55 protein-coding genes and 1 tRNA gene (2 of these 56 only partly in view) are annotated in these 56408 nt (G+C 74.5%); 29 read left to right on the forward strand and 27 right to left on the reverse strand.

The window, feature by feature from the left end; all coding sequences use genetic code 11:
- Both DCS98_RS02265 and DCS98_RS02270 read left to right on the forward strand, forming a co-directional pair.
- Positions 1-1074, forward strand: partial view of a helix-turn-helix transcriptional regulator gene (locus DCS98_RS02265; protein ID WP_206340058.1) — the final stretch only. The gene continues 1926 nt to the left of window position 1, outside the view; 1074 of the gene's 3000 nt are visible here — the last part of the coding sequence; the start codon falls outside the window, past its left edge; it ends in the stop codon at positions 1072-1074.
- A gap of 242 nt (positions 1075-1316) precedes the next feature.
- Positions 1317-1808, forward strand: coding sequence for a hypothetical protein (locus DCS98_RS02270; protein ID WP_116449694.1), 492 nt, complete (start codon positions 1317-1319; stop codon positions 1806-1808).
- A 198-nt stretch (positions 1809-2006) separates the two neighbouring features.
- On the opposite strand, the gene DCS98_RS02275 is transcribed toward DCS98_RS02270, so the two are convergent.
- The 5 genes from DCS98_RS02275 to DCS98_RS02295 form a co-directional block, all read right to left on the reverse strand.
- Positions 2007-3794, reverse strand: coding sequence for a DEAD/DEAH box helicase (locus DCS98_RS02275; RefSeq protein WP_116449695.1), 1788 nt, complete (start codon positions 3792-3794; stop codon positions 2007-2009).
- A 232-nt stretch (positions 3795-4026) separates the two neighbouring features.
- Positions 4027-5190, reverse strand: coding sequence for a DUF3592 domain-containing protein (locus tag DCS98_RS02280; RefSeq protein WP_164704336.1), 1164 nt, complete (start codon positions 5188-5190; stop codon positions 4027-4029).
- Positions 5191-5305: 115 nt separating this feature from the next.
- Positions 5306-6991, reverse strand: a complete 1686-nt coding sequence (locus DCS98_RS02285; protein ID WP_116449697.1) for a DNA repair helicase XPB — start codon at positions 6989-6991, stop codon at positions 5306-5308.
- A gap of 94 nt (positions 6992-7085) precedes the next feature.
- Positions 7086-8375: a class I SAM-dependent methyltransferase gene (locus DCS98_RS02290; RefSeq protein ID WP_116449698.1), complete on the reverse strand. Its 1290-nt coding sequence runs from the start codon at positions 8373-8375 to the stop codon at positions 7086-7088.
- An 80-nt stretch (positions 8376-8455) separates the two neighbouring features.
- A complete protein-coding gene (locus tag DCS98_RS02295; RefSeq protein WP_116450131.1) occupies positions 8456-10705 on the reverse strand; it encodes a helicase C-terminal domain-containing protein in 2250 nt (749 codons plus the stop codon).
- A gap of 47 nt (positions 10706-10752) precedes the next feature.
- On the opposite strand from DCS98_RS02295, the gene DCS98_RS02300 reads away from it, so the two are divergent.
- From DCS98_RS02300 to DCS98_RS02310, 3 genes are all read left to right on the forward strand, one after another.
- A complete protein-coding gene (locus DCS98_RS02300; protein ID WP_116449699.1) occupies positions 10753-11274 on the forward strand; it encodes a hypothetical protein in 522 nt (173 codons plus the stop codon).
- Positions 11275-11375: 101 nt separating this feature from the next.
- Entirely contained in the window at positions 11376-11603 is a 228-nt protein-coding gene (locus tag DCS98_RS02305; RefSeq protein ID WP_116449700.1) for a hypothetical protein, read from the forward strand.
- Entirely contained in the window at positions 11600-13255 is a 1656-nt protein-coding gene (locus DCS98_RS02310) for an AMP-binding protein (protein WP_116449701.1), read from the forward strand. Before DCS98_RS02305 ends, DCS98_RS02310 begins: the two co-directional genes overlap by 4 nt.
- A gap of 22 nt (positions 13256-13277) precedes the next feature.
- On the opposite strand, the gene DCS98_RS02315 is transcribed toward DCS98_RS02310, so the two are convergent.
- Both DCS98_RS02315 and DCS98_RS02320 read right to left on the reverse strand, forming a co-directional pair.
- Entirely contained in the window at positions 13278-13598 is a 321-nt protein-coding gene (locus DCS98_RS02315) for a hypothetical protein (RefSeq protein WP_116449702.1), read from the reverse strand.
- A gap of 51 nt (positions 13599-13649) precedes the next feature.
- Complete coding sequence (locus DCS98_RS02320; RefSeq protein WP_116449703.1) at positions 13650-14417, reverse strand: endonuclease/exonuclease/phosphatase family protein; 768 nt, start codon at positions 14415-14417, stop codon at positions 13650-13652.
- A 76-nt stretch (positions 14418-14493) separates the two neighbouring features.
- Here DCS98_RS02320 and DCS98_RS02325 point away from each other — a divergent pair, with 76 nt between their 5' ends.
- Complete coding sequence (locus DCS98_RS02325; protein ID WP_116449704.1) at positions 14494-15060, forward strand: nucleotidyltransferase family protein; 567 nt, start codon at positions 14494-14496, stop codon at positions 15058-15060.
- Positions 15061-15072: 12 nt separating this feature from the next.
- On the opposite strand, the gene DCS98_RS02330 is transcribed toward DCS98_RS02325, so the two are convergent.
- Both DCS98_RS02330 and DCS98_RS02335 read right to left on the reverse strand, forming a co-directional pair.
- Positions 15073-15393 carry a DUF202 domain-containing protein gene (locus DCS98_RS02330; protein ID WP_116449705.1) on the reverse strand — a complete coding sequence of 107 codons (321 nt, stop codon included), beginning with the start codon at positions 15391-15393 and terminating at the stop codon, positions 15073-15075.
- Positions 15390-15749 (reverse strand): YidH family protein, encoded by a 360-nt coding sequence (locus DCS98_RS02335; RefSeq protein WP_116449706.1) that lies wholly within the window; start codon positions 15747-15749, stop codon positions 15390-15392. The genes DCS98_RS02330 and DCS98_RS02335 overlap by 4 nt, the downstream gene beginning before the upstream one ends.
- 154 nt (positions 15750-15903) lie before the next feature.
- Here DCS98_RS02335 and DCS98_RS24150 point away from each other — a divergent pair, with 154 nt between their 5' ends.
- Positions 15904-16299, forward strand: coding sequence for a cold-shock protein (locus DCS98_RS24150; protein WP_116449707.1), 396 nt, complete (start codon positions 15904-15906; stop codon positions 16297-16299).
- On the opposite strand, the gene DCS98_RS02345 is transcribed toward DCS98_RS24150, so the two are convergent.
- Positions 16296-16790 (reverse strand): DUF2771 domain-containing protein, encoded by a 495-nt coding sequence (locus DCS98_RS02345; protein ID WP_241037052.1) that lies wholly within the window; start codon positions 16788-16790, stop codon positions 16296-16298. The genes DCS98_RS24150 and DCS98_RS02345 overlap by 4 nt on opposite strands.
- Positions 16787-18313: an MFS transporter gene (locus DCS98_RS02350; RefSeq protein WP_116449709.1), complete on the reverse strand. Its 1527-nt coding sequence runs from the start codon at positions 18311-18313 to the stop codon at positions 16787-16789. Before DCS98_RS02350 ends, DCS98_RS02345 begins: the two co-directional genes overlap by 4 nt.
- Before the next feature lie 72 nt (positions 18314-18385).
- Here DCS98_RS02350 and DCS98_RS02355 point away from each other — a divergent pair, with 72 nt between their 5' ends.
- Positions 18386-19180, forward strand: coding sequence for a DUF3027 domain-containing protein (locus tag DCS98_RS02355; RefSeq protein WP_116449710.1), 795 nt, complete (start codon positions 18386-18388; stop codon positions 19178-19180).
- On the opposite strand, the gene DCS98_RS02360 is transcribed toward DCS98_RS02355, so the two are convergent.
- Entirely contained in the window at positions 19177-19389 is a 213-nt protein-coding gene (locus DCS98_RS02360) for a DUF2530 domain-containing protein (protein ID WP_116449711.1), read from the reverse strand. The two genes, DCS98_RS02355 and DCS98_RS02360, sit on opposite strands and share 4 nt — an antisense overlap.
- Positions 19390-19529: 140 nt before the next feature.
- On the opposite strand from DCS98_RS02360, the gene DCS98_RS02365 reads away from it, so the two are divergent.
- Genes DCS98_RS02365 through thpR form a run of 5 tightly spaced genes read left to right on the forward strand, consistent with a single transcriptional unit; the run spans position 19530 to position 23926 of the window.
- Positions 19530-21065: an NCS2 family permease gene (locus DCS98_RS02365; RefSeq protein ID WP_116449712.1), complete on the forward strand. Its 1536-nt coding sequence runs from the start codon at positions 19530-19532 to the stop codon at positions 21063-21065.
- Between the two features lie 44 nt (positions 21066-21109).
- A complete protein-coding gene (locus DCS98_RS02370) occupies positions 21110-21544 on the forward strand; it encodes a MarR family winged helix-turn-helix transcriptional regulator (protein ID WP_116450132.1) in 435 nt (144 codons plus the stop codon).
- Complete coding sequence (locus DCS98_RS02375; RefSeq protein WP_116449713.1) at positions 21541-22932, forward strand: MFS transporter; 1392 nt, start codon at positions 21541-21543, stop codon at positions 22930-22932. Before DCS98_RS02370 ends, DCS98_RS02375 begins: the two co-directional genes overlap by 4 nt.
- A 41-nt stretch (positions 22933-22973) precedes the next feature.
- Complete coding sequence (locus DCS98_RS02380; RefSeq protein ID WP_116449714.1) at positions 22974-23360, forward strand: hypothetical protein; 387 nt, start codon at positions 22974-22976, stop codon at positions 23358-23360.
- A gap of 11 nt (positions 23361-23371) precedes the next feature.
- The gene (thpR, locus tag DCS98_RS02385) at positions 23372-23926 is read left to right on the forward strand and encodes an RNA 2',3'-cyclic phosphodiesterase (protein WP_277394599.1); all 555 of its coding nucleotides are present in this window, start codon (positions 23372-23374) and stop codon (positions 23924-23926) included.
- Here thpR and DCS98_RS02390 read toward each other — a convergent pair.
- Positions 23907-24875 carry an aldo/keto reductase gene (locus DCS98_RS02390; protein WP_116450133.1) on the reverse strand — a complete coding sequence of 323 codons (969 nt, stop codon included), beginning with the start codon at positions 24873-24875 and terminating at the stop codon, positions 23907-23909. The two genes, thpR and DCS98_RS02390, sit on opposite strands and share 20 nt — an antisense overlap.
- 27 nt (positions 24876-24902) lie before the next feature.
- Here DCS98_RS02390 and DCS98_RS02395 point away from each other — a divergent pair, with 27 nt between their 5' ends.
- Positions 24903-25724, forward strand: coding sequence for a thioesterase family protein (locus tag DCS98_RS02395; RefSeq protein ID WP_116449716.1), 822 nt, complete (start codon positions 24903-24905; stop codon positions 25722-25724).
- A 55-nt stretch (positions 25725-25779) separates the two neighbouring features.
- On the opposite strand, the gene DCS98_RS02400 is transcribed toward DCS98_RS02395, so the two are convergent.
- The 3 genes from DCS98_RS02400 to DCS98_RS02410 are packed head-to-tail and all read right to left on the reverse strand — an operon-like array spanning position 25780 to position 27913.
- Entirely contained in the window at positions 25780-26481 is a 702-nt protein-coding gene (locus tag DCS98_RS02400; RefSeq protein ID WP_206340059.1) for a TetR/AcrR family transcriptional regulator, read from the reverse strand.
- Positions 26397-27197, reverse strand: a complete 801-nt coding sequence (locus tag DCS98_RS02405; protein WP_206340060.1) for an ABC transporter permease — start codon at positions 27195-27197, stop codon at positions 26397-26399. The genes DCS98_RS02400 and DCS98_RS02405 overlap by 85 nt, the downstream gene beginning before the upstream one ends.
- Complete coding sequence (locus DCS98_RS02410) at positions 27194-27913, reverse strand: ABC transporter ATP-binding protein (RefSeq protein WP_116449717.1); 720 nt, start codon at positions 27911-27913, stop codon at positions 27194-27196. Before DCS98_RS02410 ends, DCS98_RS02405 begins: the two co-directional genes overlap by 4 nt.
- 148 nt (positions 27914-28061) lie before the next feature.
- Between DCS98_RS02410 and DCS98_RS02415 the strand changes: the two genes are divergently transcribed.
- The gene (locus DCS98_RS02415) at positions 28062-28868 is read left to right on the forward strand and encodes a TrmH family RNA methyltransferase (RefSeq protein WP_116449718.1); all 807 of its coding nucleotides are present in this window, start codon (positions 28062-28064) and stop codon (positions 28866-28868) included.
- Here DCS98_RS02415 and DCS98_RS02420 read toward each other — a convergent pair.
- Both DCS98_RS02420 and sepH read right to left on the reverse strand, forming a co-directional pair.
- Positions 28865-29338 carry a YflT domain-containing protein gene (locus DCS98_RS02420; protein WP_116449719.1) on the reverse strand — a complete coding sequence of 158 codons (474 nt, stop codon included), beginning with the start codon at positions 29336-29338 and terminating at the stop codon, positions 28865-28867. The genes DCS98_RS02415 and DCS98_RS02420 overlap by 4 nt on opposite strands.
- A 97-nt stretch (positions 29339-29435) precedes the next feature.
- Positions 29436-30371, reverse strand: a complete 936-nt coding sequence (gene sepH / locus DCS98_RS02425) for a septation protein SepH (RefSeq protein ID WP_116449720.1) — start codon at positions 30369-30371, stop codon at positions 29436-29438.
- A gap of 238 nt (positions 30372-30609) precedes the next feature.
- Between sepH and DCS98_RS02430 the strand changes: the two genes are divergently transcribed.
- Both DCS98_RS02430 and DCS98_RS02435 read left to right on the forward strand, forming a co-directional pair.
- The gene (locus DCS98_RS02430; RefSeq protein ID WP_116449721.1) at positions 30610-32508 is read left to right on the forward strand and encodes a S9 family peptidase; all 1899 of its coding nucleotides are present in this window, start codon (positions 30610-30612) and stop codon (positions 32506-32508) included.
- Positions 32505-33980, forward strand: a complete 1476-nt coding sequence (locus tag DCS98_RS02435) for a circularly permuted type 2 ATP-grasp protein (protein ID WP_241037054.1) — start codon at positions 32505-32507, stop codon at positions 33978-33980. The genes DCS98_RS02430 and DCS98_RS02435 overlap by 4 nt, the downstream gene beginning before the upstream one ends.
- A gap of 4 nt (positions 33981-33984) precedes the next feature.
- Here the strand turns inward: DCS98_RS02435 and DCS98_RS02440 are convergent, their stop codons facing one another.
- The 3 genes from DCS98_RS02440 to DCS98_RS02450 all read right to left on the reverse strand — a co-directional run bounded on the left by DCS98_RS02440 (position 33985) and on the right by DCS98_RS02450 (position 39118).
- On the reverse strand, positions 33985-36672 hold the full coding sequence (locus tag DCS98_RS02440; RefSeq protein ID WP_241037056.1) for an ATP-binding protein: 2688 nt from the start codon (positions 36670-36672) through the stop codon (positions 33985-33987).
- Positions 36673-36775: 103 nt separating this feature from the next.
- Positions 36776-37891 carry a phosphoserine transaminase gene (gene serC / locus DCS98_RS02445; RefSeq protein WP_116449722.1) on the reverse strand — a complete coding sequence of 372 codons (1116 nt, stop codon included), beginning with the start codon at positions 37889-37891 and terminating at the stop codon, positions 36776-36778.
- Positions 37892-37987: 96 nt separating this feature from the next.
- Positions 37988-39118, reverse strand: a complete 1131-nt coding sequence (locus DCS98_RS02450) for a citrate synthase 2 (protein WP_116449723.1) — start codon at positions 39116-39118, stop codon at positions 37988-37990.
- 190 nt (positions 39119-39308) lie between these two features.
- Between DCS98_RS02450 and pdxH the strand changes: the two genes are divergently transcribed.
- Both pdxH and DCS98_RS02460 read left to right on the forward strand, forming a co-directional pair.
- Positions 39309-39956: a pyridoxamine 5'-phosphate oxidase gene (gene pdxH / locus DCS98_RS02455; protein WP_241037059.1), complete on the forward strand. Its 648-nt coding sequence runs from the start codon at positions 39309-39311 to the stop codon at positions 39954-39956.
- 82 nt (positions 39957-40038) lie between these two features.
- The gene (locus tag DCS98_RS02460; protein ID WP_116449724.1) at positions 40039-41406 is read left to right on the forward strand and encodes an MFS transporter; all 1368 of its coding nucleotides are present in this window, start codon (positions 40039-40041) and stop codon (positions 41404-41406) included.
- A gap of 31 nt (positions 41407-41437) precedes the next feature.
- On the opposite strand, the gene DCS98_RS02465 is transcribed toward DCS98_RS02460, so the two are convergent.
- Positions 41438-42133, reverse strand: a complete 696-nt coding sequence (locus tag DCS98_RS02465) for a UdgX family uracil-DNA binding protein (protein ID WP_116449725.1) — start codon at positions 42131-42133, stop codon at positions 41438-41440.
- Between the two features lie 92 nt (positions 42134-42225).
- On the opposite strand from DCS98_RS02465, the gene DCS98_RS02470 reads away from it, so the two are divergent.
- The 6 genes from DCS98_RS02470 (at position 42226) to DCS98_RS02495 (ending at position 50231) form a co-directional block, all read left to right on the forward strand.
- Positions 42226-43140 (forward strand): ABC transporter ATP-binding protein, encoded by a 915-nt coding sequence (locus tag DCS98_RS02470; RefSeq protein WP_116449726.1) that lies wholly within the window; start codon positions 42226-42228, stop codon positions 43138-43140.
- Positions 43137-44321 (forward strand): ABC transporter permease, encoded by a 1185-nt coding sequence (locus DCS98_RS02475; RefSeq protein WP_116449727.1) that lies wholly within the window; start codon positions 43137-43139, stop codon positions 44319-44321. Before DCS98_RS02470 ends, DCS98_RS02475 begins: the two co-directional genes overlap by 4 nt.
- Before the next feature lie 38 nt (positions 44322-44359).
- Positions 44360-45340: a TIGR03557 family F420-dependent LLM class oxidoreductase gene (locus DCS98_RS02480; protein WP_116449728.1), complete on the forward strand. Its 981-nt coding sequence runs from the start codon at positions 44360-44362 to the stop codon at positions 45338-45340.
- A gap of 77 nt (positions 45341-45417) precedes the next feature.
- Positions 45418-46278, forward strand: a complete 861-nt coding sequence (locus DCS98_RS02485) for a tetratricopeptide repeat protein (protein WP_116449729.1) — start codon at positions 45418-45420, stop codon at positions 46276-46278.
- Positions 46279-46351: 73 nt separating this feature from the next.
- On the forward strand, positions 46352-49156 hold the full coding sequence (gene ppc / locus DCS98_RS02490; RefSeq protein WP_116449730.1) for a phosphoenolpyruvate carboxylase: 2805 nt from the start codon (positions 46352-46354) through the stop codon (positions 49154-49156).
- Positions 49149-50231 (forward strand): inositol monophosphatase family protein, encoded by a 1083-nt coding sequence (locus DCS98_RS02495; protein WP_116449731.1) that lies wholly within the window; start codon positions 49149-49151, stop codon positions 50229-50231. Before ppc ends, DCS98_RS02495 begins: the two co-directional genes overlap by 8 nt.
- On the opposite strand, the gene DCS98_RS02500 is transcribed toward DCS98_RS02495, so the two are convergent.
- The gene (locus DCS98_RS02500; RefSeq protein ID WP_116449732.1) at positions 50228-51634 is read right to left on the reverse strand and encodes a ferredoxin--NADP reductase domain-containing protein; all 1407 of its coding nucleotides are present in this window, start codon (positions 51632-51634) and stop codon (positions 50228-50230) included. The genes DCS98_RS02495 and DCS98_RS02500 overlap by 4 nt on opposite strands.
- A 62-nt stretch (positions 51635-51696) precedes the next feature.
- On the opposite strand from DCS98_RS02500, the gene DCS98_RS02505 reads away from it, so the two are divergent.
- Positions 51697-52005 carry a putative quinol monooxygenase gene (locus DCS98_RS02505; RefSeq protein ID WP_116449733.1) on the forward strand — a complete coding sequence of 103 codons (309 nt, stop codon included), beginning with the start codon at positions 51697-51699 and terminating at the stop codon, positions 52003-52005.
- A gap of 3 nt (positions 52006-52008) precedes the next feature.
- On the opposite strand, the gene DCS98_RS02510 is transcribed toward DCS98_RS02505, so the two are convergent.
- From DCS98_RS02510 to DCS98_RS22805, 4 genes are all read right to left on the reverse strand, one after another.
- Positions 52009-52815, reverse strand: a complete 807-nt coding sequence (locus DCS98_RS02510) for a glycoside hydrolase family 25 domain-containing protein (protein ID WP_116449734.1) — start codon at positions 52813-52815, stop codon at positions 52009-52011.
- A gap of 73 nt (positions 52816-52888) precedes the next feature.
- Entirely contained in the window at positions 52889-53698 is an 810-nt protein-coding gene (locus DCS98_RS02515; protein WP_116449735.1) for an Fpg/Nei family DNA glycosylase, read from the reverse strand.
- A 27-nt stretch (positions 53699-53725) separates the two neighbouring features.
- Positions 53726-55096 carry a cryptochrome/photolyase family protein gene (locus DCS98_RS02520; protein WP_116449736.1) on the reverse strand — a complete coding sequence of 457 codons (1371 nt, stop codon included), beginning with the start codon at positions 55094-55096 and terminating at the stop codon, positions 53726-53728.
- Between the two features lie 36 nt (positions 55097-55132).
- On the reverse strand, positions 55133-55453 hold the full coding sequence (locus DCS98_RS22805; protein WP_164704337.1) for a GNAT family N-acetyltransferase: 321 nt from the start codon (positions 55451-55453) through the stop codon (positions 55133-55135).
- Between the two features lie 180 nt (positions 55454-55633).
- On the opposite strand from DCS98_RS22805, the gene DCS98_RS02530 reads away from it, so the two are divergent.
- The 3 genes from DCS98_RS02530 to DCS98_RS02540 form a co-directional block, all read left to right on the forward strand.
- A tRNA-Arg gene (locus DCS98_RS02530) sits at positions 55634-55706 on the forward strand.
- A 76-nt stretch (positions 55707-55782) separates the two neighbouring features.
- Positions 55783-56136 carry a glyoxalase superfamily protein gene (locus tag DCS98_RS02535; protein ID WP_116449738.1) on the forward strand — a complete coding sequence of 118 codons (354 nt, stop codon included), beginning with the start codon at positions 55783-55785 and terminating at the stop codon, positions 56134-56136.
- Between the two features lie 37 nt (positions 56137-56173).
- Positions 56174-56408: the 5' portion of a hypothetical protein gene (locus DCS98_RS02540; RefSeq protein ID WP_116449739.1), read on the forward strand. The gene runs 182 nt beyond the window's last position; only the first 235 of its 417 coding nucleotides appear in the window; its start codon is at positions 56174-56176; its stop codon lies off the right edge, out of view.

The raw sequence follows: 56408 nt of genomic DNA on the forward strand, positions 1-56408 counted from the left end.
CGGCGGGCGAGCGACCTGGGCGCCGAGTGGTCGTACTACCCGGCGGAGCTGCGGCACCTGCAGGTGACCGCGCTGTACATGACCGGCGACTGGGACGAGAGCCTGGCCGAGGCCGACGTGCTGGCTCGCGTGCCCGAGATGTCGGCGCACGTGCGCGCCGACGGGCTGCTGGTGCTGGTCGGCCGGGGCGACCCGTCGGCGCACGAGCGGATCGACTGGGCGCGCTCGCTGATCCCGCGGCTGAACGCGCACATCCTGCTCGACCTGGTCACCGCCGCGTCGGAGATCGACCTGGCGGCCTGCGAGGGCGACGCGCAGAAGGCGGTCGACGTCGCGCTCGCCACGAACGACCGGCTGCGGCAGGAATGGGACGACGACCACCTCGGCGTGCTCCGCCTGGCCGGCACGGCGCTGGCGGCCGTGGGCGACGCCGCGGCGGCCGCGCGCAGGGACGGCGACGAGGCAACCGTCGACCGCTGGGTGCGGGCGGGGCAGCAGCTGCTGGAGGTCGCGCTCTCGGCGATCGAGGTCTACGAGCGCAACTACGGCGCGACGATGGGCGTCGAGGCGCTCGCGTGGCAGGCACGGGTGGTGGCCGAGGCGTCGCGGGTGCGCGGCGAGGCTGCGGTGGAGCTGTGGCGCGAGGCGGTCGAGGCGTTCGGCTTCGGGCACGTCTACGAGCAGGCGAGGTCGCGCTGGCGGCTGGCCGAGGCGCTGTTGGCGTCAGGTGACCGCGCGGCCGCCGCTAGGGAGGCGGAGCTCGCGCACGAGGTGGCCGTTCGCCTCGGGGCGGCGCCGCTGCGGACGGCGGTCGAGGCGCTGGCGCGGCGCGGGCGGCTCGACGTCGCCGGAGTGCGGACCGTCGAGGTCTCCGCCGTCATGACGCCCCGCGAGGCCGAGGTGCTGCGGCTGCTCGCCGCCGGCCGGACGAACCGGCAGATCGGCGCGGAGCTGTACATCAGTGAGAAGACCGCGAGCGTGCACGTCAGCAACATCCTGGCCAAGCTCGGCGCGAACGGCCGCACCGAAGCGGTCGCCATCGCCGCCCAGCGCGGCCTGCTCCCGACCGGCTGAGGACCTCCGGCCGGAGGGGGGCGACCCTCCGGCGGCGAGCGTTCGGGGCGCCGGCCACGCAACGCGCCGCCCCTTCTCGGAACAGGCGTCGATGCGGGTCAGAGGCGTCCGGGTCAGGGGCGGACCGGGGGTGATCCCTGATGACGCGGCGTCGCCTGCGCGGCCATCCTGCCGGTATGACTTCCCTCGCTCCGGCAGCCCACGGCCTCGTGGGTCCTTCGCGACCGCGCCGTTGGCCCGCTGTGGCGGCGGCCGCGTGGGTGGGCGTCTTCTGCGCGATCACGGGCGTTGCCGTGCTCTGGGCGATCGTCCGGGGCGGCTCGATGAGCGAGAACGGGGTCGTCCTGCTCGCCATCGGCCTCCGGGTTGCCACCGTGGTCATGGCCCTGGCGGCCGTGCAGGCGTGGGGACGGCTGATCCCTGCCTGGCTGCTGCTGGCCGGGCTATGGGGCGCCGCGGCCACGCAGCTCGCCTACCCCGTGGCCGAGACGGTGGTGAAGGGGCTCATCCTCGGCGGTCTCATGGATCCGATCGACAAGGGAATCAGCAACATGAGCGCCGAGGGGTGGTTCAACTTCGGCGGCACGTGGTTGATCTGGGGCGTACCGGGCGTGTTGTTCACCCTGGCGGCGCTCGACCACGGGCGGAAGGTGAGCACGCGAGGCCGGTCGGTGGCGTTGGGGATCGGCGGCGGGATCGTCCTGCTCGTCGGCCTCGGGATGGTCATCGGCTGACGTCGTCCCGGTGGCGGAGGTTCGCGAGCGCTGCGGGTGTTCCGCCCTCGGTGAATGCAGAGCTGACCTGGTTCCGCAGGAACACCACGTTCGCGAGGTCGGGGCGCGTCGAGGGGTGCAGCAGTCGCGGGTCGGAGACATCGGGCGGAACGGGCACAGGCGTCTCCGTGGGCGCCGCGCTTCGGATCCGGCGGTCGGTCAGAGCATGGTGCGGAGGCGTTCCCGGCGGGCGCGGAGGACGTCCACCGAGGCCGACGCCGACGGCGGGCCGGGCACCGACGCCCGCAGCTGCGTGTGCACCACCGCGTGCGGCTGCGACGTCCGCGCCGCGACCCGGCTGACGAGGCTGTTGATCTCCCGCCGCAGCTCGGCGGCGTCGCGCCACGAGCGGCCCGTGTCGTCCTCGTCCGGGTGGTCCTCGACGATCATGAAGTCGCCGGCGTCGGCCCGGTGGCTGGCCGCGATCCGCTGCCGCAGCTCGTCGTCCCGCTTGGCCAGCAGCTCCGCCGTCTGAGCCGGCGTGAGCAGCCCCGGGATGCCGAGGAACTCCTCGTCCTCCTCGCCGACCGCCACGGCCGGGCCGGAGCCCTCACCGGTGTGCGCCGTCCCGCTGTGCAGGACGTGGGCGAAGCGGGCGTCGGCCTCCAGCGCCTCCCACTGCTTCATCTCGCCCTCGCGCGGCTCCCGGGGCGGCAGGTCCAGCGCCTCCAGCTCCTCGTCGGGCTGGCTCCGCGGCGGGGGCATGACGTGGTTGCGCTGCTCCTCCATCGACGCGGCCAGCGACAGCAGCGGCCGCACGGCGGGGAGGAAGACGGTCGCGGACTCGTGCGGCGCCCGCGAGCGGACCACGCGGCCGACGGCCTGGGCGAAGAACAGCGGCGTCCGGTAGGAGGTCATCCACGCCAGGACGGCGGCCCTCGGCACGTCCACGCCCTCGGAGATCATCCGCACGCAGACGGCGATCCGCGCCGACCCGGTGGCGAAGCGCTCGATCTTCTTCGACGCCTTCGGGTCGTCGGACAGAATCAGCTCGGCCGCCTTGCCGGTCACCCGGCGCACGATCTTGGCGTAGGCGCGGGCGTCGTCCTGGTCGCTGGCCAGGATCAGCCCGGCGGCGTCGGGCATGCCGCTCTCGCGCAGGTGCGTGATCCGGTCGTCCATGGCGGCGATGACGTGCGGCACCCACTGGCCCTTGGGGTCCAGCGCGGTGCGCCAGGCCTGCATCTCGACCGACCGGGTCCCGGCCTCCGACAGCGAGGCGGCGACGACCTCGCCGGCGGAGTTCCGCCAGCGCGACGTCCCGGTGTAGGCGGCGAACACGACGGGCCGGACGACGTTGTCGGCCAGCGCCTCCTTGTAGCCGTACGTGTAGTCGGCGCGGCTGACCAGCCCGACGCCGCCCTCGCCGTCGTCGCCCTCGAACGTGTCCTCCTCGTAGCGGACGAAGGGGATGCGCTCGTCGGGCTTGGTGCGGAAGGGCGTCCCGGTCAGGCAGAGCCGGCGCGCGGCGAAGCCGTAGGCCTCCTCGACCGCCTCGCCCCACGAGAGGCCATCGCCGGCGTGGTGCACCTCGTCGAGGATGACCAGCGTCTTGACGGCGGTGGCGCGGGCGGCGTGCAGCATCGGCTTGCCGGCGACCTGCGCGTACGTGGTCACGTAGCCCTGGGTGCCGGCGCGCACCGGTCCGACCGCGTTCGTGAGGTTCGGGTCCAGGACGATGCCCATGGCGTCGGCGGCCTCGGCCCACTGCAGGCGCAGGTGGTCTGTCGGGGCGACGACGATGACGCGGGCGACCTCGCGGCGCGAGAGCAGCCGGGCGGCCAGCGTCAGGGCGAAGGTGGTCTTGCCCGCACCGGGCGTAGCGGTGACCAGGAAGTCCTTGGGGGACTGCTCCTCGTACTGCGCGAGAGCGGCCTGCTGCCACGCTCGGAGCGGTCGGCTGTTCGTCTGCGGGCTCGAGGCCTCCGCTCGCAATGCACTCCCCATGACTGGTCCATCTTCACTGCCGACGGCCCAACACGCCCAACCGGTCACCTGCCGCGTGCCACGGTGCACACGACGTATAGGGGCGCTACGCGAGCGTCTGACCTGCGGAAATGCGACGTCAAGAGCTGGGCGCTGTGGGGATCCTCATGCGTGAGGGACCGGAACGTCACGCACCGGCGGTCACGGCTCTCCCAGCAGCCCCGGATGGTCGCGACGGCCGGTGACGGAGGGGTCAGCTCCGCGGCCGGTGAGCGCGCCCGGCGCGTCCTCGGCGGCGGCGCGTGAGGACGAGTCGGCCCCCCGGGTGCGCGGCGAATAGGGCGGTGGCGCCGTCGGACACCCACCACGCGGGCCCGTTCTCCCCCTGCCAGGTGTCCTCAGGTGACGCCCAGTCCGGGACCCAGAGGAGGTACCGGCCCGACCGCCAGACAGCGCCGTCGACGGTGACGACCTCCCAGCAGTTCTCCAGGTTCAACGCGCGTGCCTGGACCCGCGCCCACGAGCGGTGGGCGAGCAGGCGTCGCATCTCCCTGACGCGGACCGCTCGTGCGATCCCGAACGGCGCCACGAGGGCCAGCACGATCGCCGGGGCAAGGACCCAGCCCGTCCACGCGAAGCCGTACAGCGCGTCGTCGATGATGAAGCGATCAGGATCTGCGGGGTCGTACACGACGTCGACGGCGTCACCCGACACGTAGTCGTCCGCGTACCCGCCCAGGAGCACGTCGCGGGACTGCGTCGTGCCGTTCGCGGTGAAGCGCACCGATGCTGCGCCGGTGCTCCACGTGGAGTCGGGTTCGACCTGCACGACCGTCCCGACGGTCGTCACCCCGACCGCTCGTAGCGCTTCGTCGGCCTCGATCTCCACGGCGGCAGGGACGACGACCCCGCAGACGCCAACCGTCCCGATGGCGACCAAGGTCCACGCCCGGCGCCGCACCCTGTTCAGCGCGGAGACGGTGCGCGGGTCGGCGAGTGCGCCGCCGGAGCCCGGCGGTGCCGTCGGCGTCTCGAGCTCGGGCGCTGGGGGCAGACGCCGCCGGGCGAGCTGGAGGAGCCGACCACCGCCAAGGGCGACCGGGGGAAGGCCGAGGAGCAGGCCCATGCCGACGTAGGTCTCGACCAGCGTCGGTTCGTCCGCGTCCGGCCAGCCCGACACCCGCACCTCGAACCGGCTCCCTGGCGGCTCGTCGTAGCAGTCGGACTCGCCGCTGAGGCGGTGGCCGCCCGGGTCATCCCAGACGACGTCGCAGAAGCCGTCGCCCGCTCCTCCGGTGACCGTGACGGTCGCCCAGTAGCCGGTCAGGAACAGCGAGCCGACGAAGAGCAGCCACAGCGCGCCGGCGGCCAGGAAGCCGATCGCCCACCACGGGCGAGGGGCGGATCCGGCGGGCACGCCGAGATGATCGGTCATCGGTGGTCCGAGCTGGTGCCGGCCACGCGGCTGTGCGCCCATCCACCTCTCAGCGCCGTCAGGAGGTGGATGAGCGCACAACGGCGCCGTCGAGCCGTCAGTCGGCGGGCTCGTCCACCCAGTCGGGGCCGTTGACCTCGCCCGGGCCGGCCAGGTCGGCGGCGTCGACGATCGTGTACGCGTAGCCCTGCTCGGCAAGGAAGCGCTGCCGGTGGGCGGCGTACTCGGCGTCCAGGGTGTCGCGGCTGACCACCGTGTAGAAGTGCGCCTGCCGGCCGTCGGCCTTGGGCCGGAGCACCCGGCCGAGCCGCTGGGCCTCCTCCTGGCGCGATCCGAACGTGCCCGACACCTGGACGGCGACCGCGGCCTCCGGCAGGTCGATGGAGAAGTTCGCGACCTTGGAGACGACGAGTGTGCGGATCTCGCCCTTGCGGAAGGCGTCGAAGAGCTTCTCCCGCTCGCGGTTCGTCGTCGACCCCTGGATGACCGGGCAGTCCAGCGCCGCGCCGAGCTCCTCGAGCTGGTCGAGGTAGGCCCCGATCACCAGCGACGGCTCGTCGGGGTGCCGCTCCAGCACCCGCCGGATGACCGGCAGCTTCGACTGCGCTGTGGCCGCGATCCGGTACCGCTCCTCGGGCTCGGCGACGGCGTAGGTCATCCGCTCCTCGTCGTCCAGCGAGACGCGAACCTCGATGCACTCGGCCGGCGCGATGTAGCCCTGCGCCTCGATGTCGCGCCACGGGGCGTCGTAGCGCTTCGGTCCGATGAGGGAGAAGACGTCGTCCTCACGGCCGTCCTCGCGCACCAGCGTGGCGGTGAGACCGAGCCGACGACGGGACTGCAGGTCGGCGGTGAGCCGGAAGATGGGCGCGGGCAGCAGGTGCACCTCGTCGTAGACGATCAGGCCCCAGTCCTGGGCGTCGAACAGGTCGAGGTGCCGGTACTCGCCCTTCCGGCGCGTGGTGATCACCTGGTAGGTCGCGATGGTGACCGGGCGGATCTCCTTGCGCTCGCCCGAGTACTCGCCGATCTCCTCCTCGGTCAGCGAGGTGCGGGCGATCAGCTCCCGCTTCCACTGCCGGCCGGCGACCGTGTTGGTCACCAGGATCAGCGTGGTCGCCTTCGCCTCGGCCATGGCCGCCGCGCCGACCAGCGTCTTCCCGGCACCACAGGGGAGGACGACGACCCCGGAGCCACCGGCCCAGAAGCCCTCGACCGCCTCCTGCTGGTAGTCGCGCAGGTGCCAGTCGGCCTGGTCGAGCTCGATGGGGTGGGCCTGGCCGTCGACGTAGCCGGCGAGGTCCTCGGCCGGCCAGCCGACCTTGAGCAGCGCCTGCTTGAGCCGGCCGCGCTCTGACGGGTGGACGACGATCGTGTCGTCGTCGATCCGGGCGCCGAGCATGGGGGCCACCCGCTTGGAGCGGACGACCTCCTCCAGCACCGCGCGGTCCGACGACGTCAGCACCAGCCCGTGCACCGGGTTGTTGGCCAGGGTCAGCCGGCCGAAGCGGTCCATCGTGTCGGCGACGTCGACCAGCAGCGCGTGGGGCACCGGGTAGCGGGAGTAGCGCACCAGGGCGTCGACGACCTGCTCGGCGTCGTGCCCGGCGGCGCGGGCGTTCCACAGCGCGAGCGGCGTCACCCGGTAGGTGTGCACGTGCTCGGGGGAGCGCTCCAGCTCCGCGAACGGCGCGATCGCCGCGCGGCACTCCTTGGCCAGCGGGTGGTCGACCTCGAGCAGGAGGGTCTTGTCCGACTGGACGATCAGCGGGCCGTCACTCACCAGGGATTCGTTCCTCTTCCGGAGGGGGATGCGTGTCCCCGGCAGCGCGCGCGGGCGCCAGGGGACTGCCCACCGTAACCGCCTGACGGCGTCGTTACTTCCCTGCCGGGACCCAGTCCGGGCGCAGCGGTGGGGGCGCGCCACCCGGCTTCTGCAGCAGCACCTGGTTGACGCCCAGCTTCCCGCTCTCGAAGGCCAGGGCGCTGGCGCTCATGTACAGCCGCCACACCCGCGCCCTGCCCTCGCCGGCCAGCGCCACCGCGTCGTCCCACCCCTGCTCGAGGTTGCGCACCCACGCCCGCAGGGTCAGCGCGTAGTGCCGCCGCAGGGCCTCGACGTCGATCACCTCCAGGTCTCCGGAAGCCAGGGCGCCCACCATGTCGCCGAGGGACACCAGCTCCCCGTCGGGGAAGACGTACCGGGCGATGAAGGTGTCGTTCCGCCAGGTGGTCGCCGGCGCGGCCCAGGCGATGGCGTGGTTGAGCAGCCGGCCGCCGGGCCGCAGCAGCGCGCCGAGGGTGGCGGCGTAGGCGGGCAGCTCCGAACGCCCGACGTGCTCGGCCATCCCCACCGAGCTGATCGCGTCGAACGGACCGTCGTCGACCGCCCGGTAGTCCTGCACCCGGATCTCGACCGAGCCGGTGAGCCCGGCCTCATCGACCCGCTTGCGCGCCAGCATCGCCTGCTCCTGGGACAGCGTGATGCCGACGACCCTCGTGCCGTACGCCCGCGCCGCGTGCATCGCCAGGCTGCCCCAGCCGCAGCCCACGTCGAGCAGCCGCAGGCCGGGGCGCAGGCCGAGCTTCCGGCAGGCCAGGTCGAGCTTGGCGTCCTGGGCGGCCTCCAGCCCGACGTCCTCGTCCGCCCAGACGGCGCAGGAGTAGACCATCGACGGCCCGAGGACCAGGCGGTAGAAGTCGTTGCCGATGTCGTAGTGGTGCGAGACGGCGGCGGCGTCCCGCCTCCGGCTGTGCAGCCGGCCGTACCGGCCGAGACGGACCTCCTCGGGAGGTGGTGCCGGCTCCCGGCCGACCACCCCGAGTGCCAGCCCGCTCCGCACGAGCGACAACCGGTCCGCGAGCGAGAGCCGGACGTGCCCGCCCGGTGCCAGGCGACCGGTCGAGCTCAGCGCCGCGAACGGCGCGTACAGGTCCCCCTCGACGTCGAGCTCCCCGGCGACGTAGGCGCGGGCCAGACCCACCTCGTCCGGGGCCCACACCAGGCGGCGGACCGCCCGGGGCGACCGGACGACGACCAGCGGCGCGTCGTCCGGGCCGGCCTCGCTGCCGTCCCAGGCGCGCAGCCGCACGGGCAGCGGGTCGATCCCCAGGACCAGGGCCAGGGCCGTGGCCAGTTGCTCCGCGACGGGCGTCGTCTCCGTCATGAGCGCCTCCTGCTGGACGCCGGACGCGGTGGATCTTGCACCAGCGGCCGGAGCCGCACCACCGCCTTCGGCCTCGCGCGCTACTCGGCGGGCCGGTCCTCCTCGACCAGCGCGACCGAGGTGATGCGGTGCACGGCGAAGGTGCTGTTCTCGCCCCGCCGCTCGTCGTAGCCCTGGAGGAAGCCGCCGACCAGCGACACCGGGCGCACCACGCGCTGGCTGCCGCTGCCCTGCGCGTCGACGTACCCGAGCCACACGGGCGCGCCCTCCCGGACCGCGCGCGAGAGCAGCTCCAGCGTCGTCGCCGTCGTCACCCCCGGCACCTGCCGGACGGCCTCGCCGCGGCGGGCCGACAGCGCGGCGTCCCCGGCGCGCATCTGGCGCACGGTCGCGCCCACCTCGTCGGGGGTGAGCGCCCTCGGAGCCGGCGCGGAGTCGGCTGTCTTGCGGCCGAGCGCGCGCGGGCGGGCCGGGGGCCGGGTGAGGACGGCGCCGCCGGCGCGCTCGCCCGCCGGCGCGTAGCCCGCCTCGCGGAGCGCGGTGAGCACCTCGTCGGCACCCAGGCCGCTGACCAGCACCCCGGGCGCGAGCCGGCGGAGCTCGGCCGACGCCGTCCGCCGGTCGTTGAGCACCTGCGACAGCAGGCCGTGGTCGTCGGACCGCACGTAGGACTCGATGGACCCCACGCGCAGCCGCCCGTGCTGCCGGGCGACGTCGTCGATCAGGTAGTCGAGCGCCTGGGGGACCGGCGTGCGGGAGGACCGGCCGAAGAAGTCGTGCAGGTCGGAGGCGGACCAGCCGGCGTCCAGGGCCCGGCGGACGCTGGGCTCCGACACCCGGAAGACCGTCGCGCCACCGGAGGACTCGACGTCCGCGACGACCGCGAGGGTGTCGGCCAGCTCGGCGACCAGCGGCCCGGGCGCGATCAGCGAGAGGTCGGGCTGGGCGAGCACGTGGTCGACCGGCTCCGGCAGCAGGCCGCGCATGCCGTCGGCCGCGCCGTCCTCCCCGGAGGCGAGGAGCCCGCGGCCGGCCGTCGACAGCACCCCGCCGACGAGGACGCCGAGCCGCGCGGCCTCCTCGAGCATGCCGGGGACGGGCGCCAGGCGGTCGGCCCGCCGCGGCGTCCGCCAGCGCAGCAGCGCCACCAGGTCGTCGGGCGCGAGCCCAGAACCGGCGGGGTACTCGCCGAGCACCGTCAGCGCCGCCCGCCGGATCGCCGGGGCGGTGTGCCGGGTCAGGTCGGGCGACAGCGGGTTCACCGCCTTGCCGGCGACGTCGCGCTGCCCCACCAGCGAGGGCAGCCGGACCCCGGTGAGCCAGCCCCCGGCCAGCACCGCCCAGCGGTCGGGCAGGTCCTGCTCGCGCCAGATGTCGTAGGCGCGGGTGGGCAGCCACTCGTCGCGGTGCGGGCCGCCGACGTCCAGCAGCCCCGCGGCGTAGGCCAGCTCCAGCAGCCAGGCGGCCTCGGGCTCGCCGACGTGCAGCGCCTTCGCCAGCCGCTTCTGGTCCCGGACCCCCACGCCGCCGCTGCGCAGCAGCCCGGCCGGCTCCTCCTCGAGCAGCGTCAGCAGCTCGCCGATCCGGCCGACGCTCTCCAGCGCCGCGCCGGCCGCCCGCCGGTCGACCGACTCGACGTCGCGGGTGACGACCGCCGGCTCGGGGCGCAGCTTCGGCGGGCCGTAGGGGGAGTCGCCCCGCAGGTGCAGGCCGATCTCGCGGGGCAGCTCGACGTTCAGGGCGTCGATGCGGGCCAGCAGCCCTCGTTGCAGCAGCCGGCGGGCCGGCGTCGAGCCGCCGTTGGGGGAGTCGGGCAGGTGCCCGACCGGGCGCTCGCCGGCCAGGCGCTCGAGCACCTCGCGCTCCTCCGGCGCCAGCTCGGCGATCGTCGCCGCGAGGTCCGACGGCAGCTGCACGCGCAGCTCCGTCGCCCGGCGGCCCAGACCGCCCGGGTGCCGGACGGCGCGGCGGACCGGGTCGGGGGCGTGCAGGGCGTCATCGCCCCACAGCAGGGCGCGCGTGGTGAGCCGCTCGAGACCGGTCTCGAGGACGTCGTCCGGCACGTCGGGCAGCGCCGCGATCAGCTCGTCGGGTGCGACGCCGTCGGTCGGGGCGAGCAGGACGACGTCGAGCACCTGCAGGGTGGCGGCGTCCAGCTCGTCGAGGGCGCGGTCGACCGACACGGGCACCGCGAGCCGGCTGGCGAGGGCGACGAGGTCGGACGGCGCCGGGCGCGCCACGTCGGGGCGGGCCGCCAGGAGCGCGCTCAGCTGCTCGTCGCTGCGGGTGCGCAGCCAGCCGGCCAGCGTCGCAGGGGGGTCCGTGGGCATCCGGTCCACGCTACGTCGTCGGTGCAAGCGGCTGGCAGCATGACCGGGTGCACCCGGCCGCCGACGACCCGCAGACCCGCACCGCGCTGGCCGCGCACCAGGCGGGGGCGCTGCGCTGGTTGGGCGGCGGCGTCATCGCCGTCGTCCTCGGCGTGCTGCTCGGGACGGCAGCGGTCACCCTGGCCGGCGGCGGGCGGCGCGTGCCCGGGCTCGGGCTGGCCGTCATCGCCCTGGTCCTGCTCGGGCTGGCCGGCGTCATCGCGGGCACCGGCGCCCTGCTGCGCACGCGGCGGTGGCAGCGGGGGCTGGCGGCGACGCCGTGGCAGACCGGGCGGCTGCGCATCGCCGGGCCCGCCATCATCGCGTTCGAGCCGGACGGCTACGACGAGCTCGACCCCCTTCAGGAGCCGGTCCGCCTGCAGCTGCTGAGCACCGCCGTCTGGCGCACCCGCGCCGTCCAGGCGCTCGACGGCGGGGAGGTCCGCGCGGTCCCGGTCGGTGCGGACCAGTGGGTGCTCAGCGCCGAGGGCCTGCCCACCCTCTACGGCGCCAAGGTGGTGCGCCGGTGACCCGACGGGCCCAGGAGGGGGCGCGTGCGTGCGCCCGGGTACGGCTCGCGAGAAGATGACCCCGACGTGCGCCGCGCGGCGCACCTGGACACGGAGGCGACATGGCCAAGCGCAACGAGAAGCACGCGCACCTGGTGGAGCCCACCTGGGGGCAGTCCGAGGGCGGCGGCCCGCCGCTCACCGAGCTGACGAGCGAGTCCGCCGGTCCGCTGTCGCCCTTCGGTGAGGACCACAGCTTCCCGCTGCCGGTCGAGGCGCTGCGGTACGCGCACCCGACGGACAAGCCCAACCGGGCCGGCGTCCAGACGGCCGAGGGCCGCCGGCGGTGAGCGCGCCCGCGCTGCCGTCCTACAGCAGCGGGACCTCGACGGTCCCCCTGCTGGGCGACACGATCGGGGCGAACCTCGATCGGACGGCGGCGCGGGTGGGTGACCACGAGGCGCTGGTCGAGTGCGCCACGGGTCGCCGGTTCAGCTACCCCGAGCTGGTCGCCGAGGTCGACGCCTGCGCGCTCGGCCTGGACGCCCTGGGGGTGCGGAAGGGGGACCGGGTCGGCATCTGGGCGCCCAACTGCGCCGAGTGGGTCTTCGTCCAGTACGGGACGGCGAAGCTCGGCGCGATCCTGGTCAACATCAACCCGGCCTACCGCACCCACGAGCTGTCCTACGTGCTGCGCCAGGCCGGCATCTCCGTGCTGATCAGCGCCCCGGACTTCAAGACCAGCGACTACCGGGCGATGGTCGTCGAGGTCCGGGACCAGTGCCCGGAGCTGCGCGAGGTCGTCTTCCTCGGCGACGACGCCTGGAACCGGCTGCTGGAGACCGGCCGGGCCGCCGACCGCGACCTCCTGGTGCGCCGGGAGGCCGAGCTCTCGGCCGACGACCCCATCAACATCCAGTACACGTCGGGGACCACGGGGTTCCCGAAGGGCGCCACGCTCACCCACCACAACCTGCTCAACAACGGGTTCTTCGTGGGTGAGGGCTGCGGCTACACCGAGGCCGACCGCGTCTGCATCCCGGTGCCCTACTACCACTGCTTCGGCATGGGCATGGGCAACCTCGGAGCCACCTCGCACGGCGCGACGATGGTCATCCCGGCGCCCGGGTTCGACCCCGCGCTGACGCTGAAGGCCGTGCAGGACGAGCGCTGCACCTCGCTGTACGGCGTCCCGACGATGTTCATCGCCGAGCTGGCCCTGCCCGGCTTCGCCGACTACGACCTCTCCTCGCTGCGCACCGGGATCATGGCCGGCTCACCGTGCCCGGTCGAGGTGATGAAGCGGGTGGTCAGCGAGATGGGCATGACCGAGGTGACCATCTGCTACGGCATGACGGAGACGTCGCCGGTCTCGACCCAGACCGGCGCCGACGACGACCTCGACCGGCGGACGTCGACGGTCGGGCAGGTCCACCCGCACCTCGAGGTGAAGGTCGTCGACCCGGAGACCGGCCTGACCGTGCCGCGCGGGACGCCGGGGGAGTTCTGCACCCGCGGCTACTCGGTGATGCTCGGCTACTGGGAGGAGCCGGAGAAGACCGCCGAGGTCATCGACCGGGCCCGCTGGATGCACACCGGCGACCTCGCGGTCATGGACGACGAGGGGTACCTCAACATCGTCGGCCGGATCAAGGACATGGTCATCCGCGGCGGGGAGAACGTGTACCCGCGGGAGATCGAGGAGTTCCTCTACAGCCACCCCGACGTCGTCGACGCCCAGGTCATCGGCGTCCCCGACGAGCGGTACGGCGAGGAGCTCATGGCCTGGGTGCGGCTGCGCGAGGGAGCCGAGCCGCTCACCGCGGAGGCCCTCCGGGAGTTCTGCGCGGGCAGGCTGGCCCACTACAAGGTCCCGCGCTACGTGAAGGTCGTCGAGGAGTTCCCGATGACGGTCACCGGCAAGATCCGCAAGGTCGAGATGCGCGAGGTCTCGGTCGAGGAGCTCGGGCTCCAGTCGGCTGCCGCCGTCCGCAACGCCTAGAGACTCTCTGTACGGAAGGGGTCTAGGCGTTGGCCTTCGAGGACGGGGTCAGCCGCACGATCAGCTTGGACAGCAGGCTGCCCACCACGACCCAGATCAGCGCGGCCAGCCCGTCGTTGATCGCCTCGGCGATCTTCGGGTCCGACGGCGTGAACAGGTCCTTGGTGAACCAGCCGAAGGTGTCCCGCCAGCCGGCGGTGAAGCTGACCAGCCCGTTGGCCGGGTTCGCCTCGAACAGCACGAAGACCGCGTGGATCACGATCACCGCGGCGATCACCGAGCACACGACCCGCACGATCGTGGCGACGAGCGAGAAGACGCGGGCTGCACCGTTGCTGGCCATGCACCGCATCGTGGCGCAGCGGCGCCCGGTGCGCGAGTCGTCGGGTAACAGTCAGGTCGCGCCGACGGGGACGACGAGCGCGCGGTGGTCCGACAGCGGCAGCTGGACCGCCTCGGCCGGCCCGGTGGCCGCCAGCCCGCCCCGCACCAGGACGTGGTCGAGCTGGCGGCGCGGGCGGCCCGCCGGGAACGTCGTCGCCGTCGCGACCGGCCGCAGGCCGCTGACCTTGGCCGCCTGCGCCTGCTGCATGTTGAGGTCCCCCATCAGGACCAGCGGTTCCCGCGTGCCGGTCAACGACCGCACGAGCCGGCGGAGCTGGGAACCGCTCCAGCCGGGGATGAACGACAGGTGGGTGTTGCACACCGTGAACTGGCCGAACGGGCCGTCCAGGACGGCGGCGACCGCCACCCGCGGCTCGTCCCGGGCCAGGAACGGACGTCGGGTCATGGGCGACCACAGCGGGACGCTGACCCGCAGCGGCGGCAGCCGCACCACCCGCCAGGAGACGACCGGGTACCGGGACAGCAGCGAGACGCCGTAGCTGGCCGAGCCCGGCTGCTCGTCCCCGGTGGCGGCCATCCACGTGCCGCCCGGCGTCCCGGACAGCGCGGCCACGAACTGCGAGTCGACGGCGCCCATCGCCTCGGCGGCCACGGCGGTGAGGTCGGCGCCCAGCGACCGGGGCTGGTCGCGGTCGACCTCCTGGAGCCCGAGCACGTCGGCGTCCAGGCTCTTGATCGCCCCGGCCAGGCGGTCGACGTCGACGCGGCCGTCCTCGAGCGAGCGCCCGTGCAGGATGTTGAAAGTCGCGATGCGCACAGGCTCCCTGTGCCCCGAGCGTGCGGGTTCTACCGCCGATGTTCGCCCGGCCGCCGCACGGGGGTAGCTGTGCGGTGTGCAGCCATCGGAGCGGGACGAGATCCGCGACCTCCTCAAGCGGACCGCCGTCGCGTTGAAGCAGGGCGACGTGCCGTTCGCCCTGTGCGGCGGCTACGCGGCGTGGGTCCGTGGCGCGCCGGAGCCCGACCACGACGCCGACTTCCTGGTGCCCGCGGCCGAGTCGGAGCGGGCGGCGAAGGTGCTCGCCGAGGCCGGCCTCGAGATCTCGGACCCGCCGGAGGACTGGCTGACCAAGGTCGTCAGCGGCGACTCCTTCGTCGACGTCCTGTGGCGGACCTGCGGGCACCCGGTGGAGACCGACCTCATCGACCGGGCGGAGATCCTCCCGGTCCTGTCGGTGCACATGCCGGTGCTGCGGGCGACCGACATCGTCACCACGAAGCTGATGGCGCTCGACGAGCACTACTGCGACTTCTCGCGGATGCTCCCGGTCGCCCGGGCCCTGCGCGAGCAGGTCGACTGGGCGGAGGTGTCGCGGGCCGTCGCCGGCAACGACTTCGCCGTCGTCTTCCTCGAGCTGCTCGACCGGCTGGACGTCGTCCCCAAGGCCGCTGCCGCCTGACCGCGCCGCCGATCAGGCGGGCAGGACCACCGCGACGGCGGTGAGCACGCCCACCACCAGGACCGTCGCCGTGACGCAGGCGGCCGACCACGGTGCCGCCGCACCGCGTCCGGCGGCGACCTTGCGTCGCACGTCCCGGTCGCGTGCGGGGGCCAGCGCGCCGAGGACGGCCAGGCCCAGCAGGGCAGCGGCGCCGGCCAGGAGCAGCACGACCGGCTGGGACTCCCGGACGGCGCGGTGACCGAGCAGCCCCGCCACCGCGAGGACGCCGAGCCCGGTGCGCTGCCAGGCGAGCGCGGTCCGATCCGGCTGGGTCTCGACCGGCGCCGTCACCGGCCGATCACCTCGACGCCGACCAGGACGGCGACGACCACGATGACGGCGGCCACCGCGGCGGCGACCGCGGGGAGCAGCCAGCTCGTCGGCAGCGGGCGGCCCGCGCCGATGGCCTCCTCGTTGGCGTGCCAGCGGCGGTACCCGGCCGCCGCGGTGGCCAGCCCGATGAGCACGAGCGCCAGGGCCACCGCCGAGCTGCCCCAGCGCACACCGAGATCGGGGGCGTACGTGGCCACCGCGACCCCGCCGGCGACCAGCGCCAGCCCGGTCCGCAGCCAGGCGAGCAGGGTGCGTTCGTTGGCCAGGGTGAACCGGTAGTCCGGGTGCGCGCCGGGGCCTGGGGAGGGGTCCACGCGGTCAGGCTAGGGCGGGGACCGGACGCGTGCGGAAAGGCAGGTCCGGGGTGCGGCGGCGGGCGGCTAACCTGTCGGGAGAGCGGCGGCGTGCCGCCGTCGTCCTCCCGGCCTGCGTGCCGGACCCGGCAGCGAGCAAGACGAGGGATCGAACGTGCCCACCGGCAAGGTCAAGTGGTTCAACCCGGAGAAGGGTTTCGGCTTCCTCGCGCGCGAGGACGGCCCCGACGTGTTCGTGCACAAGGACGCGCTCCCCGCCGGGACGTCGGAGCTCAAGCCGGGCCAGCGGGTGGAGTTCGGCATCGTCGCCGGCCGCCGTGGCGACCAGGCGCTGCAGGTCCGCATCCTCGACCCGCTGCCGTCGGTGGCGGCCACGGTCGCGGCCAAGAGCCGGAAGAAGCCCGACGAGCTGGTCCCCATCATCGAGGACCTGATCAAGCTGCTCGACGACGTCGGCGAGGGGCTGCGGCACGGCCGGCACCCCGACCGCTCGGAGTCCCGCAAGGTCGCCTCCGTGCTGCGCGCGGTCGCCTCGGACCTCGAGGCCTAACCCGCCGGCGGGGCGCTGGAGGTCGGCGTCCCGCCCAGGTCGCCGCCGGCGCGCAGGAAGCCGATCGGCCAGGCGCCGGTGAACTCGCCGCACGCCCCGCCCTTGTCCTCGACGACCACGAGGTAGAAGGCCGGGGGGACGACGTCGTCGGTGGTGATCCCGTCGAAGGTGCGGTCGCCCTCGGGGACGTCGACCTCGCCGATCATCTCCTCGAGCTTCTCGTCGAAGACCTGCACGCCCCAGCCGCGCTCGGCGACCGACTGCGGCACCGTCAGGGTGATCGTGGCGCCGGGGGAGACCTCGAGGATCGGCGGCGTGCTGTCGTAGCGCTGGCCCTCGCCGTCCAGGCAGAACTGGGTCGGCCGCACGCCGAGCTGCTGGGGGCCGACCTCGACGTCGACGTCGGGAGGAGCGGCCGGCTCCCCGGAGCCGCAGCCGGCGAGGAGCGCGACGAGCAAGAGGGGCAGCAGGGTCGGGGCTCTCCTGCTCACGACCACGAGGGTCCCACGGGCGCTGTCGGGGCATCCGGGGAGATCCCCTCCGGCGGGGTCGACCGCCGGCCGCGGTAGAGGCTCCACAGCACGAGACCGACCGCGAGCACGAGCAGCGCCGCGGCGACGGTGAAGCCCAGCCAGCCGGTCGGGGGCAGTGCGATGCCGAGCGCGCCGCCGACCACCCACGAGATCTGCAGCCAGGTCTCCGACCGGGCGAAGGCCGAGGCGCGCAGGCTGTCGGGTACCTCCCGCTGGATGATCGCGTCGAGGGCCACCTTGCCCAGCGCGTTGGTCACCGCGGAGACGCCGGCGACCACGGCCGCCATGGCGAAGCTGTAGAAGATCGCCGCCAGCAGGGTGATCGCCGCGGCGGAGGCCGCCGAGACCAGGACAAGGCGGTCGGGTGCGGCGCTGTGCATCCGCGAGCCGATCGCCGTCCCGGCGAAGCTGCCCACCCCGGCCGCCGCGGCGATGGCGCCCAGGGCGAGCGTGCCCTCCCAGCCCTCGTAGTTCGCCTCGACCAGGAACGCGCTGAAGATGGTGAGGAAGCCACCGAGGCCGCGCAGCGCCGCGTTGGCCCGCAGGGCGAGGACGACGTGCGGGCTCACCCGCCGCCGGCTGCTGCCGACCGGTATCTCCGCGGTGGTCAGCACGTCGGCCGACAGCTCGCCGGCCGGGACGTCGACGTGCGGGGGCAGGCGGACGGCGAGCACCCCGCCGACGGCGAAGACGATCGCGGTGGCGCCGAGCTCCCAGTCGAAGCCCAGCAGGGCCGCCATCCCGGCCGCGATCGCGCCGGCCACGCCCGCCGTCGCCAGCCCGAAGACCGACAGCCGCGCGTTGGCCGAGGTCAGCGACATGGCCGAGGGCAGCACCCGCGGGACCACGGCCGCGCGCAGGACGTTGTGCGCCTTCGACAGCACCAGGACGCCGAGCGCCGCCGGGTAGAGCCAGAAGTCGTCGAAGTGCCGCATCATGACGAGCGCCAGCAGGGCGCGGCCGAGGTGGCTGGCGGCCATCGCCCAACGGCGGCCGCGCTGCAGCCGGTCCAGCGCCGGCCCTATGACCGGCGCGAGGACGGCGAACGGCGCCATCGTCACGAGCAGGTAGAGCGCGACGTTGCCGCGCTGCGCGTCGGAGGCGGCCGCGAAGAACAGCGTCCCGGCCAGGGAGACCGCGATCATCGCGTCCCCGGCCATGTGCAGGGCGTTGACCCACAGCAGCTGGGTCAGCCCGCTCTCCCCGGCTCCGTCGGCCCGGCTCGCGGCCCGGACCCGCCGGGCCGCCGCGGCGGTCAGCTCCCGGGACCGCGCGGCCGCGACCCGCGTGACGGTCAGCTTCCCCGGTGGGGGACCTGGCAGTTCGGCCGTCGGGGGCTCGCCCGGCGAGGACATCGGCCGCGTCGACGGCGGCGGGATGTCGAGCGGGGTGGTGTCGGCCCGCTCGAGCGGGGGAGGGTTCGTGCGGCCCACCGTGCGCAGGCGCCGGCCGGCCCCGGGCGGACGGCGGGAGGCGGACACGCCACCATCGTGCCGCACCCGGCGCGGCGGGTGGTCGCCCGACGAGGTGGACGCGTCAGGGACAATGGCCGGATGACCGAGTCCCCTGCCGATGTCCTGGCCGCCGCGGTGGAGCAGGCGCGCGCCGCCGCCGTCGAGACGGCCGGTGACGAGGCCCTGGTCGGCGACCACCTGGGCACCGCGTCGGAGGCGGTCGTCCCCGAGACCGGCGAGGTGGCGCCCGAGGTGGTCGGCGAGGTCCTGACCCACTTCTTCGCCAGCCGGCTGCCCGGCTACGTCGGCTGGCACTGGGCGGTCACCGTCGCCCGCATCCCGGGCGACGACGAGGTGACCGTCGACGAGGTCGTCCTGCTGCCCGGCGACTCGGCGCTGCTGGCCCCCGCGTGGGTGCCCTGGCACGAGCGGCTTCGGCCCGGCGACCTCTCCGTGGGCGACGTACTGCCCTCCACCGAGGACGACCCGCGTCTCGCGCCGGCCTACCTGGCCGACGACGACTCGGCCGAGGACCCGGAGGGTCGCGTCGTCGCCGAGGAGCTCGCGGTCGGCCGCGAGCGGGTCATGTCGGCCGAGGGGCGCGCCGAGGCACTGGGCCGCTGGAACGCCGGCGACTTCGGACCCGGCTCCCCGATGGCCCGCCAGGCCCCCGGGCCGTGCGCGACCTGCGGCTTCTACCTGCCCCTGGCCGGGTCGCTGCGCCAGAGCGTCGGCGCCTGCGGGAACGCCTACTCACCGGCCGACGGGCACGTGGTCACCGCCGACTACGGCTGCGGCGCGCACAGCCAGGCCACGCTCGTCGTGGACGAGGCCACGGAGGTCGTGCGCACCGCGCGCTACGACACGGGCAACTTCGACGTCCTGACCGACTAGTCGCGGCGGGGCGTCTGGCCCTGCAGCCGCATGATCCACAGGCCCAGCAGGCCCAGGCCGATGGCGGCCACGCAGGTCCAGGTCCACATCCGGTCGACGCGGTCGCCCAGCAGGAGCAGCACGACGAGCGCCACGGCCCAGACCGCGATGCCGATGCGCACGACGCGGGCGGTGTCCACGCGCAGGGGCGGCGGGGCGGGCTTGGTCACGCTGCGACTCTAGGGCGCGCCCGGAAGGTCACGATCGCGGAACCCCTTCGTGCGGCAACGATGGCGCGTGCCTCGGATGCGACGGACGTGTGGCACTCTGTCGCCGCTCGTCGCCAGCCACCGCCACACGGGGAGTCCGCATGCCCGACAAGTCCCGTCCCACCACGGGATCCACCACCGCGAACGCCGACGGCGGCACGCCCGCGGACGTGGTGGCCTCCGGCGCGACGGGCACGCCGCGCCGCAGCTCCGGGCCGCAGGTGCGCCCGAAGAACGGGCTCGACCGCTACTTCGGCATCAGCGCCCGGCACTCGACGACGACCCGCGAGCTCCGCGGCGGGCTGACCACGTTCTTCACGATGGCCTACATCGTCGTGCTGAACCCGATCATCCTGTCCGGCGCGGACGTCGACGGGAACACGCTGCCCTTCGCCTCCGTCGCCGCCGTGACGGCGCTGATCGCGGGCGTCATGACGATCCTCATGGGCGTCGTCGGCCGCTACCCGTTCGCGCTGGCGACCGGCCTGGGCATCAACGCGATCGTCGCCGTCTTCGCGGCCACCCAGCTCTCCTGGCCCGAGATCATGGGCCTGGTCGTGCTCGAGGGCCTGCTGATCACCGTGCTGGTCCTCACCGGGTTCCGGCGGGCGGTCTTCGAGGCCATCCCGGCCCAGCTGAAGACGGCCATCGCGGTGGGCATCGGGTTCTTCCTGACGATCATCGGCCTCGCGGACGCCGGCATCATCCGGCCGGGCAACCCGCTCATCAGCTTCGGCATCGAGGGCCAGCTCGCCGGGTGGCCGATCCTGACCTTCGTCGTCGGCCTGCTGCTGACCAGCGTGCTCGTCGTCCGCCGGGTCCGGGGTGCGCTGCTCATCGGCATCATCGCCACGACGGTGTTCGCGATCGTCGTCGAGGCGATCGCCGAGATCGGGCCGCGCTTCGGCGCCGACGGTGCCGTGAACGACCGCGGCTGGGCCCTGCAGGTGCCGAGCCTGCCCGACGACGTCGTCGCCAGCCCGGACCTCTCGCTGATCGGCAACTTCTCGCTGTTCGGCGGCTTCGAGCGGATCGGCGTCCTCGCGGCCCTCCTGATCGTGTTCTCGATCATGATCGCCGACTTCTTCGACACCGTCGGCACGGTCACCGCCGTCGGGGCCGAGGCCGGCCTGCTGGACGAGAAGCGCAACCTGCCGAACTCCCAGCCCGTGCTGCTGGTCGACTCGCTGGCCGCGGCCGCCGGTGGTGCCGGCAGCGTCTCGTCGAACACGACCTACATCGAGAGCGCCTCCGGCGTGGCCGACGGTGCTCGTACCGGTCTGGCCAGCGTCGTCACCGGTCTGCTGTTCCTCGTCGCCACGTTCCTCAGCCCGCTGGTCCAGGTCGTCCCGTCCGAGGCCGCCGCCCCGGTGCTGGTCATCGTCGGCGCCATGCTGATCAGCCAGATCAAGGACCTGGTCTGGGACGACATGTCGCTGGTCATCCCGGCCTTCCTCACCATCGCGCTCATGCCGTTCACCTACTCGATCACCAACGGCATCGGCGCCGGCGTGGTCAGCTTCGTGCTGCTGCGCACCGCCGTCGGGCGCCGCCGGGACGTGCACCCGCTGATGTGGCTGATCGCGGTGCTGTTCCTCGTGTACTTCCTGCTCGAGCCGCTGCAGCAGCTGCTCTGAGCAGCTCCTGAGTCCGGCTAAGGAAACGGGATACCCTGGTGGTCGTGAGCCGTACGACGCTGGACACCGCGGCGTTGGCCCACGACCTGCGGCTGGCGGTCATGCGCTTCTCCCGCCGGCTGCGGAACCAGCGGGTCGACACCTCGGTCACGCTCACCCACCTGGCCGCGCTGTCGACGCTGAAGCGCAACGGCCCGATGAGCCCGGGGGAGCTGGCCGCGCAGGAGCGCGTCCAGCCGCCCTCGATGACCCGCGTGGTCGTGGCCCTGGAGGGTATGGGCCTGGTCACCCGGACGCCGCACCCGACCGACGGGCGTCAGGTCATCATCGGCCTGACGCCGGCGGCCGAGGACCTGCTCACCGAGGAGGCCCGCGCGCGGGAGGCGTGGCTGAGCGGCCGGCTGCAGGAGCTGACCGCGGAGGAACGGGGCGTGCTGCGTGAGGCGGCCGAGATCATGGAGAAGCTCGCCGGTGGGTGACCTGCACGAACGCTGACCAGCCGACGTCCCCGGACCCGGGCAGGGGCTCGTTCCGAGCGCTGCGGGTCCGGAACTTCCGGATCTTCGCCTCCGCCAACCTGGTCAGCCTGACCGGCACGTGGATGCAGCGCATCGGCCAGGACTGGCTGGTGCTGCAGCTCTCCGACGACAGCGGGATCGCTCTCGGCCTGATCACCGCGCTGCAGTTCGGGCCCAGCCTGCTGCTCAGCATGTACGGCGGGGTGCTCGCCGACCGCTACGACAAGCGGCGCGTGCTGCTCCTGACCCAGGCGCTCATGGGCGTGCTGGCGCTCGTGCTGGCGTTGCTCGTCGCGACCGACGTCGTGGCGCTCTGGCACGTCTTCGCGCTGGCCGGCGGCCTCGGGGCGGTCGCGGCGATCGACGCGCCGGTCCGGCAGGCGTTCGTGTCGGAGATGGTGGGGCCGCAGCTGCTGACCAACGCGGTGAGCCTCAACTCCACGATCTTCAACGGGGCTCGGCTGATCGGCCCGTCACTGGCCGGGCTGCTCATCGGCGCCTCGTCGGGCGATACGGCCCCCGCCTTCTTCGTCAACGCCGCCAGCTTCGCCTTCACCATCGCGGCGCTGACCTGGATGCGGGCCTCCGAGCTGCGGCGCAGCGAACCCGTCGGCCGGAAGAAGGGGCAGCTCCGGGAGGGTCTCCGGTACACGTGGGCCCATCCCGACCTGGTGCTCGCGATGGCGCTCGCATTCGTGATCGGCACCTTCGGCTTCAACTACCAGGTCACCATCGCGCTCATGGCCCGCGAGCAGTTCGACCTGGGCGCGCAGGCCTTCGGGCTGCTGTCGACCACCTTCGCGATCGGGTCGCTGACCGGGGCACTGCTCTCCACGCGTCGCAGCGTCCGGCCGCGGCAGCGGTTCCTCGTCGTCTCCGCCGTCGTGTTCGGCCTGCTCACCGTCGTGTCGGGACTCATGCCCGGTTACGTCTCGTTCGCCGTCCTCCTGGTGCCCACCGGGGCGGCGGCGCTGATCTTCAGCGTGGCCAACAACAGCTTCGTCCAGCTCGGCGCCGACCCGCAGATGCGCGGTCGGGTGATGGCGCTGTACTTCATGTGCTTCATGGGCGGCACCCCGCTCGGGGCGCCGCTGATCGGCTGGATCTCCGAGCACCTCGGCGCCCCCTGGGGGCTGATCCTCGGCGGGGCCGTCTGCGTCGTGGCGGGCGTCGGGGCCGGAATCTGGCTCGCACGGGGACGGCGGGTGCGTCTCGAGGCCGGCCTGACCCCGCCACGGCTGCGCCTGCGCGTGGGCGCGCCCGGGACGCGGGTGCCCTCGGCGCCGCTGCGGGCCGCGCAGGAGGCGGCCGCCGAGCAGGGCTCGGGGCACCAGACCGTGGGCCGCTGAGCGGAGTACCGTCGCCGGCATCCCAACGGCGGGAGGCGGAGATGCACGTCCCACTGCTGCAGATCGGTGGCACGGTCGCCGTCGTCGCCGCCCTCATCGCCTGGACCGGCCCGGTGTTCCGCTGGTCCCGCCGCGTCGTGCAGCGCCGGAGGGCCGCGCGGAGGCCGGACCCGAGCCGCCGTCCGCTGCAGGTGGTCGCCGCCGACGTCCGGCGGCTGGGCCGGTCCGTGGCGCTCGTCCCCGCCGGGGCGCCGATGGCGCGCCGCCGCGCGCTGACCGCCGCCTACGACGACGTCCTCGTCGAGGCGGCGCAGCAGCTGGAGGTCGCGCACGAGCTGCGGACGACGCCGGAGGGCCCGGCGCGCGACCTCGAGCGGCTGCGGCTGGTCGCGGCCCTGGAGGCCGCCGGCCTGGCGGTGCAGGCCTGAGCCCCCGGCGGCTGTTCTTCGCCGTCGACCCGCCGGACGACGTCCGCGCCGACCTGGCCGCGGCGCTGGACCCCGTCCGCGCGCTGCCCGGTGCGCCGCGCTGGGGGACGCCCGACCGCTGGCACCTCACGCTGCTCTTCCTGGGCGCCGTCCCGGAGGACCGTGTCGACGGGCTGCTGGCCGCGGCCGCCCCCGTCGTGGCGGCGGCGCCCGCCATGACCCTGCGGCTGGCCGGCGGCGGGCGGTTCGGCTCGGTGCGCCGCCCGCAGGTGGCGTGGGCCGGGCTGGACGGCGACGTCGTCCCGCTGGTGGAACTGGCCGGCCGGCTGGCGCACGCCGCCCGCGGACTCCGGCTCCCGGTGGAGGACCGCCCGTTCCGGCCGCACCTCACGCTCGGCCGCTGGCGCCCGGGCCGGCCGGCCGACGGCACGCTGACCGACCGGCTCGCGGGGTACCGGGGTCCCGCGTGGCCGGTGACCGAGGTGCGGCTGTGGGAGAGCCACCTCGGGCCGGAGCCGACCTACGACGTGGTCGACACCTGGCCGGTCACCAGGCGTACTCCATAGGAGCGGCCCGGTAGCCCGGGAAGATCTCGTCGAGCCGGGCGAGGGCCGCCTCGTCGAGCTCGACGTCGAGGGCCGCGAGCGAGCCCTCGAACTGCTCCATCGTGCGCGGCCCGACGATCGGGGCGGTCACCGCCGGCTGGTGCAGCAGCCAGGCCAGCCCGACGTCGGCGGGCGGCCGGCCGAGGTCGCGGCAGAACGCCTCGTACTGCTCGAGCGCCGGTCGGTGCTCCTCGATCCGCCTCTGCTGCCGTTCCTCGTTGCGCCGTCCACCCTCGCTCTTGGCCAGCACCCCGCCCAGCAGGCCACCGGCCAGCGGGCTCCACGGGATAATGCCCACGCCGTAGTGCTGCGCCGCGGGCAGCACCTCCAGCTCGACGTGCCGCGTCAGCAGGTTGTAGTGCGACTGCTCGCTGACCAGACCCTGGAAGGAGCGACGCGCGGCGGCCTCGTTGGCGGCGGCGATCTGCCAGGCGGCGTGGTTGGACGAGCCGACGTAGAGCACCTTGCCCTGGGCGACGAGGGTCTCGCAGGCCTGCCAGATCTCTTCCCACGGCGTGCGCAGGTCGACGTGGTGGAACTGGTAGAGGTCGATCCAGTCGGTGCCCATCCGGCGCAGCGACCCCTCGCACGCCCGCACGATGTTGCGCGCCGACAGGAACGTGTCGTTCGGCCAGTCCGACATCCCGCCGTAGACCTTGGTGGCCAGCACGACCTTCTCGCGCCGCTCGCCGCCCTGCGCGAACCAGCTGCCGAGGACCTCCTCGGTGCGGCCCTTGCCGGCGTCGAAGCCGTAGACGTTGGCGGTGTCGAAGAAGTTGACGCCCTCGGCCAGCGCCCGGTCCATGATCTCGTGGCTGTCGGCCTCCTCGGTCTTCCAGCCGAAGTTCATCGTGCCCAGGCACAGGCGGGAGACGGACAGGCCGCTGCGGCCCAGGTGCGTGTAGTCCACGGGGACCACCCTGGCACCCTGGTCGCCGTGCCGCAGGACGACCCGACCACCGCGTTCGACGCCGCCACCGCCGTCCGGCGTACCGACGGAGGGGGCCTCGCCGCCGCTCTCGATCCGGGCTGGGACGTCGGCAACGGCATCCTCAACGGCGGCTACCTGCTCTCCGTCGTGGGCCGGGCCGCGGTGCTCGAGAGCCCGCACGCCCACCCGGTCGCCGTGTCGGCCAGCTACCTGCGGGCGCCGGCGCCCGGCCCGGCGACGCTCACGGTGGTGCCCGGCCCGTCCGGCCGCACCCTGGCGCACTCGTTCGTCACGCTGTCCGACGCCGGCGGCCCGGCGCTGACGGTCCAGGCCACGACGGCGACCCTGGGCGCCGCGCCGTCGGACTACGGCCACCCGATGCCCGACGTCCCGCCGGTGGAGGAGTGCTTCTCCGTGGCCGAGCACCGCGACCTCGCACCGCCCGGGGTGCAGGTGCCGGGGCTCTCGCTGCGCGTGGACACCCGGCTCGACGTCGCCACCGCGGGGTGGGCGTTCGGGCAGCCGTCGGGGGAGCCGGTGCTGCGAGCCTGGATGCGCTTCGCTGACGGCCGCGAGCCGGACCCGCTGGCGCTGCTCACCTTCGCCGACGCGCTCCCGCCCACGAGCTTCGCGATGGGCAACATGGGCTGGGCGCCGACGGTGCAGCTGCAGGTGCTCGTCCGGGCGCTGCCGGCGCCCGGGTGGTGCCTGGTCGAGGCGCGGTCCAGCGAGATCGCCGGCGGATGGGTCGACGAGGACTACCGGATCTGGGACTCCACGGGCCGGCTGGTGGCGCAGAGCCGGCAGCTCGCCCGCGCTCCCCGGTGAGCGACGGCGCCGTCGCGGAACGACCGCCGACCGGCGACCCCCGGCTCGCCTCCGGTCAGCCGCCCGGCAGCTCGACGTCGCCGGTGAGGTAGCGCTGCACGGTCGGGCCGATCGCGGCGACGATCGTCTCCGGTGCGGCGGTGGCCAGAGGCTCCACCTTCAGCACGTACCGCGCCATGACCAGGCCGATCAGCTGGGAGGCGGCGAGGGAGCCGCGGGCCTCGCGCTCGGCAGGCGGCAGTCCGAGGGTGCCGACGACGCGCCGGAGGATCTGCGAGACGAGGAACTCGCGCAGCAGCTTGGCGGTCCACTCGTGGGCGACGGCGGACCTGACCAGCGCGAGGGCCGCGGGGCGCATGGGCCCGTCCCACACGCGCAGCAGCAGCCGCACGACGTTCTCGCCGAGGTGGTCGCGGCCCCCGGCGAGCACCTCGGGCAGCAGGTCGGCGGGATTGGCCGGCGCCTCGATCGCGGCGAGGAACAGCTTGTCCTTGTTGCCGAAGTAGTGGTGGACCAGGGCCGGGTCGACGCCTGCCGCCCCGGCGATGCCGCGGATGGTCGCGCCGTCGAAGCCGCGCTCCGCGAACGCCTCCCGGGCAGCGCTCAGGACGGCGTCCCGGGTGTCGGGGTTCCCGGGCCGCCGTCCTGACCGACGTGCGGGTCCTGCCGTGCTCAGGCCGTCCTCCTCCGCAGGGTCGCCGCCGCGAGGGCGAGGGCGACGAGGGCCGCGCCGGCGACGACGGCGACGTCCAGCCACATCGTGCCGGTCGCCTCGGCGGACCGCCCGACCTCCTGCAGCGCCTCGACCGCGTAGGTGAGGGGGAGGAGGTTGCTGATGGTCTGCAGCCAGCCGGCCATCTGGTCGACCGGGATCAGGAGACCGCACAGGAAGAACTGCGGCAGCACGATGACCGGCATGAACTGCACGGCCTGGAACTCGGTGCGGGCGAAGGCGCTGGCCAGCAGTCCCAGGGCCACGCCGAGCACGGCGTCGACGACGGCGATCAGCACCACCAACCAGACCGACCCGGCGACCTCCAGGTCGTAGACCGTCGTCGCCACCGTGACGGTGACCCCCGCCTGCAGCGCCGCCGCGAGACCGAACGCCAGCCCGTACCCCAGGAGCAGGTCGAGACGGGCCAGGGGGGTGGTGAGCAGGCGCTCGAGGGTCCCGGAGGTGCGCTCCCGCAGCATGGCGATGCTGGTCACCAGGAACATGACCACGAACGGCAGGATCCCCAGCATGGTCAGGCCGACCCGGTCGAAGATGCCCGGCTGGCCCGGCAGGGTCGGCACGTCCTTCCACAGCAGGTAGAGCAGGCCGAGCAGCAGGCTGGGCAGGACCAGCAGCATCGCGATGGTGCGGTGGTCGTGCGCGAGCTGGCGGAGCACGCGCCGGGCGGTGGCCGCGGTCAGCCGCGGGCTCAGGTGCGTGGGCGTCGCTCGCGGTCGGTCGATCGTCGCGGCGGTCATGCCGCCACCTCCTCACGGGCCCGGACCAGGTTGAGGAAGGCCTCCTCCAGGTCCTCGGAACGACCGTCGGCGCGTAGCTGCGCCGGCGTGGAGTCGGCGATGAGCTCGCCGCCGCGGAGCAGGAGCAGCCGGTCGCAGCGGCCGGCCTCGTCCATCACGTGGCTGGAGACGATCAGCGTCGTCCCGGCGGCGGCCAGCGCGTGGAACCTCTCCCACAGCTCGACCCGCAGCACCGGGTCCAGCCCGACGGTCGGCTCGTCGAGCACCAGCACCTCGGGGCTGCCGACCAGCGCGCAGGCCAGCGACGCACGCCCCTGCTGGCCGCCCGAGAGGTCGCGCACCAGCTGGCCGGCGGCGTCGGCCAGCCCGACGTCCGCGACGGCCGCGTCGGCCTCGCGGGTGCCCATCCCGTAGAGGGCGGCGAAGTAGCGGGCGTTCTCCCGGACGGTGAGGTCCTCGTAGACGCTCGGCGCCTGGGTCACGTAGCCCACCCGCGTGCGCAGGGGGGCGGACCCGGCGGGCTCGCCGAGGACGGTGACCTCGCCCGAGCGGACCTGCTGCACGCCGACGATCGCGCGCATCAGCGTGGTCTTCCCGCTGCCGCTCGGCCCGAGCAGACCGGTCACCTGACCGGCGGGCACGGTGAACGACAGCCCGGGGAGCACGCGTCTGCGGCCCCGGTCGACGACCAGATCGGTGACGGTGACGGCGTCCATGGCCGACCTCCAGAACTCAACGGCTGATGAACTCAACGCTAGATGAGTTCATCAGAACCGTCAACGGTGCCGAAGGTCCCTACCGCACGGGCGGCGCGGCGGTGACGGGGCGGTCGGGCGAGGGATCACGGGCTGGGAGGATGGCGCGGTGGCCGGCCCTGTCGTCATCACCGATCCGCTGGACCCGCGGGTGGCCGACTTCCGCGACCTCAAGGCGGGCGACCGGCCGGCGGGTACGGCCCGCGGCACGGGGACGGTGATCGTGGAGGGCGTGCCCGCGGTGGAGCGGCTCCTGGCCTCGCCCTACCGGGTGCGCGCGGTGTTCGGCGTCCCCAGGCGGGTGGCGGCGCTGGACCTCCCCGACGGCGTGCCGGCCTACGAAGCGGACAAGTGGGTGCTCTCGGAGGTCATCGGTTTCCGGCTCACCCGCGGCGTCGTGGCCTCGGCCGACCGCCGCCCGCCCGCGGACCTCGACGACCTGCTCGCCGGGCCGGACCCAGCGGCCCCCCGGCGGCTGGCCGTCCTCGAGGCGCTCAACGACGCTGAGAACCTGGGCTCGATCGCGCGCTCGGCCGTCGCGCTCGGCGTGGACGGCCTGCTGCTCGACCCGCGCTGCGCCGATCCGCTCTACCGGCGGTCGGTGCGGGTCTCGATGGGGCACGTGCTGGGCCTGCCGTTCGCCGTCCTGCCGGAGTGGCCGGAGGGCCTGGAGCGGCTGCACCACGCCGGTTACACGACCGTGGCCCTGACCCCGGCCGCGGACGCCGTCGACCTGGGTGACCTCGACCCCGTCGCGCACCCGCGGACGGCGGTGCTCCTCGGGGCGGAAGGGCCGGGGCTCACGCCCGAGGCGCAGCGGGCCGCGACCGTGCGCGCCCGCATCCCGATGCGCGCGGGGGTGGACTCGCTCGGTGTGGCGGCCGCCGCCGCCATCGCCTTCGCGACCCTGCGCTAACCCCGCAGCGAGAAGCGCGCCAGGTGCGCCCGGGCCTCCTCGGCGTGCGCGGGGTTGCACATGACGTCGTAGCGGCCGGCCACGATCCGGCTGGTGCTCACGAAGTCGCGCTTGCCGCCCATGGTCGAGTAGCCGATGGCGCCGAAGATCGCGCCGAACACCAGGCCGACCAGCAGGCCGCTGAGCACCGAGCCGATCCAGCCCCCGCCGTCGGTGGAGAAGATCCCGAGCAGGAGACCGACGAACAGGCCCCACCACGCGCCGCCGGCCGCTCCCGCCGCGACCGCACGCCCCATCGTGAGCCGGCCGGTGACCTTCTCGACCTGCCGCAGGTCCGAGCCGATGATCGTCACGTTCTCCACCGCGAACTTCTGGTCGGAGAGGTAGTCGACCGCGGCCTGTGCCTGCTCGTAGCTGTCGTAGGAACCCACCTGGACGCCGCCCAGCGGCATCGACACCGAAGCTGACATGTCCCCTCCAACGACCCGGTCAGGGGCACTGTTCCACGGCCCCTGTGCAGGGTCCCACCGCGAGCGCGCGAGTGGTGGGGGGCCGAGGAGTCCTTCCTCAGCGGTGGCGGCGGACCCCGAAGACGATGTCCTCCCACGCCGGGATGCGGGCGCGCGGGTCCTCGCCGTCGTCCCCGTCCTCGCCGCTGCGGCCGAGCACGACGGTGTCGTGGTCGGCGACCTCGTCGAGCAGGGCGTCGAACGTCCGCTCGTCGGCCGGTGAGCCGCTGGCCGGGTGCACGTCGCGCACCGGGGCATCCTCGTGGCCGAGCAGCTCGGCCGGAAGGATCTCGGGGGTCACGGTGTCGTGCACGACCGGCTCGTCGTCGGGCCGGACCACGCTGACCGAGCGCGGACGGGCGGCCGGCGCCAGTACCCCGGCGGGGACCTCGGGCACGACCCGCACGAGCCGGGTGCCCTCCGCGAAGTCCATGGTGGCCGCGTCGAACGGCGCGACCGTGCGCGAGGGCAGGTCGAACGTCCAGCGGGTGAGACCGGACTTGTCGCCGGCCCGCCACGCGCCGGTGACCTGCCAGGTGCCGTCGTGGGTGCGGTGGGCGTCCCAGCTGACGTCGTCGACGTCGGAGTCGATCAGCCGGAGCCGCTCGTCCATGAACCGGTGCAGCGCGCCGCCGGGCGAGCCCTCGCTGAGCCGGACGCGGGCCTCGCGGGCCTGCTCGGCGATCCGCTGGCGCTCCTGGATCACCGGGTGGGCGAAGCGCATGATCCGCTCGACCCGGGTGCCCGACGCCGCGGCGACCTGCTCGGGCGTCTCGCCGGCGCGGATCCGGGCCTGGATCACCCGCGGGGGGAGCTCCACGCCGGCGTCCACGTCGATCTGGGTGAGCCGGCGGGCGTCGCCCCGGGCCGCCGCGCGCACGCGCTCGTCGATGGGCAGCTCGAACCGCTCGCCCTCCGCGCCGTCGGCGCCCTCGGTGGCGAGCACGAGGCTCATGCCGTCGTCGGAGAGCGCCACGAGGCGCAGCGTGCGCATGGGCGGACCTCCTGACTGCGCCACCGGTCGCCGGTGAGACGGACCGGAGCACGAGGCTATCCGCGCGCCGCGACCCCGGCGCGGAGGCGACGCGGCGTGGCGCGTCCCGGCGCCGCTCGCGCAGACACCCCACGAGGGGGGTGCGGACCGCTACCTTCCCCGCCGATACGTGCCATGTCACGTGTACGCAACATGCGGTCCGCACCATGGGCCGCGAGCAGGACGAGGAGGTGTCCACATGGTCAGCCCGCTGACCGACCGCCGGCAGGGTCCGCCCGCCGGGGTCCTGGCCGCCCCTACCGAGGCCTCGCCGGAGCTGCTGCCCGCCGCGGTGCGCCGCGCCGTCACCGGGATCGCGGCCGCCCCGGGCGCCTGGTGCCCCGCGCTGTCGCCGGACGGCACGCACGTCGCCTACGTCACCGACCGGTCCGGTCTGCCGCGCCTCGAGGTCGCCGACCTCGACGGGGCGGCGCCGCCGGCGGTGCTCTCCGCGCCGGCCCAGGAGGTCGTCTCCGTCGCCTGGTCGCCCGACGGTGCGTGGCTGGCCTACCTGGTGAGCCCCGGCGGCTCCATCTGCGCCGAGCTGCACGTCGTGCGGCCCGACGGCAGCGACGCCCGGCTGCTCGCCGGGGAGGACCCGCGCGCCACCGTCTTCGCCGGAGGCTGGACCGGGCCGAACCACTACGCGTGCTCCGTCGCGCCGGGTGACGGGCCCGACGCCGACGTCGTCCTCGTCGACGTCGCCACCGGCGAGCAGCGCACCCTGGCCACCGGCGGGTTCCTCTCCGTCACCTCGGTCTCCGCCGACCAGCGCCTCGTGCTCGCCCGCCGCGGGCCCCGCGCCCACCGCCACGTCGTCGTCGTCGACGTCGCGACGGGCGTGCAGCGCAGGCTCATCGGCCGGGAGGCGCCCGGCGGGGCCGCCTCGGAGGACGGCCGCTTCGGTGCCGACGGCCGGTCGGTGTTCGTGCGCGCGTCCCTGCCCGGAGAGCCCTTCACCGACCGGGCCGGTCTGGTGCAGGTGGCCCTGACCGACGACGGCGTCCCGGGAGCGGGCCGCGTCGTCCTCCGCCGTCCGGACGCCGACCTGGACGGCTACGCCCTGCGCTCGGATGGGACGGTCCTCGCCGTCTGGAACGCCGGCGGGATCACCGAGCTGCGCGTGCACGCGCTGTCCGACGGCTCCTGCATCCGCGAGATCGCGCTCCCCGAGCCGGTCATGCCGGGCTGGTCGCTGTCGACCGACGGCCGGACCCTGGTCGCCGAGCTCACCGGCCCGCTGTCGCCGCGTGCCCTGCACCGCATCTCCCTGGACGACGGGACGCCGCAGCCCCTGCACTCCGCGCCGGCCCCTCCCCGCCGCGCCGGTCTCGTGGCGCCGGTCCGGTACGACTACGTCGCCCCGGACGGGATGCCGCTGTCGGGCTGGCTCTACACGCCCCGGGGGGTGCGCGGCCCCAACCGGACCGTCGTCACCTTCCACGGCGGGCCGGAGGGGCAGGAGCGCCCGGACTGGTCGCCGCTGGCCCAGTCCCTCGTGGCCACCGGGCTCACCGTCTTCGCGCCGAACGTCCGGGGATCCGGGGGCTTCGGGCGCGCGTTCCTGATCGCCGACGACGGTCCGGCGCGGGAGGCGTCCTTCGAGGACGTCCGGACGACGGTCGACGCGCTGGTCACCGGGGGCATCGCCGAGCCCGGCCGGATCGGCGCCCACGGCTGGTCCTACGGCGGCTACCTGACCCTGGTGGCCCTGACCCGCTGGCCCGAGCTGTTCGCCGCCGGCGTGACCGGCGCCGGGATGAGCGACCTGCGCACGTTCTTCGCCGGCACGGAGCCGTGGATGGCGGCGGCGTCGGTCACCGAGTACGGCGACGCCGTCGCCGACCGGGACCTGCTGGCGGCGCTCTCGCCGATCACGGTGCTGGAGCGGCTGACCTCCCCGGTGCTGTTCGTGCACGGCGACCGGGACACGAACGTGCCGGTGGCGGAGTCGGTGCAGGCGCACCAGGAGCTGCAGGCGCGGGGCGCGCCCAGCGATCTGCTGCTGCTGGCGGGTGAGGGGCACACCATCGTGGGCCGCGAGCACCTGGTCGAACTCGGCGAGCGGGTCGCCGCCTGGTTCGATCGCTGGTTGTGATCAGCCAGGACCCCCTCGCCGACTACCCGGCACCCCCCGCGGACGAGGCCGTCACCCAGGACGGCCGGCTCCGGGGCGGGTACGCGCGGCTGGAGCCGGTGCTGCGCGGGTGGGGGACGGCGGGGCTGGCCACCGCGGCGACGGCGGTGGCCACCGGTCACGCCGCGCGCGAGGTGTCGGTGGCGGCCTGGGCCGACGGCCGGCAGACGGTGCGCCCGTTCCCCCTCGACCCGGTACCGCGGATCCTCCCGGCCGCCGAGTGGGCGCGGATCGCGGCCGGGGTCGAGCAGCGGCACCGGGCGCTCAACGCCTTCCTCGCCGACGCGTACCGGGCGGCCGGACGGCGCCGCGGTGACGTCGACCGCGACCCGCAGGTGGTGCGCGCCGGCGTGCTCCCGGAGTGGGCGGTCGCGCACAGCCCCGGCCGGGACCCCGACGCGGTGGGCCAGGCGTGGCCGGGCCAGCCACGCGCCACCGTGGCAGGCGCCGACGTCGTGCGGACCGCGGCGGGGGAGTGGGTGGTCACCGCCGACCACCTGCGGGTGCCGGCCGGCCTCGGCTACGCGCTCGCCGCGCACGCCACGCTCGCCGACGCCGTGCCCGAGCTGCTGGCCGCGGGCGGGCAGCTCGCCGATCCGCTCGACGCCGTCCCCCTGCTGCGCGCCGGGCTGGCGACCGCGGCCCCGCCGGCATGCACCGGGGAGCCGCGGATCGCCGTCCTCACCGCCGGCGAGAGCGACAACGCCTGGTTCGAGCACCGGCTGCTCGCCGACGTCCTGGGTGTGCCGCTGGTCCGGGCCGGTGACCTGTGGCCCCGGATCGACGGCGGTGTGGAGGCCGCCGTCGACGGCGAGCGGGTGCCTGTCGACGTCCTCTACCGGCGCTTCGACGACGGGCTGCTCGCCGCCTTCCGCACCCCCACCGGGCAGTCGCTGGACTCCCTCCTCACCGAGGCCGTGCGGGCCGGTCGGCTGGGTCTGGCCAACGTGCCGGGCAACGAGCTCGCCGACGACGTGGCGGGCTACGCGTGGGTGCCGGAGATGATCCGCTTCTACCTCGGTGAGGAGCCCCTGCTGGGCAGCGTGCCCACGTGGGTGCTCGCCCACGAGGAGCAGTGGGCGCAGGTCCGCGATCGGCTGCACGAGCTCGTCGTGACGCCCGTCGTCGGGTACGGCGGCCGCGGGACCGTCGTGGGGCCGGCGTGCACCGCGGCGGAGCTGGCCTTCCTGCAGGCGGAGGTGTCCGCCGCCCCCTACCGCTTCGTGGCGCGCGAGCCGGTGACGCCGACGACGCTGCCGTCGCTGGTCGACGGCTCGCTGCAGCCCCGGTTCGTGGACCTCCGGGTGCTCTCGGTCGCGGGCCGGGACGGCGGGGCGACCGCGCTCCCGGCCCCGCTGACGCGGGTGGCCGACGTCGCCCAGCCGGCCGGCTGGTGGTCCGGCGGCGCGAAGGACACCTGGATCGCGGGCTGACCGGTCAGCCGGATGCGGCGGCCGACGTCCGGCCGACGAGCGCGCTGGTGATCACGACGGTGGTGCCCTCCGGGCTGGGGGTGGCGGTGATCTCCCCGAAGGCGCTCATCAGCGTCGAGCCGCGCCCCCGGTCCATGCTGGGCACCCGCTCGCGCCACTGGCCGTAGTCGCGCACCGCGATGCGGACGTACCCGTCGCCGAGGGCGGCGGAGACGTCGACGAAGGGCTCGGTGGGACCCTGCGCGTGCTCGACCGCGTTGGTCGCCGCCTCGCACGCGGCCAGGAGCAGGTCGTAGGCCTGGTCCTCGTCTACGCCGGCTGCCTCCAGCCAGCCGCGCAGCCGCCGGCGGAGGACGGGGATGGACGACGCCGAGGACGGCAGCCGCCAGTGGGCGTCCTCACCGGGAGCCGCCTGCTGCGGCCGGCGCGGTGACGGCGGCACCGGCCGGGCCGCGCCCTGGTCCGGTGGTGCCCAGATGGGTGCGTGCGCGGCGGTCGGCCGGTCGGCGACCCCGTCGGCCGGCGGGGTCGGGGTGGAGGGGACGGCGGTGCGCCCGGCGGCACGGTCGAGGGCGACCCGCACGCGGGCGATCAGCTCGTCGGCCCGGAACGGCTTGGCCAGGTAGTCGTCGGCGCCGGCCTCGAGGCCCTCGACGGAGGCCTCCTGCCCCGCGCGCGCGGTCAGCATGATCACCGGGACCTGGCGGGTGGCTGGGTCGGCCCGCAGCGCGCGGAGCAGCTCGAAGCCGTCGACCCGCGGCATCATCACGTCGGTCAGGACGACGTCGGGGAGCGCCTCGGCCACCGCCTGGAGCGCCTCCTCGCCGTTGGCGGTCGTCCGCACCGTCCAGTGCGGACCGAGCAGCCGGGTGAGGTAGGCGCGCATGTCGGCGTTGTCGTCGACGACGAGGATGCTCGCCCCCGACGACGGGCCGGCGGCGGGCCGGCCGGGCCGGCTGGTGTCCTCCTCCCAGCTCGCGGCCTCGCCACGCGCCGCGTCCGACGGGCTGACGGCCCGCGAGCCACCCTCGGCCACGTCCGGGACGCCGTAGGGCAGCGCGACGGTGAAGGTGCTGCCGACGCCGGGTTCGCTGGCCACCGAGACGGTGCCCCCGTGCAGGGCCGCGAGCTCGTGCACGAGCGCCAGCCCGATGCCGGTGCCCTCCCGGGTGCGGGCCGTGGCGCCGGCGACCCGGTGGAAGCGCTCGAACAGCTGGGGCAGCTCCTCGGCGACGATCCCCACGCCGGTGTCGGCCACGGTCAACCGGAAGCCGTCGTCGTCGGCGCGCAGGGCCACGTCGATGCCGCCGACGAAGGTGTACTTGACGGCGTTGGCCAGCAGGTTGACCACGACCTTCTCCCACATGCGCGGGTCGACGAAGGCCGGGCGGTCCAGGGGCGGGCAGTCGACCGTGAGGCGCAGGCCGGCGCGCTCGGTCGCGGCCCGGAAGATCCCGGCCAGCTCCGCGGTGAACGTGGCGACGTCGGTCTCGACCCGCACCGGGGTGGCCCGCCCGGCCTCGATGCTGGCGAAGTCGAGCAGGTCGTTGACCAGCCGCTGCAGCCGCTGGCCGTTGCGCACGGCCAGCTGCAGCTGCTCCCGGGCGCCGGGGGGCAGGGGCTCGTCGGTGTCGTCGAGGACGTCGCCGATCGGGCCCAGCAGCAGCGTGAGCGGGGTGCGCAGCTCGTGGCTCACGTCGGAGAAGAAGGTCGTCTTCGCGCGGTCGAGCTCGGCGAGCGACTCGGCCCGCACGCGCTCGGCCTCGAACGCGCGGATGTTGGCCACGACGGCGGCGAACTGGCCGGCGACGAGCTGGTGGAAGGACCGGTACTCGGCGTCCAGCGCCCGGTTGGGGCTCTTCCCGACGAGGAGGTACCCGACCGGCTCCGCCTCGTGGGACGCCGAGACGGGCAGGACCACGGCCTCGGTCACCGCGTCGCCGAAGGGGCCACCGGTGACGCCGAGGTGCCCGACGTCCGTCGGGAGCGCGTCGGGGCCCGCCACCTCGGGCAGCAGTGCGGCATCGCAGCCGGTGGCCGCCACCAACCGGTAGGGCCGCTCGCCGGGCAGGGAGAGGTAGACCGCCGCGAACGGCAGGTCGAGGACGTCGCCGCCCAGCGCCCGGCACATCGCGGTGACGGTCTCCCGCTCGTCGCCCAGCTGGCCCCCCACCAGGGAGAGCTCGTGCAGCAGCCGCTGCCGCCGCTCACCGAGGATCTGGCCGGTCACCTCGGTGCAGACGCCGTGCATGCCGGCGACCGTGCCGTCGTCGTCGAACGCCGGCGCGTGGGAGACGGTGAAGTAGGTCTCCTCGCGGTACCCCGACCGCTCCAGCAGGAGCAGCAGACCGGGCAGCCAGGAGGCCTCCAGCGTCTCCATCGCGTGGGCGATCGGTGGGCCGAGGGCGTCCCAGCCCTCGGCGAGGGTCACCCGGATGTCCTCGCCGATGGCCGGGTGCTTCGCCCCGATGAAGGGGGCGTAGGCGTCGTTGTAGAACTGCGTGAACTCCGGGCCCCACGTGAGGACCATCGGGAACCGCGACACGAGCACCGTGCGGACGGCGTGCCGCAGGCCCGCCGGCCACGAGTCGACCGGCCCGACCGGGCTGCTCGCCCAGTCGTGGGCCGCCATCAGCCGTCCGGCATCACCACCTGCGGCGAACAGCTCGCCGCCGCCGGATCCCGAGGACACGGGAACCACACTCACCTCCAGCCGACGACAGGCACGCCTGACTCGGCTCGAACGTCGGTTTCCGGACGCTACCCGGCGCCCCTGGGGGCCCCGCCGCGTCCTCCTACAGGCGCTCCACCACGTGGTCGATGCACGCGGTCAGCGCGCTCACGTCGTCCGGGTCGACGGCGGGGAACATGCCCACGCGCAGCTGGTTGCGGCCCAGCTTGCGGTAGGGCTCCACGTCGACGACGCCGTTGGCCCGGAGCGTCTTCGCGATGGCGGCGGCGTCCACCGAGTCCGCGAAGTCGACGGTGCCGACGACGAGGGAGCGGTGCGCGGGGTCGGCCACGAAGGGGGTGGCGTACTCCGACTTCTCCGCCCAGCCGTAGAGCCGGCTCGAGGACTCCGTGGTCCGGGCGACCGCACCCGACAGCCCGCCGAGCGACAGCAGCCAGCGGATCTGGTCGGCGAGCAGGAACAGCGTCGCGACCGCGGGGGTGTTGTAGGTCTGGTCCTTGGACGAGTTGTCCACCGCGATCGACAGGTCGAGGAAGCCGGGGATCCAGCGGCCGGAGGCCTTGATCTCCGCGACCCGGGCCAGGGCGTCGCCGGACATCACGGCGACCCACAGCCCGCCGTCGGCGGCGAAGGACTTCTGCGGGGCGAAGTAGTAGACGTCGGTCTGCGCGATGTCGACCGGCAGGCCGCCGGCGCCGCTGGTGGCGTCGACGAGCACCAGCGCGTCGTCGTCGCCGCCGTGCGGGCGCTGGATCGGCGCCATCACGCCGGTCGAGGTCTCGTTGTGGGCCCAGCCGTAGGCGTCGATGCCGGCCTGCCCCGTGGGCAGCGCGAGCGATCCGGGAGCGCCCGCGGCGATCACCGGCTCGCCGAGGAAGGGCGTCTCCTTGACCCCGGAGGCGAACTTGGCGGAGAACTCGCCGTAGGTGCCGAAGGCGGCGCGGTCGCGGATGAGGCCGAATGCCGCGGCGTCCCAGAACGCCGTCGTCCCACCGTTGCCCAGGACCACCTCGTAGCCGTCGGGGAGGTCGAACAGCTGGGTGAGGCCCTCGCGGATCTCCCTGACCAGGTTCTTCACCGGTGCCTGCCGGTGCGAGGTGCCCATGACCGCCGCGCCGTCGCCGGCCAGCGCGCGCAGCGCCTCGGGGCGGACCTTGGAGGGTCCGCAGCCGAACCGGCCGTCGGCGGGCAGGAGCTCTGCGGGGATGGTGATGGTCACCGGGCGTGCCTCTCGGTTCTCGTCAGCGGGTGGTGCGACGACGGCCCGGGACCGCAGGGGTGCGGGACCGGGCCGTCGAGGTCAGGGAGTGCGCCGTCAGGCAGGCGCGACCTGGGTCGTGGTCTTCGTCTGGATGGTGTCCCAGCCCTCGACCTCGTCGGGCTTGCGCGGGTCGGGCCCGATGTAGCGGGCCGAGGGGCGCACGAGGCGGCCGGTGTTCTTCTGCTCGAGGATGTGCGCGCACCAGCCGGCGGTGCGGGCACAGGTGAACATCGAGGTGAACATGTGCGCGGGGACCTCGGCGAAGTCGAGGACGATCGCCGCCCAGAACTCGACGTTGGTCTCGACCGGCCGGTCGGGACGGCGCTCGCGCAGCTCCTTGAGGGCGGCGTTCTCCAGGGCGAGGGCGGCCTCGAAGCGCGGGGCGCCGAGCTCCTCGGCGGAGCGGCGGAGCACGCGGGCGCGCGGGTCCTCGGCGCGGTAGACCCGGTGACCGAAGCCCATCAACCGCTCCTTGCGGTCGAGCAGGTCCTTCACGTACTTCTCCGCGTCGCCGGTCTTCTCCACCTCGTCGAGCATGTGCAGGACGCGGGAGGGGGCACCGCCGTGCAGCGGGCCCGACATGGCGCCGATGGCGCCCGACAGGGAGGCGGCGACGTCGGCGCCGGTGGAGGCGATGACGCGGGCGGTGAAGGTGGAGGCGTTCATGCCGTGCTCGGCGGCCGACGTCCAGTAGGCGTCGACTGCCGCGACGTGGCGGGGGTCGGGCTCGCCGCGCCAGCGGATCATGAACCGCTCGACGATGGTCGAGGCCTCGTCGACCCGCTTCTGCGGGACGGCGGGGACGCCGATGCCGCGGGCGGACTGCGCCACGTAGGACAGCGCCATGACAGCGGCCCGGGCGAGCTCCTCGCGGGCCTCCTCGGCGTCGATGTCCAGCAGCGGGCGGTAGCCCCAGATCGGGGTCAGCATCGCCAGGGCGGCCTGGACGTCGACGCGCACGTCGCCGGTGTGCACGGGGATCGGGAACGGCTCGGCCGGCGGCAGACCCGGGCCGAACTTCCCGTCGACCAGGAGGGCCCAGACGTTGCCGAAGGTCACCTTGCCGACGAGGTCCTCGATGTCGACGCCGCGATAGCGGAGGGCGCCGCCGTCCTTGTCCGGTTCGGCGATCTCGGTCTCGAAGGCGATGACGCCTTCCAGGCCGGGTACGAAGTCGTCGGCCATCTCGCATGCTCCTCTGCGCGCGGACCCTGCGCGCCGGGGGCATGGCACGCAGATTGCCTTTCCGACCCTAGGCGGTGCGGGGGCGCCGGGTGCACGCGGGGCCGCTCCGGGCCTGGTCGGGAGCCCTCCTCGACCCCGCGCGACCTGCCCTCGCGAAGCCGGTGCGGGCGGACGGTGCCAGCATGGCGGCGTGCCCGACCTCACCCGCATGCGCAACGACTACACCGCCGGCCGGCTGACCGAGGAAGACCTCGCGGCCACGTGGGTGGAGCAGTTCGACAAGTGGTTCGCCGACGTCGTCGCCGCGGAGCTGCCCGAACCCAACGCGGTGGTGGTCGCCACGGCCGACGCCGACCGGGCGCCGGACGCCCGCGTCGTGCTCATGAAGGGCTACGACGAGTACGGGGTCGTCTTCGGCACCAGCTACGCCTCGGCGAAGGGCGCGCAGCTGGCCGCCAACCCGCGTGCCGCGCTCGTCTTCCCCTGGCACGCCCTGCAGCGTCAGGTCCGCATGACCGGCCGGGTGGAGAAGATCGGGCCCTCCGCGTCCGACGGGCTGTGGGACCCGCGGCCACGGGGCTCGCAGCTGGCGGCGGTGGCCTCGGTGCAGTCGACGGTCGTCGACTCGCGGGAGGAGCTCGCCGAGCGGGTGCGGCTGCTCGACGAGCAGACCCCGGGGGAGAAGGTGCCGCGGCCGGAAGCCTGGGGCGGCTACCGGGTGATCCCCGACCGCGTGGAGTTCTGGCAGGGCGGCAAGGACCGGCTGCACGACCGGCTGCGGTTCGTGCGCGACGACGAGGAGGGCGGCGGCTGGATCGTGCAGCGGCTGGCCCCGTGACGAAGGACCCCGCTGCCCCCCGTTCCTCGCAGGCTCGGCGCGGCCCCCTGCACCGGGGCCGGACGAGCGAACCGGAGCTCTCGTGACGTCTCCCGTCGACCCGGTCGAGGGGGGCAAGGCGGTCGAGGAGCCGGTGCCGGTGGACCGGCGGCGCGGCTGGGCGATCGACACCACGCCGCTGCGCAACCCGCACTACCGCCGGCTGTTCTGGGGCGTGGCCGCGACCATGCTCGGCCAGCAGATGACGCTGGTCGCCGTCCCGTTCCAGGTCTACGCGCTCACCGGGTCGTCGCTGCTGGTCGGCGTCACGTCCATCGTGGCGCTGGTCCCGCTGATCGTCTTCGGGCTGCTGGGCGGCGCGATCGCCGACGCGATGGACCGGCGCCGGCTGATCCTCATCACCTCCGTCGGCGCGGCGGTGACCAGCGCCCTGCTGGCGGCGCAGTCGCTGCTGCCCGGCGGGGGCAACCTGGTGGTCCTGTGGATCCTCACCGCCTGCGTCTCCGGTTTCGCCGCCGTCAACCAGCCGACCCGCAGCGCGGTGATCCCGGCGATCGTCGGCCCGGCCGGGGTCCCGGCGGCCAACGCGCTGGCCATGACGGTGCGGCAGGCCGGCGTGATCGTCGGACCGCTGCTGGCCGGCGTCCTCATCGGGATGGGCGAGCTGTTCCTCACCTACCTGGTCGACGCCCTCGGGTTCCTGGTGGCCGCGCTGCTGCTGCGCGGTCTGCCGTCGCTGCCGCCGCACGGGGTCGAGGGGCCGCTCCGGCTGCGGGCCGCCGTCCGTGGCGTGGGGGAGGGCTTCGCCTTCCTGCGCACGCAGCCGGTCCTGCTGATGACCTTCGTCGTCGACATCGTCGCGATGATGTTCGCGTGGCCGCAGGCGGTCTTCCCCGAGCTCTCGGAGACCCGGTACGCGGAGTCGCCCAACAGCCTCGGCTGGCTGTTCGCCGGGGTCTCGATCGGCGCACTGGTCATGGGGCTGACGTCGGGCTGGGTGTCGCGCGTCGACCGGCAGGGTGCCGTCGTCCTGGCCGCGATCGCGGTGTGGGGCGTGGCGATCATCGGCTTCGGCCTGGCCCCGACGCTGTGGTTGGCCGTGCTCTGCCTGGCGGTGGCCGGGGCCGGCGACATGGTGAGCGCCGTCCTGCGGTCCTCGATGCTCCAGCTCGCCGCGCCCGACGACATGCGCGGCCGGATGCAGGGCGTGTTCATCGTCGTCGTCGCGGGTGGACCGCGACTGGGTGACCTGCGGGCCGGGGCGATCGCCAGCGCCGCGTCGGTCAGCGTGGCGATGGTGTCCGGCGGCGTGGTCGTCGTCGTGGCGATGGCCGTGGTGGCGCTGGTGGTCCCGTCGTTCTGGCTCTTCCGCGCCTCGCGCTCCGCCGCGGAGGCCCGGCCGGGCTCGCCCGCCCCCGAGAGTGGCGAGGACCGGCCGGGCACCGCGTAGTCCTGCGCAGGCGTGGCGGCGCCTCGAACCCTCAGGCCAGGGCGCCGGCGACCACTCTCAGGTCGGTGACGAGCGCGTCGTAGGCCGCGCCGCGCGCCTCGTCGGGCGTGCGCAGGATCGCCGACGGGTGGGTCGTCGCGAGCATCCACGTCTGCGCCGGCGCGCCCTCGTCCGGCTCGTCGTCGTCGGCCTCCTGCGAGCCGTCGTCGACCACCGGGGCGATCCCCGGCGGGCTCCACGGGAGGAGCCGCCCGCGGTCCTGCGTGATCCGGAAGGACGGCGCGATGAGCGCCTTGGCCGCCGTGGCGCCCAGGCAGACGACCACCTCCGGCTGCAGGACGGCGAACTCGGCCTCCAGCCACGGGCGGCACGCACGCAGGTGCTCCGGGCCGGGCGTCTGGTGGATCCGCCGCTTGCCCTTCACGGTGAAGCGGAAGTGCTTGACCGCGTTGGAGATGTAGGCGTCGCGGCGGTCGATGCCCGCGTCGGCCAGCGCCTGGTCGAGCAGCCGCCCCGCCGGCCCGACGAACGGCTCGCCCTTCCGGTCCTCCTGGTCGCCGGGCTGCTCGCCGACGAACACGATCCGGGCCGTCTCGGGGCCCTCGCCGAAGACCGTCTGCGTCGCCGGCTCCCACAGCTCGCACGCGCGGCAGCCGGCGGCCGCGGCGCGCAGCCCGTCGAGCCCGACGCCGGTGGGCGGCTGGGCGACTCCCTGCTCGGCGCTCATGTCCCCGATGACACCGCAGTGGCGAGCCGGGCGCGAGACGAGGGGCCGATACGGTTCGTGACAGGACCGATCCACCTATAGCTGGGGGAGATGTGCTCGAGTTCGACGGGCTCCACAAGAGCTTCGGCGACATCCGCGTGCTGGACGGGGTCGGCTTCACCGTCGCCCCGGGGTCGATGTTCGGCTTCTGCGGGTCCAACGGCGCCGGGAAGACGACGACGATGCGCATCGCCATGGGCCTGGTGCGTCCCGACGCGGGCGAGGTCCGCTGGCGCGGTCAGCCCATGGACCAGGCGCTCCGCCGGCGCGTCGGCTACATGCCGGAGGAACGCGGGCTCTACCCGAAGATGAAGGTCGGCGAGCAGGTCGCCTACTTCGCCCGGCTGCACGGGCTGGACGGCGCCGCCGCGACGCGGGCGTCCGACGAGTGGGTCGAGCGGCTCGGCCTCGCCGCCCGCCGCGGGGACGCCGTCGAGAAGCTGTCGCTCGGCAACCAGCAGCGCGTCCAGCTGGCCGCCGCACTGGTCAGCCGCCCGGAGGTGCTGATCCTCGACGAGCCCTTCTCCGGCCTCGACCCGATCGGTGTCGACTCCCTCGCCGAGGCGCTGCTGAGCCAGGCCCGCGAGGGCGTGCCGGTCGTCTTCTCCAGCCACCAGCTCGACCTCGTGGAGCGGCTGTGCGACTCCGTGGGGATCCTGGCGCGCGGCCGCATGGTCGCCACCGGGACCGTCGAGGAGCTGCGGCGCCGCGAGTCCGGCCGCCTGCTGCGGGTGACCGCCCCCGACGCCGGTCCCGACTGGGCGGCCGGGTTACCGGGTGTGCGGGTGGTCTCCGAGCGCGCCGGCGACACGGTGCTCGAGCTCGCCGACGGCGGCGACGACCAGGCCGTGCTCGCCGCGGCCCTGCGCACCGGCCGCGTCACCCACTTCGCCTGGCAGCAACCGACGCTGGTCGAGCTGTTCCGCGAGGCCGTCGCCGTCCCGACCCCCGAGGAGGTGGCGGCATGAGCGAGCCGCGCGGTCTCAGCAGCGCATCGCTGGTCCGGCTCGTCGCCGCCCGGGAGATCTCCGCCCGCGTGCGCGACAAGAACTTCGTCATCAGCTCGATCGTGATCCTGGTCGTGCTGCTCGGGCTCCTCGGGTTCCAGGTCGCCATGAGCTCCGGCGCCGACGAGACCCGGGTCGGCGTCGTCGGCGGTCCCGCCGGGCTGGAGCAGGCGCTCACCGCGCAGGGGGAGGCGCTCCAGACCGACGTCACCGTCGTGGAGCTGGCCGACGAGCAGGCAGCCCGGGCCGCGCTGGAGGACGGCGACGTCGACGGCGTCCTGCTCGCCGAGGACGGGCCGGAGCTGCTGGTCGAGCAGTCGGCGGGGGGAACGCTGCAGGGCGTGGTGCAGGGCGCGGTCACCCAGCTCGCCGTGTCCGAGCAGCTGACCGAGGCCGGCCTCAGCGGGCTGAGCGCGCCCGAGGTCACGGTCACGCCGCTGGACCCCGACGCCGACGCCGACGGGCAGCGCGTCGTCGTCGCGATCATCGGGGTCGGGATCCTCTACGGGCTGCTGATCATGTTCGGCCAGTTCGTCGCCCAGGGCGTGGTGGAGGAGAAGTCGAGCCGGGTGGTCGAGCTGCTGCTCGCGACGATGAAGCCGTGGCAGCTGCTGGCGGGCAAGATCCTCGGCCTCGGCCTGCTGGGGCTGGCGCAGGTCGTGGTCATCGCCGTCGTCGGCGTCGCAGGGGCGTTGATCGCGGACATCGTGGACATCCCGGGCGAGCTGATCGGCACCGCCGTGTCCGTCGTCCTGTGGTTCGTCCTCGGCTACGCGTTCTACGCGGCCATCTTCGCCGTGGCGGCCTCCCTGGTGAGCCGGCAGGAGGACCTCGGCACGGTGCTCACGCCGACCACGCTCGTGCTCGTCGCCGCGTTCGTGGTGGGGATCCAGGCCGCGTCCGCCCCCGACGGCACGTTGGCGACGGTCACCTCGTACGTGCCGGGTCTCTCGCCCATGGTGATGCCCGTCCGGCAGGCCGCCGGGGACGTGGCCGCGTGGGAGATCGGTCTCACGGTCGTGCTGATGCTGGCGGCCATCGCGCTCATCGTGCGTCTCGGGGGCCGCATCTACGCCGGAGCCCTGTTGCGCACCAGCGGCCGGATCAAGATGCGGGAGGCGCTGAAGGCCGAGCGCGCGTGAACCGGTTGGACGCAATACGCCCCGGGTAGCCGCGCCGCATGGGCATGCAGCTGGGCTACACGATGATGACCGAGCAGGCCGGGCCGAAGGACCTCGTCAGCCACGTGGTGGGTGCCGAGGCGGCCGGCTTCGACTTCGCGGTGAGCAGTGACCACTACTTCCCGTGGCTGGACGAGATGGGGCACTCGCCGCACGCGTGGACGGTGCTCGGTGCGGCGGCGCAGGCCACCAGCCGCATCCCGCTGACGACGTACGTCACCTGCCCGAGCTTCCGGTACCACCCGGCGGTCGTGGCGCAGAAGGCGGCGACGCTGCAGATCCTGTCCGACGGCCGGTTCACGCTGGGCCTCGGTGCGGGGGAGAACCTCAACGAGCACGTGGTGGGGGCGGGCTGGCCGCCGGCCGACGTCCGCCAGGAGATGCTGGAGGAGGCCCTCCACATCATCAGGTCCCTCTTCGACGGCGACGGGTACACCAACTTCCGCGGCGAGCACTTCGACGTCGAGTCCGCGAAGCTCTGGGACCTGCCGGAGAAGCGGGTGCCCATCGGCGTCGCCGCCGGTGGCAAGCAGGCGGCCGCGATCGCCGGCGAGCTGGCCGACGCGCTGATCGCCACCGACCCCGAGCGCGAGCTGGTCGAGCAGTTCGAGGGCGCCGGCGGCGCGGGCAAGCCGAAGATCGCGCAGATGCCGATCAGCTACGGCACGGACAAGGGCGCCGCCGTGACGCGGGCGCACACGCTGTTTCGCTGGTTCGGCCTCGGCTGGAAGGTCAACGCCGAGCTGCCCGGGCCCTCGGCGTTCGACTCGGCGAGCTCCTTCGTCCGCGAGGAGGACGTCGAGAGCAGCATCCCGTGCGGGGACGACGTCGACGCCGTGATCGAGGGCGCGAAGGAGTACGCCGACGCCGGCTTCACCCACCTGGCGCTCGTGCAGATCGGCGGCGACCAGCAGGCGCCGTACCTCGAGTGGACCCAGAAGACGCTGCTGCCCGCCTGGCGCGAGGCTTTCGGCAGCTGACAGGCACGCACACCTTGGGGTGAGGTCATCCCGCCGGGGGGCGCGGGCAGCGTTCCCCGGCGGCGATCATCGGCGCCATGACCGAGGACCTCGACGCCCGCCTCCAGGCGCTGCAGGCCTCCGACGACGTCTACGCGCTGATCGACCTCGGCTGCGACCTGGCCGACGTCGGGAGGCAGACCGATGCCGAGTCGTGCTTCCGCCGCGCCGCCGACCTGGGCGACACCGTCGCCTCGTTCAACCTCGGCAACGCGCTCGCCGCCCAGAAGCGCTTCCCCGAGGCCGTCGAGGCCTACGAGGTCGCCATCGCCGGCGGCGAGGCCGACGCGTGGCGCAACCTCGGCAAGGTCCTCGAGGACCTCGGCGACCTCGCCGGCGCCATGCGCGCCTACCGCGGCGCCGTCGAGGCCGGTGACCTGGAGGGCGGGCTGCAGCTGGCCTTCCTGCTGCGCGAGCAGGGCGAGCGGCACGCCGCCATGGACGTCGCGCTGGAGATCGCCGCGATGGGCGACCAGGAGGCCGCCGCCGTCGTCGCCTGCTGGCGCTGGTGCGCCACGATGGACCCCTCGCTCGAGCCCGAGCTGCGCGCCGGCGCCGACCACTTCCCGGCCGCCCGCGCCGACCTCGCGCACCTGCTGCGCGAGTCCGGGCGCAAGGACGAGGCCCGCTTCCAGCTGGAGAAGGGCGCCAAGCGCGGTGAGGCCGTGTCCTGGCTGCCGCTGGGGAACTTCTACGCCGACGAGATGAACGACGACGAGGCGGCCGAGGAGGCCTACCGCGGGGGGATCGCGGCGGGCGAGGCGTACTGCCACCACAACCTGGCCGTGCTGCTGGCCGAGCGAGGTGACTTCGACGGCGCCGTCGAGCAGTTCCGGCTCGGTGCGGCGGCCGGCGACCAGCTGGCCGCGGACGCCCTGCGGGAGCTCGAGCACGGCTGACGCAGGACCACCCGCTCCAGCACGTCGCCGGGCCCGACATGAGCCCGTTACACGGGGGCCGGATACTGCCCGCGTGTCCGAAGCCACAGTCGACGTCGCCGACCTGCGTCCCTCCGGTTCCCCCGGGAGCACCGACCGGGCCGACGAGGCCCCGCTCCGCGACGACATCCGCCTGCTGGGACGCGTCCTCGGCGAGGTGATCGGGTCGCAGGCCGGGCAGGACGTCCTGGATCTCGTCGAGTCGACCCGCGTCGAGGCCTTCCGCATCCGCCGCTCCGAGATCGACCGCGCCCAGCTGGCCGAGCGGTTGTCCGGGCTCGACGTCCGCTCGGCGAACCACGTCATCCGGGCGTTCAGCCACTTCTCGGTGCTGGCCAACCTGGCCGAGGACATCCACCACGAGCGCCGCCGCCGCTTCCACCGCCGGGAGGGCTCGCCGCCGCAGACCGGCAGCCTGGCCGCGACCATGGCGCTGCTCGACGACGCCGACCTCGACCCCGACGTGGTCTCCCGGGAGCTCGCGGGGGCGCTGGTGTGCCCCGTCGTCACCGCGCACCCGACCGAGGTGCGGCGACGCACCATCTCGCAGGTCCAGCGGCACATCGCCGAGCTGGTCCGCGAGCGCGACCGCGCCGCCGGCGGCGAGATCGACGACGCGGCGTGGTCGGCCCAGCTGTGGCGCTCGGTGCTGACCCTCTGGCAGACGGCGCTGCTGCGGTTGTCCCGGCTGCGCCTGCAGGACGAGATCGACGAGGCGCTGCGGTACTACGACCTGTCGCTGTTCGAGGTGGTCCCGGCGATCAACGCCGAGCTGCGGAAGGCGTTCGAGCAGCGCTGGCCCGACGCCGGCCTGCTGCGCCGGCCGATGCTCCTGCCGGGCTCCTGGATCGGTGGCGATCGCGACGGCAACCCCTTCGTCACCGCCGATGCGCTGCGCCGGGCCACCAGCCGGCAGGCGGAGACGGCGCTGGCCCACCACCTCGACGAGCTGGAGGCGCTGCGCGGCGAGTTGTCGATGTCCGACCGGCTGGTCACCCCGACGCCGGAGCTCTACCACCTCGCCGACGCGTCCCGGGACGACTCACCGTTCCGCGCCGACGAGCCCTACCGCCGTGCCCTCAACGGCATCTCCGCCCGGCTCGCGGCGACCGCGCACGCCGTGCTCGGCCGGGTCCCCGGTCCGGCGCCGCAGACCCCGCTGCCGCCGTACGAGTCGCCCGACGAGCTGCGCGCCGACCTCGACGTCGTCGACGCGTCCCTGCGCAGCCACGGTGCGGGCGCCCTGGCCGACGACCGGCTGCTGCGGCTGCGCGAGGCGGTGGAGGTCTTCGGCTTCCACCTGTGCGGCCTGGACATGCGGCAGAACTCCTCGGTGCACGAGGAGGTCGTCGGCGAGCTGCTGGCCTGGGCCGGGGTGTGCGACGACTACGGCTCCCTCGACGAGGCCGCACGCGTCGAGCTGCTGTCCCACGAGCTGACGCTGCGGCGGCCGCTCGTGCGCCCCGACGCCGAGCTCTCGGACACCGCCCGCGGGGAGCTGGACGTCCTGCTGGCCGCCGCCGACCAGGTGGCGCTGCTCGGCCCGCGCACGGTCCCGAACTACGTCATCAGCATGTGCGAGTCGGTCAGCGACGTCCTCGAGGTCGCCGTCCTGCTCAAGGAGGTCGGCCTCCTCGACCCCGGCGCCGACGGTGGTCCGACGTCGTCGGTCGGCATCTCGCCGCTGTTCGAGACGATCGACGACCTCAAGGCCGCCGGGACGACGCTCGCGGCGATGCTCGACCAGCCGCTGTACCGCTCGCTGGTCGCCTCCCGGGGCGAGCAGCAGGAGGTCATGCTCGGCTACTCCGACAGCAACAAGGACGGCGGTTACCTGGCCGCCAACTGGGCGCTGTACCGCGCCGAGCTGGACCTGGTGGAGGTCGCCCGCGCCGAGGGCGTCCGGGTGCGGCTGTTCCACGGCCGCGGCGGGACCGTGGGCCGCGGCGGCGGGCCCAGCTACGAGGCCATCCGCGCGCAGCCCCCGGGCGCGGTCGCCGGCGCGCTGCGGATCACCGAGCAGGGCGAGGTCATCGCGGCCAAGTACGCCGACCCCGACCTGGCCCGGCGCAACCTGGAGGCCCTCGTGGCGGCCACGCTGGAGGCCAGCCTGCTCGACATCGAGGGTCTCGGCGACGACGCGGAGCCGGCCTACGCGCTGCTCGACGACCTCGCCGGCCGGGCCCAGCAGGCCTACCGCGCGCTGGTGCACGAGACGCCGGGCTTCGTGGAGTGGTTCCGCGCGGCGACGCCGATCAGCGAGCTCGCGGAGCTGAACATCGGCAGCCGGCCGCCCTCGCGCAAGGCGGGCAACTCCATCTCCGACCTGCGTGCCATCCCGTGGGTGTTCAGCTGGTCGCAGGCGCGGATCATGCTGCCCGGCTGGTTCGGCACCGGGTCGGCGCTGGAGAGCTGGGTCGACGGGGACGAGGAGAAGCTGGCCCGCCTGCGCGAGCTGCACCGCACGTGGCCGTTCTTCCGCACCGTGCTCTCCAACATGGGCATGGTGCTGGCCAAGACCGACCTCGGCCTGGCCGCGCGCTACGCCGAGCTCGTCCCCGACGAGGAGCTGCGGGCGCGGGTCTTCGACCAGATCACGGCCGAGCACGAGCGCACCTGCCGGATGCTGCTCGCCGTCACCGGCGACGACCAGCTGCTGGCGGACAACCCGTCGCTGGCGCGGTCGATCCGCAACCGCTTCCCCTACCTGGAGCCGCTGCACCACCTCCAGGTGGAGATGCTGCGCCGCCGCCGGGCGGGGGAGGACGACGAGCTGACCAGCCGCAACATCCACCTGACGATCAACGGCATCGCGACCGCCCTGCGCAACAGTGGCTGACCTCCGCGTCGCCGCCGGAGGGCCGGACCTCGGCCGCGCGGCGGCGTCGCTCGGGCTGGCGCCGGCCGCGCTCGCCCCGGCGGTCAGCGACCCCGCCTACCGGGTGCTGGCCGGCGACCTCCCCGACGGCAGGGCGACGGCGGTGCTGCTGCGTCGGCAGTGGACGGCCGAGGGCATCTCCGAGGCGGTCCTGCTCGCCGACTCGGGGGTGGGCCCCGACGCGCCCGCGGTCCTGGCGACCGCGTCGGCGTGGGGCTGCGACCGGGTGCGCGACCGGCCCGGTGGGCGCGGGGTGCGGCCGGTCCCCCCGCCGGGGGCCTCGGACCCGCTGCCCGCGCGGTTCCTGCACCTCGCCGCCCTCGCCGCGACCCGGGTGGAGACGGCGGTGGCCCTGGCCCGCGGGACCGGCGAGGACCGGGTGAAGGCCGACGGCAGCCCCGCGGTGGCCGCCGACGAGGCGGCCCACGTGGCGGCCGCGGAGGTCCTCGCGGGCCTCGGCGTGCCGGTGCTCAGCGAGGAGCGCGCCGACGACCGGGTGGCCGGGGACGAGCCCTGGGTCGTGCTCGACCCCCTCGACGGCACCGGGAACTTCCGCGCCGGGCTGCCGCCCTGGGCATTCTCCGCCGGGCTCGTGCGGGCCGGTCGACCGATCGCGGGCGTCGTCGTGGACCTGTCGTCGGGCCGCCGCTGGTGGGCCGACGGGCAGCACGCGTGGCGCGACGGCCTGCCGGTGGCGCCGCGCCCCGGCAGCACCGTCGTCGTCCCGTCCGCGCCGGCCGGGGGCACGGTGGTCGTGCCCGGCCCGGCCCACCGCGTCCGGGTCACCGGCTGCACCGCCGTCGAGGTCTGCCTCGTCGCCGACGGCTCGGCGGCCGCCTGGCACGACATCGACCGCAGCGGCACGCACGTGCACGACGTCGCCGGTGCGCTGGCCGTGCTGCTGTCGGCCGGCGGCGCCGCGCTGGGCCCCGACGGCACGCCCGTGCGGCTGCTGCCCGACACCGCGGCGAAGCTCCGCTTCGTGGCGGCGTCCTCGTCCGAGGCGGCGGCGGAGCTGCTGCGCGCCGTCTCCTAGCGGTCGGCGGCCGCCCGCACGGCGGCCATCAGCGCCTCGCGTTCGTGCAGCGTCGTCCGGGCGCGGCCCCGGGTCGCGCCGAGGGCGGCCTCGGCGGCGTCGATCGCCCGCCAGTCCTCGAGCAGCACCGGTTCGGCGCCCCGGGCGACGAGCTCGTCGACCAGGTCGCCGACCGGGCCGCCGACACGGAGCGTCCCCTCGGCGACGTCGGCCAGCAGCGCCGCGACGGTCTCGCGGGCGTCGTGCTTGTTGTGCCCGACCACCCCGCTGGGACCGCGCTTGATCCAGCCGGCCACGTACTCGCCGGGGGACACCTTCCCCTCGCGGAGCACCCGGCCGGTGTCGTTGGGCACGGTGCCCGATCGTTCGTCGACCGGCAGTCCCGGCAGCGGGACGCCGCGGTACCCGACCGAGCGCACCACCAGGTCCGCGGGCAGCACCTCCAGCTCGCCGGTCCCCATGGCCCGGCCGTCGCCGTCGACCGCGGTCCGCTCCACCTCGATGCCGGTCACCCGGTCGGTGCCGAGCAGCCGCACCGGACGGCGGAAGAAGCGCAGCCGCAACCGGACCCGTCCGGGCGCCGCCGTGTGGTCGGCCCAGCCGCGGAGGACGGCGAGGTTGCGGCTGACGTTCCGGTCGCCGGCGGCGTGCTCCTCGGAGAGCGGGTCGAGCTCCAGCTCGGCCGGGTCCACGAGCACGGTGGCGTCGGCGAGCCCGTCGAGTTCGCGCAGCTCCTGCGTGGTGAAGGTGGCCTGGGCCGGCCCCCGGCGGCCGAGGACGGTCACCTCCTCGACCGGCGCCGCGGCGAGGACGTCGAGCACGTGCTGCGGCATGTCGGTCGGCTCGAGCTCCTCGGAGGTGCGCGACAGCACCCGCGCGACGTCGAGGGCGACGTTGCCCACGCCGATGACGACGGCCGAGCGCACGCCGGCCAGCGCGGCCTCGACGCGGGCCCGGTCGCAGTCGGGGTGGCCGGTGTACCAGGCGACCAGGTCGGTGGCGGCGAGGCTGCCGGGCAGCTGCTCGCCCTCGATGTCCAGCTGCCGGTCGAGGGAGGCGCCGTAGGTGTAGATCACCGCGTCGACGTGCCGCCGGAGCTCGTCGAGGGGGATGTCCACGCCCACGTCGACGTTGCCGACGAAGCGGACCAGCGGGTGGTCGAGGAAGCGGTGCAGGGTGTCGCGGATGGCCCGCATCTTCGGGTGGTCGGGGGCGATGCCGTGCCGGACCAGGCCGAACGGCGTCGGCAGGCGGTCGACCAGGTCGACGGCGACCGGGACGTCGTCCTGGCGGGTCAGCGCGTCCGCCGCGTAGATCCCGGCGGGACCGGCGCCGATCACCGCGATGCGCAGGGGGCGCTCGGCCGACGGGGGAGGGGACGCGGCGGCGGGCACGCCTGGCATCCTGTCCCGGCCCGGGCCGTTCGCACCAGCCCGGGTCACCTCACCGCCGTCCAGGAGGACCCGTGCCCGTCGTCGTCGTCGCCACCATCACCCCGAAGCCCGACCAGGTGGACGCCGTCCGGGACGCGATCCTGACCGCGGTGCCGAAGGTGCACGAGGAGCCCGGCTGCGAGCTCTACGCGCTGCACGAGGGCGACGGCTCGTTCGTCATGGTGGAGCGCTGGGAGAGCCCGGAGGCCCTGAAGGTGCACGGCCGCGCGGAGGCGCTCACCACGCTGGGCGGGGCCATCGCGGACAAGCTGGCGGCCCCGCTGGACGTCCGCCGGCTGGCCCCGGTGCCGGCGGGCGACGCGGACAAGGGCGCGCTCTAGCCGTCAGCAGGCGACGTTGCGGTCCCACTCGTCGCGGACGTACTGGCTGAGGACAACGTCGCCGTCGGGGACCAGCGGGTCGTCGTCGCAGGCGGCCTCGGCCTGGTCGGCGGTCAGCGAGCCGGCCAGCCAGCTGTCCAGCTCGGCCAGGACGCTGTCGTCGCCGACCTCGCCGACGATCTGCCCCCACTGGCGGCCGGTCGAGTAGACGCCGACCTCGGCGTCCCGCGACAGCAGGTAGGACGCCATGCCCTCGAGCGTGGCCCGGTTCCGATCGCTGGCCCCGGCGGACCCGTACTGCCAGGTGTTCATCGTCTCGACGTCGAGCCACCACACGTACCGGGAGGGCTGGCTGTCGACCCGCGCCGCGCGGGCGGCGGGGGTGAAGAACGACAGCACGCTGTTCTCCGCCCGCTCCCAGCCGTACTCCCACGAGCAGGCGGTCGAGTTGGTGCCGTCGCACGCGCCGTAGGGGGTGGACCCGCTCATCGGCCAGGTCGTCACCTCGTCGAGCAGCTGCCCCGGGTTGGCGGTGTTGAGGTAGAGCTGGGCCCGCGGCTGGCCCGCCACCTCGCCGGAGGACTCCCACGCCCAGGTCAGCTGCTCCTGCAGGCAGGGGTTGGCCCGGGTGGACAGCCCGCCGTTGACGCCGACGACGGCGAACGCGCGCTCGCGCGGCAGGTCGGTGTCGCACTGCGGGTGCGAGACGTCGTAGCCGACGGAGGTGTCCGCCCAGGCGGTCCCGGGCACGGCGACGGCCGCCGCGACCCCGCAGGCCACGACGGCGATCTTCCCCGCTGACGATGCCATCGGCGGCGAAGGTACACGGCTCCCGGTCGGCGTGCCGGGCCGTCACGGAACCTCGAACTCCCTGGTGACCGCCCTAGGTCGCCTGGCAGACCGGGCACCAGTAGAGGTTGCGCCCGACCATGACCTCGGTCCGCACGGGTGTGCCGCAGAGCCGGCAGGGGAGCCCGGTGCGCCGGTAGACGTAGTGCGCGTCGTCGCGCTGCACCGCGCCGCGTCGCCGCGTCCGGTCCTCCGGCCGGGTGGTGACGATGCGACCCATGCGGACGCCGGCCCGCATGAGCGTCACCAGGTCGGCCCACATCGCCTGCCACAGCTCGGCGTCGACGGCGCGGCCCGGCCGGAACGGCGAGACGCCGTGCCGGAAGAGCAGCTCGGCCCGGTAGACGTTGCCCACGCCGGCGAGCACCGACTGGTCCATGAGGAGCGCGCCGACGGCGGTGCGGCTGGCGGCGATGCGGCGGTGGGCGCGGGCGCCGTCGGCCCGGGGGCGGAGGGGGTCGGGGCCGAGCCGGTCCAGGATCGCCTTCACCTCGGGCTCGGCGAGCACGTCGCAGGCGGTGGGGCCGCGCAGGTCGGTCCACACGCCGGTGCCGTCGGGACCCTCGGCGGTCCACCGCATCCGCAGCGCGCCCTTGGGCGGGGGCGGGTCGCCGGTGCCGCCGGTGAAGGTGCCGTAGAGGCCCAGGTGCACGTGGAGCACGTCGCCGCCGAAGTCCGCGAACAGGTGCTTGCCGTAGGAGTGGACCTCCTCCAGCACGCGCCCGTCGAGCAGCGCTGCGCCCGCGGCGAACCGCCCCTGGGGGCTGGTGACCCGGACCGGCCGTCCGGCGAACGTCTGCTGCTGCTCGCGCGCCAGGCGGTAGAGCGTGTGCCCCTCAGGCACCGGGGGTCCTCCGGATCCCGGCCGCGGTCACGAGGACCGGACCTGCTGGTAGCGCGCGAGCGCGACCTGGCGCTCGGCGGCGTGCTCCACGATCGGCTCGGGGTAGCCGGCCGGCGGTCCGCCCGGCGCCAGCCACGGCTCGTGCACGTACGCGGTGGGGACGTCGCGCAGCTCGGGCACCCAGCGGCGCACGTAGTCGCCGTCCGGGTCGAACTGCTTGCCCTGCCGGGTCGGGTTGAACACCCGGTAGTAGGGCGAGGCGTCGGTGCCGGTGCCGGCCACCCACTGCCAGCCGTGGTTGTTGCTGGCCAGGTCGCCGTCGACGAGGTGCTGGAGGAAGTGGCGGGCACCGCGCCACCAGTCCAGGTGCAGGTCCTTCACCAGGAACGAGGCCACGATCATCCGCACCCGGTTGTGCACGTAGGCCTCGCCGAGGAGCTGACGCATGCCGGCGTCGACGATCGGGTAGCCGGTGCGGCCCTCCGCCCACGCGTCGAAGTGCGCGTCGGCCTCCGGCCCGGTGTCGTACTCGATCGCGCCGGTGCGGGCGTCGAGCGGCTCGCGCGCCGACTCCGGCCGGTGCCAGACGACGTCGGCGTAGAACTCCCGCCAGGCCAGCTCGTCGGTGTAGCGCCGGACGGCCTCGGTGGCCTCGCCGTCGGCCGCGAGGTCGGCCAGCAGCGTGCGCGGGTGGATGCAGCCGTACTTGAGGTAGGCCGAGAGCCGGCTGGTGCCGTCGGTCGCCGGGAGGTTGCGGGTCTCGGGGTACCCGGGCAGCAGCCCGTCGCGGAACCGCTCCCAGGCGGCCAGCGCCGCGGCCTCCCCGGCGGGCGGCAGCCGCACGTCGCCGAGGTCCTGCTCCGGCGGCAGGCCGTCCGTGCGCACCTGCCGCAGCCAGCGCACACCCTCCGGTCGCGGCGCGGGGGCGCGCCAGCCGTGCGCCCGCCAGGCGCGGGCGAAGGGGGAGAAGACCCGGAACGGCTCGCCGTCGGCCTTGGTCACCCGGCCGGGCGTGACCGCGTAGGGGGAACCGGTCCGTACGAACGGGACGTCGCCCAGCGCCCGCTCCACGGTGGCGTCCCGCCGGCGGCCGTACGGCCCGGCGTCGGCCGACACGTGCACCGACGCCGCGCCCACCTCCCGGGCAGCCGAAGGCAGGACGGCGGCCGGGTCGCCGGAGCGGACCACCAGGGCGCCGTCGAGCGACTCCTGCAGCGCGGCCAGGCAGTCCCGGAGGAACTGGCGGCGCGGCCCACCGGCCGGCCCCCACAGCCGGGGGTCGACGACGAACACCGGCAGGACGTCGCCGTCGGCCCCCGCGTCGTCCACGGCGGCGAGCAGGGCGGGGTGGTCGCCGAGCCGCAGGTCGCGGCGGAACCACAGCAGCGACGTCGGCACCTGCGGAGCGTAGGCAGGGACCGCGCGCGGCGCAGGTCAGCGGTCGGCGGTCTCCAGGCCGAAGTGCGGCCTGTCGTCCTCGGCGACGAGGTCGGTCAGCTCCGGGTGCTGCTGGATGTAGTGGCGGATGAAGGAGCAGTAGGGCAGGACGGTCAGCCCGCGCTCGCGCGCGGCGTCCAGCACGCCCGCCACCAGCTGCGTGCCGATGCCCCGGCCGCCGACACCCGGGTCCACCTCGGTGTGCGGGAGGGTCATCGTGCTGCCGTCGACGTGGTAGCTGGCCAGACCGACGACGCGGCCGTCGAGCCGGATCTCGAAGCGTCCCTTCTCGGGGACGTCCACCACCTTCGTGTCCATCGTTCCTCGTCCTCCCGTCCCCCGGCGCCGTTGCCGGAGCCCGACGTGTACCCGGAAAGGTAGTCCGGGGATGCGTCGGTCGCTCTCACCTGTGGTGACGAGTCGGGTGTGGCGGGTGTTCCCCGGGGCACCGGATAGCCTCTTGCCATCGGCGCGGCGATCACCGCTCGCCACGCCGTCGCCCCCGTAGCTCAGGGGATAGAGCATCGGTTTCCTAAACCGTGTGCCGCAGGTTCGAATCCTGCCGGGGGCACGCACGTCCGCTGGTGGCGGTCGCGGGAGCTGGCCAGGATGGTCCTCCCGCGACGACCGACCAGGGAGCGACCGCGATGGTCCTGCACCGCATCATCACCAACCTCAACGTCGACGACGCCGGCACCGGCCACGAGTTCTACGAGGACTTCCTCGGCCTGGAGAAGCAGTTCGACCTCGGCTGGGTGGCGAGCTTCCGGTCGCCGACGAACCCGAGCATCCAGGTCAGCCTCGTCGCCGGCGACGCGACCGCGCCGGAGCAGTCCGCGTGCACCGTGGCGGTGAGCGACGTCGACGCCATGCACGCCGAGGCGCAGCGCCGGGGCTACGAGATCGTCCACCCGCTGACGCAGGAGCCGTGGGGCGTGCGCCGCTTCATGGTCCGCGACCCGCACGGCGTCGTGCTCAACGTCGTCGGGCACGCGGACTAGCCGGACCACCCCGGCCGGGCGTAGCGTCGGAGCCACTGTGAACTGGCTCACCATCGAGGTGTTCGACGGCGCGACGTCCGCCGCCGGGTGGGAGCTGTCCTGGCACGACCGGATCGTCGAGGCGGCCGTGACCGGTGGCGCGGTGTTCTGGGACGAGCACGCGCACAGCTGGGGCGTCGTCCTCGAGTTCACCTTCGACGACGAGCGCCGCCGGGACGCCTTCCGGCAGGCCCCGGTCCTCCTCGCCGCGCTCGACGCGACGCCCGATCCGG

Origin of the sequence: Blastococcus litoris (assembly GCF_003075095.1) — a bacterium.
GTDB classification, from domain to species: Bacteria; Actinomycetota; Actinomycetes; order Mycobacteriales; family Geodermatophilaceae; genus Blastococcus_B; species Blastococcus_B litoris.

Excerpts from the sequence above, each read along its gene's own strand:
- DCS98_RS02275 (WP_116449695.1), bottom strand. The coding sequence starts at position 3,794 with ATGGGGAGTGCATTGCGAGCGGAGGCCTCGAGCCCGCAGACGAACAGC.
- DCS98_RS02290 (WP_116449698.1), bottom strand. The coding sequence starts at position 8,375 with ATGACGGAGACGACGCCCGTCGCGGAGCAACTGGCCACGGCCCTGGCC.
- DCS98_RS02295 (WP_116450131.1), bottom strand. The coding sequence starts at position 10,705 with ATGCCCACGGACCCCCCTGCGACGCTGGCCGGCTGGCTGCGCACCCGC.
- DCS98_RS02305 (WP_116449700.1), top strand. The coding sequence starts at position 11,376 with ATGGCCAAGCGCAACGAGAAGCACGCGCACCTGGTGGAGCCCACCTGG.
- DCS98_RS02315 (WP_116449702.1), bottom strand. The coding sequence starts at position 13,598 with ATGGCCAGCAACGGTGCAGCCCGCGTCTTCTCGCTCGTCGCCACGATC.
- DCS98_RS02355 (WP_116449710.1), top strand. The coding sequence starts at position 18,386 with ATGACCGAGTCCCCTGCCGATGTCCTGGCCGCCGCGGTGGAGCAGGCG.
- DCS98_RS02365 (WP_116449712.1), top strand. The coding sequence starts at position 19,530 with ATGCCCGACAAGTCCCGTCCCACCACGGGATCCACCACCGCGAACGCC.
- DCS98_RS02380 (WP_116449714.1), top strand. The coding sequence starts at position 22,974 with ATGCACGTCCCACTGCTGCAGATCGGTGGCACGGTCGCCGTCGTCGCC.
- DCS98_RS02405 (WP_206340060.1), bottom strand. The coding sequence starts at position 27,197 with ATGACCGCCGCGACGATCGACCGACCGCGAGCGACGCCCACGCACCTG.
- DCS98_RS02410 (WP_116449717.1), bottom strand. The coding sequence starts at position 27,913 with ATGGACGCCGTCACCGTCACCGATCTGGTCGTCGACCGGGGCCGCAGA.
- DCS98_RS02420 (WP_116449719.1), bottom strand. The coding sequence starts at position 29,338 with ATGTCAGCTTCGGTGTCGATGCCGCTGGGCGGCGTCCAGGTGGGTTCC.
- sepH (WP_116449720.1), bottom strand. The coding sequence starts at position 30,371 with ATGCGCACGCTGCGCCTCGTGGCGCTCTCCGACGACGGCATGAGCCTC.
- DCS98_RS02430 (WP_116449721.1), top strand. The coding sequence starts at position 30,610 with ATGGTCAGCCCGCTGACCGACCGCCGGCAGGGTCCGCCCGCCGGGGTC.
- DCS98_RS02450 (WP_116449723.1), bottom strand. The coding sequence starts at position 39,118 with ATGGCCGACGACTTCGTACCCGGCCTGGAAGGCGTCATCGCCTTCGAG.
- DCS98_RS02465 (WP_116449725.1), bottom strand. The coding sequence starts at position 42,133 with ATGAGCGCCGAGCAGGGAGTCGCCCAGCCGCCCACCGGCGTCGGGCTC.
- DCS98_RS02475 (WP_116449727.1), top strand. The coding sequence starts at position 43,137 with ATGAGCGAGCCGCGCGGTCTCAGCAGCGCATCGCTGGTCCGGCTCGTC.
- DCS98_RS02480 (WP_116449728.1), top strand. The coding sequence starts at position 44,360 with ATGGGCATGCAGCTGGGCTACACGATGATGACCGAGCAGGCCGGGCCG.
- DCS98_RS02485 (WP_116449729.1), top strand. The coding sequence starts at position 45,418 with ATGACCGAGGACCTCGACGCCCGCCTCCAGGCGCTGCAGGCCTCCGAC.
- DCS98_RS02500 (WP_116449732.1), bottom strand. The coding sequence starts at position 51,634 with ATGCCAGGCGTGCCCGCCGCCGCGTCCCCTCCCCCGTCGGCCGAGCGC.
- DCS98_RS02510 (WP_116449734.1), bottom strand. The coding sequence starts at position 52,815 with ATGGCATCGTCAGCGGGGAAGATCGCCGTCGTGGCCTGCGGGGTCGCG.
- DCS98_RS22805 (WP_164704337.1), bottom strand. The coding sequence starts at position 55,453 with ATGGACACGAAGGTGGTGGACGTCCCCGAGAAGGGACGCTTCGAGATC.
- DCS98_RS02535 (WP_116449738.1), top strand. The coding sequence starts at position 55,783 with ATGGTCCTGCACCGCATCATCACCAACCTCAACGTCGACGACGCCGGC.